The organism is Paenibacillus sp. LRG-1, from assembly GCF_057220305.1.
Genome location: NZ_CM170126.1, coordinates 5,380,344 through 5,438,014 on the forward strand (window position 1 = coordinate 5,380,344; position 57,671 = coordinate 5,438,014).

The window sequence follows — 57,671 nt, forward strand, 5'->3', positions numbered from 1 at the left end:
ATTTAGTTCCTTCCGCTTTTCTTCGATGCATTCCTCCAATTGTTTCCATTTCACATCAATAAACCTCCTGTTCGGTGTGGTATTTACATTAGTTTACAAGCTGATACCTTCCCTACAGGTTAAAAATATAATAAAACCCAATTCATCCCTTTAACGGGATGAATCAAAAAAACAGCCTTACCGAGGCTGTTTTTTGATAACTATTAACCGCCCATCCCATGGCCAAACAAAACAATGTTATGAGAGTATTCTAAAAAGCTAAAAAGCCCTATAATTAGAATGAACCTCAGGTATTTTATTCGCACTTATCAAGACCTCCTCCATGATACTTTCATATTCTGATATTTGGTCTTTTGTTGCCTGCGCTCTAAATTTCCCAAATATTGCTGTGCAGATCATAAACTTTTCTTTGTTATTGATTTGAAGACATTTTCTCAAGCATTTTAAAACATAATAAATACCATTTTCATAGGAATGGCTATTAAACATATATATTGTTAGTTGATAACAAAAATCAGCATACGTATGATAACTAAATGATGGTTCATAATAACTGGTTTCCATAGATAATTCATCATTAAATGAGTTTAATTCGCGGGAAAACTGTTGGAGGATATTTTCAATTAAAAAACCATGCTTGTTAGCCGACTCTACTATCGTTAATAACCCTAATAAAATTTCTGGTGGGTTATTTTTTAAAAATTGAATATATATTGGCAAACTACCTGTATCGCCCATAAGAATTTTCAAGTTAAGTTGATTAGCATTTGCCCAAAGGGTGAACTTTTGTACTTCTTTTTGTCCAATCTCTCCTAAATTCTCAAACCAACTCAAATCGGCATAGCCAGAAATATACTTCATTGCTTCCTCATACTTCTCTTGTTTTTCCAGAGCATTACCCTTTATTAAGTAACCTTGACCATAGTAGACCACTAAATGTCTCTCAGTTTTCAATGTAACATTCTTTTTATTAGTTTCTCTGCTCTTACAAACAATAGTTGCAAGCGCTCTTAATTCATCTGCATAACGCTCTGTTTCTTTCCATTGATGCAAGTTGAAATAAAGATTTGACAGTTTAAGCAGACCATCTAAATGATATTCTAAGGGTACCCGATTTCTAAAGGGTACAAATCTTAGTGCGGCCTCCAAATTTCTTTCCATACTTTCACTAACAGAGATTGAAAAAATTCTATAATGACTGATTGCCAATCTCTCAGAATGTTGGTACTTTTCATTTTCAATAACACATTCATAGAAAGGAATAGCTTCCTTTAGCTTTCCTTCCTCATACAACTCTTCTGCTAAAGTGAAAATTGTAGGAATATGATTAAGATCCTCCATTAATCGAGATAGTACTTTCTCCACACACCTCAGATTCCCTACTTCAACACAACGAATCAGGAACGGCTTGACCCTTTTCCAATGAGGTCTTCCATCATAAAAACATTCATCCACATACAGGTCATACAACCAGCCTTCTGGATAATTAAATGCTTTGGTAATCAAGTCCATTTGTCTTACCGAGATAGGTTTAGGCGGATTGCCATTAAGCATAGCACTAAATATGCCCCGGTTAAGCCCCGTAGCTTGTCCAAAACTATTAAAAGTGTAGCCACCAAGTTTTAGTTCTTTCTCAATTTCCGAACGGATCGTGGTTGCATTTTCCAATAAAAACACCCCCGGCGTATTCAGATGATTTTAAAAATCACCCTCCTCGACAATCAATTACAATATACTAGAAATTATATGAATAAATTGGATGGTGGTCAACCCCTTTTCTACACTGTTTTATTATATTATGGAATTTGATGTTTATTAAATAGTTCTCACAAGAACTAAATATATAACAATTTAGGCAATTCAATTACCTCCACGCCTGATCTGGCTTTGTCTACACTCATACTATAGGAGTGTGGAGGTCTATGGAAACGACGAAACTTATAGGAACGAAAATTCGCCAATTTCGAAAATTGCGTGGTATTACACAAGAACAGTTAGCAGAAGCATCCGATTCAACAGGTTCCTATATCGGCAAGTTGGAGCGCGGTGAGGTCAATGTGCAGATCAAAACACTGGAGAAAATAGCAGAGGCGCTGAACACGAACGTATTTGCATTTTTTGACTATAATCCATATGAAGAACTCAAAAGCCAGCCCTGGATTTGGGAATGCATTCATATACTTTCCCAGCAGAATGAAGCAGGGCAAAATAAAGCTTATCGCATATTGAAGGAACTGTTCTCTTCTTCACAAAGCGAGCTTTTGGAGAGTAGCTCCGACACCCCTGATACACATGAGGAATAGTAAATTTCACTCAATTAACATGCACGAAAAATTAAAAGAGCTATGTGATCTTCTACTCTAGGTAGAGAAACATAGCCCTTTTTTTGCTCTAAGAGGTCATTTGCCTCATACTAATTTCCACTGCTTGTATCACTTTTTTATATTCTGTTCGTTGTTCTTCGGTCGAGTGATCCTTATATTTCTCAAATAATAGCGTGATGGACTTGATATAGTAATTCTTATCGTTTAACTCTGAGGAGGCTTTTAAACTAATCAGCATACTGTCTATTGCCTCGGTATAGCTTCCTTTACTGAAATAGTATCGACTAAGCTCAAGAAAAAAACGAGAATATGTCAGCAGATCATTATTTGTATGATAATACGAAATATTTGTACGTAGCTCCCTAAATTCATTAATATTCTCAGCAAAAAGAACCAGAGTTTCGTCTACTGAGTAACGGTAATGATTGGCCGATTCTATAATAGTCAATAGCCCAAGTAATATTTCCTGAGGATTATTTCTAATAAGTTCAACATAGGCAGGCAAACTAGCCGTATCCCCCATCAGAATTTCTAAATTCAAACGGTTTGCTATTCCCCATATTTCGAATTTCTGTGCCTCTATCATTCCAATCCCATCCAGACCTTCAAATCCAGTTAGATTTTCATAGTAAGGTATGAACTTCATAGCTGCTTCATATAGCCCTTGTTTTTCGAAGGAGTTTCCCTGCATTAAATAGGCTTGACCATAATAAACGATTAGATGTCTTTCTGTATTTAAACGTATAACTTCGCGATTCTTCGCCCTCGCTTGAGCTTGATGCCAATAAATGCTTGTGACTAGTACCTCAAGTTCCTTCGCATAGTGTATAGCCGCCTCATAATCATAAAATTGGAAATATGCATTAGTCAATTTTAACAACGCGTCTAATTGGTAATTCTCGGGAAGATTCCTCCGAAACGGTGCAAACTTTATAGTTGCTTGACGATTATTATCCAAGTCAGTATTCAGAGAATAACAAAACAAACGATACTGGCAGATTGCCAACCGCTCCGAGTGGTAATATTTTTCATTTTCAATTACACACTCATAAAAGGGAGTAGACTCCTTTTTCTTTCCTGCTTCGTGTAGTTCTTCTGCAAGCTCAAATATCGTCGGTACATAGGACAAGTCCTCGGTTAGTCTTGACAGTACCTTTTGAATACAGTCTTCCCTCCCTAACTCTACACAACGTAATAAAAAAGGCTTAATCCGTTTCCAGTGTCCTTTTCCCTCATAAAAGCATTCATCTATGTATAACTCATACAGCCAGCCTTCGGGATATCCCAATGCCTTGGTAATCAAGTCCATCTGCCGAACCGAGATCGGCTTAGGTGGGTTGCTGTTAAGCATGGTGCTAAATATACCACGGTTAATTCCAGATACTTTACTGAAGCTGCTAAATGTATGCCCCCTTTGCTTTAGTTCTGTCTCTATCTTCGAGCGGATCGTAGGTGTATGTTCCATGCTAATCCCCCTCTTTAGCTTGAAGAATTATATTTTTCGTCTCCACTAACATTATAAGGTAATTTTAGTTCGTGATTTCTTAAACCTGAATATAATAATCAAACATATCTCTTGGAGTATTTTTGTACAAAAAAATGAGCAGGTGGGATACTAAATCCCCTGCTCATTTCAACGATGGACGCCTGTCTTAATTAGCTGTCGGTTCGGTTCCCCAAACAAGTACACCATTATGATACAACGTAGCCTTCGTATGATCGGCATATGAAGTTTGCGTGCCTTTATACGAGTAATCGTCACTTTCGTTATAGTTCGACCAGTCTGTTTTATGAATTCGAGTTTGGATTTCGCCCGTGCTTTCTCCAGGTGCTAACACGCCTGCACCCGATTGGAAGCTGACTTCCAAATAATAATCAGCGCCAGTTACGGCTTTATCCATTTTAACCAGTTTACCATTCAGCTTCGAGCAGCTCAGCACCGCATAGTCGCAGTTAAATGTCTGGTCACGGTCACCGTCGATCGTGTAGTAGTAGCGAATTTTCAACTCGTTGATCGGTACGGAGATTGTACCTTTGTTTAAAATTTGGAAATGCGGGTTCAAGTGATTGTCGTTCACATTTGTATCCGCTGTGCGATACTGGAGCACCAATCCCGTTGTCGGCTGCTGAGTATCCGCTTTCGGCGCTGCGCTAGCCGTGTTCGAAACCGTTTGACCTGCATCGTTCTTCGCTACGACTTGGTAATAGTACGTCGTGTCTGCTGTTACGGCTGTGTCGGTGTAGCTGCTTCCGTATACATCGCTCGCTACTGTGGCGAACGCGCCGTTTTCAACCGTCGAACGCTTCACTTCATAGCTTGCTGCATTCGCTGATGCTGTCCAGCTCAGCTTTACTTTCGCCGTTTCGCCCGCTGCGTTCAGCGTGAAGCTGCCCGGTACTGACGGTTGCTCGGTAATCCCATACGTTTTCAAGTTAGTCGGGAGCTTTTCAAGCGTAATGACGTTCGGATGATTATACACTTTTTTCAGATGCTCAAGACTGTTTTGTTTGCCGTCTCTCAAGAAATCCCCATACCATGTAGCGAACCAGCTCCAATGGGCTTGATACGCCTTCATCAGATCAGGGTCCGGGATAGGTCCGTTTTCGCTCATGGCAACTAGCTTTTTGTCCTTGCCCAATGTAACAAGGTCTTCATATTTTGCAATTTGCGGGCTGTAGTCGCCTGCTTGCGGATAAGAGTCGAAGCTCAAAATATCCACATACTCATGTCCCGGATACCAGTCGGGAGCAACAGAGTTCCAGACCCAGATCAGATTGTTCAATTTGTGCACATTAGTCAAACGATCATGCATCAAAATATACAATTTTTTAACAGGCTCAGGACCTTTAGCGCCCCACCAGAACCATTTGCCTTCCGCTTCGTGCAAAGGACGGAACAGGACAGGAACTTTCGCATCCTGCAACTTCTTCAATTGCCCTGCAATCACATCGATGTCGCGAATAAGCAATTTATAATCTTCGGACTCTGGATGATTCATCGCATATTCTATATCGAATGTAGTCGAATCGGCATAGAAGCCTCTCCACCATTCTTTTCCCTGCGTATCGATCAGACCTTTCGGCGCGTTCCAGTGCCATGCAAAGGTAACGATGCCCCCTTGCTTATCCCATTCAATCGCCTTTTCCGTCTCTGTGGAACTAAGACCGTGTTCCGCTCTGCTTGGGGAATAGTCAATCAGGTCAAGTGCCGCAATAGCCGGCTTTTTACCTACATTCGCTTGAAGCCAATCAATTTCGGGCATATCCTCTTGACCGGAAAGCATATTCTTCCCGTATTGATCAACCAGATAGTTCATCAATGCTCTTGCTTCTACCGTCGCATTCGGATTGGTGAGCGTTTTGGTTACTGCATGTGGTGGACGGTCAGCAGCTGGTTCCAGCTTGACGTAGTCGATATCATACCAGCCCCAGCCTGTTTCAAAACCGATCGTATTCGCCCCTGCATTCAACAGAACCTTACCACCGGAGGTTTCTTTAAAATCAGCCGATTTCCAAAGTACCAGCTCGCCAGACGCTTTGCCGTTTAAAGAGAAGTTGGTGCGTTTGTCATCATGAGGCGAACGGTAGCCGATTGTAAGATTGTACAAGCCTGCCGCCTCTGCCTGGATCGTCATCGTCAGGGAATCCCCTGCATTGTGGAAATTAGTTACATAACCAGTACCGGAGAAGCCGGTCCCGCTGGATTCCACAATGGTTCCCTTCAGCGTGCCATCTTCGGCTTCATAGCGATCCTGTTCGTCTACAGGCGTTCGCGGAACCGCTTTCAAAACATTAGATTCGCTCGTTCCCGTCTTTGTTTTTGCGGTTATTTTATAATAATAAGAAGTGCCGTTCGTTACGTTCGTATCCGTATAAGACGTTTCGACCAAGTTGGATGCTACAGCAGCAAAAGGACCGTTTTCATACGTTGCCCGCTGTACGCTGTAACCTACAACTCCGCTGGAAGCGTCCCAGGATAAATCGACTTTCCCATCGCCAGCCTCAGCCCTCAGCGCAAAGCTTTCAGGATTTTCTACAGGCGTATCATTGCCAGCAGTCAACACGATGTGATAAGCCGTCAAAGGCGGTACTGTATAGGTAAAGCGGTTGCCTGAAATTTGCGTGATTGGCGCTGCTTCCTTAATTTGCGAGCTATTTTTGTCGAAACCCCAAACTTTAGCGGAACCGTAAGTCGTCTCGCCGGAAAGATCAAATTGGGCGTCGAATGCACTGTCCATGCTTTTATTCATGACAACGAGGTGCAGTTCTTTGTAGGATGCATCCATTACGGAAGCATGCACCGAGCTATTAACAATATCCGACGTTTGTGCATGAACGCTGATATCACCGAAAGTAGAGCTTTTTCCGTCATAATTGCGGTAAAGTTTGTAAGCGGCACTAACGTAGTTGTTGGCACCATCCTTTAACTTCCAGTAGTTTGCCATATAGACGTCGTTTTTGCCCAAGATGCCCAGCACATCGGCCATAGCGATACCACCAGAAATATCATTTTCGCCGCCATAGCTATACTCAGTCAAAGCCAGCTTGGTTCCCGGGTAATACTTATCCACCGACTGCTTTAATCGAGGCAGTAAAGGCAAGAATTCACTGTTCCATTGAGCAATCCAGCTATCTTCCTTGTAGGTCGGATCCCACAAAGTACGAGGCGCTTGCATTCTGGCTTTCTTCGTTTCGTCGTTGCCTACCTCATTTGTAATTCGTATGCCTCCGCCCATCGCTTCAGGATACCAGTGTACATCGAAGACATCCAGCAATCTCTTGCCTTCGGCTTGCGAGCTGAGGCGCATTTGATCGAGGTAATAGTCCACGAACCAGCTGTAGTTGCCTTTTACAGAGTTCCAATCAGGTGCAGTTTGAAGATCTTTATAGGCGCCAAAACCGTAAAGAACGGGCCCAAAAATTTCCGCACCCGCGTCAACCGCCTTAACGGCTTTGGATAAACTTACCGACCGGTCTACCAACTCTTTCGCTCCGACCTTTTCACCATGAATGCGCGGATGCGTATGCGACCAGAGAGCGGGTTCATTGTCGAGCGAGTATCCTTTCACGCCCGTTTTTGTTGAAGCAACGCCGTACTTTTTCACTAAAAAGTTGACGAATTCATCCGCATAAACCTGATTGTCTTTCAGATCAGGCTGCAATTGAAACGGCGCATTTTTAGCGTTTACGACCTCATTCCACCGAGCGGAAGGAGCCTTTTCGCTTTCCTGCACACTTCCGTTTCCATCCTTGGCCACATAACCGGCCATCGGCAGTGTGACTAAAGAATATGTGCCCTGCTTCAGCGATTGATCGTGAAACGAGGTTGCTACCGCACCTGGCTTTTCACATTCGGCTTTTGTCAATCCGGCGTTGTCGCATAAATAGCTATCGCTGGACTGCATCCAGTCGCTTCCTGCATTGGACATATTGTTTTCCCAGTTGTATCCGGTCATTCGATTGCCACCAAGTCGTCTGGCAGTCAGATTTTCATCGCCTGCCAACTCCTGATTCGTACCGTAAATATAAGGGCTAATAGGCTTACGATCCTTGGATGTATCGACTTTAATGGTAACGGTCTTTGCCGTTTGACCGTGAACTACAGTTGGAGTCGGTAGAGCACCCCCTACTATAATCGTGCATGCCATGACGACAGGCAGCCATTTGGAACGTTTGGACCAAATACTACTACTATTTTTCGCCTTCATGCCGTTTTCCTCCCTTCAATTTAAAAGGAGCGGCACCCATACGAATGCCCCTCCTTGAGGCTTTAAGGCCCCTTCCCTGTCCCCAAACGAGCTTATCGTTCCGTTGCAGCGTCATATCCGTGCTTGAAATGTTCCAGCCGAAAACAACACCCTCTTTCTTTGAAACTGGATTTATAATATTACCTTAACACAAAGGTATATTGACATTTTTAACTATTGTTTTAATTAGCTAGTATTAATTTCTTAAATAACCATATAACTTGAGGTATCCCAATAGCTCTTGCTCATCCACACTCGTCTTCCCTAGCGCACTTTATCCTTTTGAATAAGCTTATAATAGATGCGTGCAGGCTCTGATTCTCCAGTGGATAAAATGTATTCTGCCAAAGGTGCGCACAGCTTTTGGAGATAGAAGGAGTATAGCAGCTCGGCCGTGTCAAAATGAATTTTCAACACTTGCTTCATCAAGCCTTCGAATTTGGAGTAATCCAGTTCTTCCGGGGTAATATCAAACGGGTACTCAGGAAAGGTTTTTTTCTGAATTTCAACAAACTGCTCCCTAAGCTTCGGTTGATTGCCTGAACGGGCAGCCGAGAAATTCATCATAAAAAAAGATACAAAATCCGTCTCACGGTCACTTAACTCATAGTACTCACACCAACGCATGAATATCAGCGGTTTTACCATATATAAATCTCCTTTAACAAAAGTTCAGATTTATCATGAATCTTACAAAAATCTAGTGGGTTCCATCTTATGTAATATATAGGTTAAGCCCCATTTTAAAATATGATTCCTTAAATGAATTTTGCTTTTTAACATATCCCCTTCTTATATATCCATAAAAGTGCACAACAAAAAAAGACCGTTTCAGCATCTCAATGACGCTGACCAAGTCTTCTCATAATCATCCGTATATTCACAATCGTATTTATTCTAATCCTCTACATAGCTGCAAGGTTACAAGCTGCAAGTGAACACATAAGCAGGCGGGACATTGCAGTTTACCTTTTTAATCTGAATGTCAGCAAAAAAGGTGCGAAAAAAATTGTGTTTGACCTTGCTGTACTGGAACGTAATAAATTTGCCTTCCTGGCCCAAAACCTCAGCCGTTTGTCCCAAAATGAGGCTGGATAATGCAGCGGGCAAGCTGGTGAAAGGCAGCCCTGACACGACATAATCCACTTTTGGGACCTCATACTGTCGTATATACTGCGCTACATGCTCAGCCGATCCATGAATAATGTGTACCCTCTCCAAGTGTCCGTACTTGCTTTGTAGCGTTTTGTAAAACGATTCATTAGCTTCAATCACTAAAAGTAGCGTTTCTGGACGCTTGTTCAAAATAAGCTCTTGCGTAAACACACCGGTCCCTGCACCATATTCAATAATGCACGATGCTTTGTCAAAGTAAATCGGTGTGGCAATTTGTTTGGCCAACTGCCTTGAGCTGGGTATAACAGCGCCTACGCTGCGTGGATGCCTGATGTACTCTCGAATAAAGTGGATCGCGTTCATCTTTTCCTCTCCCTGCTTGTCACACATGATAGGCATTCGGTTCATCAACGCTTCTTATTACATATTCATTGTATACCGATCAGAATATTGATTTCAAGCAGGCTACTGTCGGCATATAAAAAGAGCGTAGCCTTATTCGACTCTAATCAAATAATGACTACCCTCTTGTTGTAACATCTATTTGTCCATGGTATCCAAATGTGCACCCTCTGCCTGCGATGCCTGTCCAGCTTTACGTCGTCGTGCACCTATGTGCATGGCAACAATCCGATAGATGGAGGCTGGCTGTATGGATACGGCCCAGCTCGCGTCTGCATCCGGTGCAAGCACGACCCCTAGCTGGTGATGATCGCCATCGTACATGCCTCGCTGCACAAACTTGCTCTCGCCTCGCAGATTGCGTACCTCCAGCTTACAAAAAGCAGAGTTGATTCGCAAGGCCTGGTGTAACTCGGCACGGGTATTCACAACAACCCCATTCACGCGGTAAATGGCCTCGCCCGGCAGTATACCCATGGCTGTCGCTGGACTGTCTGGCAGCACAGCGAGAACACGCATCCCTTGCTCCGGATGGACAAACATCGGGCTAAGACGACTTTCCTCTATATTACCATACCAGATCAGCGCCTCATGAGCCAGAAAGGAGAATAATGCTGCGAGCAATATCAGCGGACTCCACCATGCAGCCAGCAAGCTCAGCAGAAGTAAAGCCACACTATACAGGAGCAAACGGTTCGAAGTAAGTACCGCCTTCTGTCGTGGTAGCTGGCCTAGCGTCACGCTGCTGAAGCCCATCAGGACTGGCAAGGCTGCCAGCATATACCCGGTTCCGGCATCGCCGCCGAACAAAGGTGTCCAGGGAAGCGTGAATCCTCCCTGAGTCGGTACCAACAACAACAACGGAATGGGCCAGAGGTCTTCCATACGATAACCGCCAACCAATCTTCCCCGTTTGCCCTCGACAAACAGCGGAGTGGCCGCCTTCCCCCCTTGCCAGCGAACCAACAGCGCCTCAGCCACATGCAGCACGGCGACCAACACCAACAGTGCTGGAATATCCAATCCGCGGATGGCTGCGACTGATGTTCCAAGCGCTCCTCCAGGTTGCCAGCCACTGGCCACGTTTAAGAAAAACTGAACCACACCTAGCAGACCTACCGAATAAGCGAGACACAGGTAACGGACGCGTACCAGCATGAGCAGTAATGTCGCTACCCACAGGCACACGATGGAAGCCGAGTTCAGATGCACACTGACGAACATTCCCAGAGCAGATAGCGCCATTCCAGCAAGCAAACCACTCCATACGACACGCCAGGTCTCTGCAGTCCAGCTATGCATTTTGGTATGAAATAGCTTGCGCTCCAGCAGCATTTGCCGACGATAACCAAGTGCTACAATGAGTATTGAGATATAATAAAACGGCTGCAAAAGCAGGTACAAGCAAGCATTCAAGACGCTCCATCCCCATTGTAATGCCCATTCCAAGTCCATTCACACTCCTTATGCCCCTGGCCCGCTGTATAGCGGATCACGTACATTTCATATCCATTTATTCTATATGAAATTGCCAACGTAGGGAAGACAAACCGACAGACTGCAAATAAATCCCAATATAAAAGGAGGCTGTTTCCAGCCCCCTTGTTGTAGCCTCACTATTATTTCGCTGCGCTTGTCTTCATTTCCTTCCGAATCTCTTCAATCCCCTGCTTGAGTTGATTATCATTTTTCGGATCACGAATTTTCTCAATCAGCTTGGCTTCCATCGCTGCTGCTGTCTTCGCATCAATGATGCCGCTAGCCGTCAGCTTCGCTTGTTTTTGGAAAGCAATAACAGAGCTTTCAGTTACTTTGTCAAAATAGCCATCCTCGCGACCTGGTTTGTATCCCAAGCCTTGCAGAATGATTTGTGCATTTTTCACATCACTGCTATTCATATTGTATTTCAAGGACTTTTCCTTGTTCAACGGTGCTGCTGTGAAGTATTCAGGCTGTTCCACCGCAATATTCGGCTTAATCCCTTTTTTATGAATCCACGTTCCATTTGGCGTTAACCATTTGGCAATCGTGATTTTGAGCAGGCTACCGTCACCCATTTGCTTGTCATAGCTGGTTTGTACAGTACCTTTACCAAAGGAATTTTCCCCGATCAACACAGCACCTGCTGATTGCTGGAGAGCACCTGCCAGAATTTCGGACGCACTTGCGCTGCCTTTATTCATTAGCAAAGTCACTGGATAGTTCTTACGTGATCCTTTGGATTTCTCTTCTTCACGCTTCTGATTCTTGTCTTCCACTTGTACAATCGTTTTGCCAGAAGGTACAAATTGCTGTGCAATATCAATGACCACGGAAAGCACGCCGCCCGGGTTATTACGCACGTCAATGACGAGCCCTTTAAGCCCTTGTTTTTCGAGCTTCGCTAACTCTTCCTTGAAACGTTCTGCTGTATTCAAGGAGAACTGGGTGATCGTGATGACGCCTACACCGTCGCTTTCCATATGAGCCGTTACAGTTTCCATATCAATGTTGTCACGGGTAATCGTGTATTCGAGCGGATCAGGAGAGCCACTGCGCTGAATTTTGACTTTTGCCTGACTGCCTTTAGGCCCACGGATTTTGGAAACGGCCTTGTTTAGATCCAATCCGTCCAGTGTTTCACCATTAACAGACAAAATAATATCCTTAGAGCGTAACCCTGCCTTCTCTGCCGGGGAGCCTTTAATTGGCGTGACTACAACTACTTTCCCGTTTTCGGCAGCTACTTCGGCTCCGATCCCAGTAAAAGAACCTTCAATGGATTGCTCGAATTGTTGGGCAGTTTCTTTACCCATATAAGAGGAATACGGGTCGCCGAGCGACTCCATCATACCATTGATGGCGCCATCCACCAGCTTGGTACGATCCACATCCTGATAATATTGTCCCTGAATCAGGTCCATCGCCGTCTCAATTTTGCGGATATCACTTCTGGAGGTAGAACTGCTACCTGTCACACTCGCCAGCAGTCCTTCGCCCAGAGCGCTGTTCCCTACTGTAGTCGTTCCAGTATAGGCAAAAGTGAGCAGACTGCCGCCAAGCAGCCCGATCACCATCAAGAGTATCGCTGTACTTTTTTTCAACATCTAATCGTCCACCGCCTTCTCATTATCTTGTATCCTATTGCCTTACAACGCATATCCATCCACGAAGTATACGTCTAGCTTGTACGGAATATGTTAATTGTATCCTACTCCGTGTCTCAATGCACATGTTCTTCATCGGATATTAACCATTACAGCAAAGCCCTATCTACAACCGTAATGGCTATAAATAGGGCTTACCTTATCTACTATAAATAGTTCATCGGATTTACAGGTTTGTTATTTTCGCGCACCTCAAAATGACAGTGAGGTCCTGTGGAATTGCCCGTCGAACCAACTTCTGCAATTTTTTGACCACGTTTCACAGTCTGCCCGGTATGAACCACCGTACCGCCATTGCGAATGTGTCCGTATAGGGTCCATAGCCCGTCTCCATGGTCAATCACAACCGTATTTCCATAGCCACTCCACCATTCGGCAACAATGACAACACCATCTTCGGCTGCATGAATATCGGTTCCCTGAGGAGCCGCCATATCAACACCTGTGTGGCCTTTAAGCTTGCCGGTAATCGGATGTACCCGCATGCCAAAAGTAGATGAAAGTCGGTAATGGGATACAGGCGAAGCCAATGTGCCCGTTCCGCCTGTATACGTACTGGCTGCCGCATGGCTGGAATTCGAGGCGGCACCTGAGGATGAAGATGCATATCGTTTGGCTTCAGCCGCACGTGCAGCCGCTCTAGCGCGTGCTGCTTTGGCAGCCTGCTCCGCTCTAAGCTTGTTCTTCTCCTGCACCAGACCCACACGTTTGTTAGCGAGTGCTACCAGCATGTCATTTTGCTCTTCGCTGATTTCATCTGACTCAGCAATATCATGATCGTAATTGGAAATCAGTCTTTGTTTCTCTTTTTCCTTCGAATTCAGTTCTGCTTTGGCGTCCTGCTTGAGCGCATAGAGCTTCTTGGCATTTTTATATTCCGTGTCCAGCTGTTTCTTCTTGCTTACGACCAATGCCTTGTCCTTTTTATGCTCGTCCAACAGGATTTGATCCTGCTCCACGATCGTTTTCAAGGAATCTACCCGGCTGAGAAAGTCACTAAAACTGGACGAAGACATAAGCACGTCCATATATGAGACGGTTCCATCCGTATACATCAAACGCACACGAGTTTCCAGCATTTTTTCCCGTGACTGGATACGATCAATGGCCTCAGCTAAATCTTTTTTAGTCGCACGTAGATTATCTTCCGTTTGATCAATCTGAACCGCAACACGAGTCAGCTGATCACTGACGCTGTTAATCTGAGCAAGCACAATTTTCAGGTTTTGCACGGTTTTATTTTTGTAATGTTGAGCATACTGTTTATCTTGAGCAGCCTTTTCCTGTTGTTGCTTGGCAGATTGGGCCTGCTTTTCCAATTGGTTCAGCTGCGAATTGATTTCACTCATGCTTTTGGCATATCCGTCAGAAGGCTGGATTAGCAATGCGGCTACCAAGGTAGCGGCCAACACAGATCCTGTTTTTTTCAACTTGCACTCCCCATCCTTTATCGCAAAATAACACCGGGCTTCCCCGTTCTAATTGATACCGACCACGACGTCCAGCCAACGCTTCTTTATACTTTTAAGAACTTGCGCATGGACAGGGTACTGCCAACAATTCCGACCAGCATACCCAAAATAATCAGCAATGCACTCAACTGAATCCAAATGCCTTCAAGTGGCATAAGCTTCAACATATTCAGAGCTATATCGCCCTGAACGGCGGTCAGCAAACGCTGATAGCCAGTAAATAAAATACCTACAGTAATAAGGGAACCAATAAGACCAATAAGCGCGCCTTCAATAAAAAACGGCCAGCGTATAAAAAAGTTGGTCGCACCGACCAGCTTCATAATGCCAATCTCTCTGCGTCGTGCCAATATGGTCACGCGAATCGTATTCGAGATAAGGAACATGGACATGATCGCCAGTCCGGCGACGAATATAAAGCCTACATTACGTATGAGCTTCGTAATCGTAAAGAGCGTCTCTACGGTGCCTTTTCCATAACGAACCTTTAAAATCGGTTTCTCTGGATGCAACGTATTCAGCTTCTCAATCTTTTCAGCCACAAATGGAACCGTTGTTGGTTCAATAACCTCTACCACAATTTTGTCCGGGAGTGGATTGCTGTCCTTGTCAAAACCCTCCAGCAGCTCCTTGCCGCTGTCTCCCAAATCTTTGCGCAGCTCCTCCAAACCCTGAGCTTTAGTCACAAAGGTCGTTTTGCTGATTTCCGGCATCGCCGCGATTTCCTTTTGCAGTGTTTCGCGCATGTTCTGCTCTACATTTAGCTCCAGAAATACGTTAACCTCTACCTGACTATCTGCCTGATCAGCCAGGGAATTGACGTTGAGCACCAGCATGATAAATACGCCCAATATAAGTAATGACACAATAATCGAGGTGACGGATGCCACGGACATCCAGCCATTGCGGAATATGTTTTTGAAACCTTCCCGCACATGACGTAAGAAGGTATTAAAAGTCATATCCGTACTCCCCTCTTACCTGATCCCTTACGATGTTGCCATTCTCAATAGCAATTACGCGTTTACGCATGGAGTTCACGATGTCCTTATTGTGGGTCGCCATCACAATGGTCGTACCCCTAAAATTAATTTCGTCCAGCAACTGCATGATCTCCCACGATGTCTCGGGGTCCAGATTTCCCGTAGGTTCATCGGCAATGATCACGGAAGGATTGTTTACGATGGCCCGTGCAATCGCTACACGCTGTTGCTCCCCACCGGAAAGCTGGGCAGGCTCACGATTCATTTTTGTTTTCAAGCCAACCAGTTCAAGCACTTCTGGTACCCGTTTGCGAATCAGCTTCTTGGGAGCTTCAATAACTTCCATAGCAAAAGCCACATTCTCATAAGCCGTCAAACGCGGCAAAAGGCGGAAATCCTGAAAAATGACTCCGATGTTACGACGAACGTAGGGAATTTTACGCTGCTTGAGCTTCCCGATATTAAAACCATTGACTGAAATTTGCCCCTTGGTAGGTACTTCTTCTCTATAAATAAGCTTCATAAAAGTCGATTTCCCCGCTCCAGACGGGCCGACTACGTATACAAATTCATTACGGTCAATTCTGACCGATACTCCTTGAAGTGCGTGGGTTCCGTTAGTATAGGTCTTCCACACATCCTGCATTTCAATCACTCGATCACTTCCCGCTGCTTAATCATATTACGCATAACCTAATATCCATTCGACATATTCCATGCATTTCCTTTAAAAACTTCTCTATTTCATCATACCGTTTATCATTGTAACAAATTTGTTACCTAAATAGTACCGAAAGTTTTCTGCTTTTGGCACATATATATGAATAATATGGCACACGAGTACGCTATCAAGCTTATCAGACAGGAGACATCTGCATTATGAAAAAAATTCATTTATCTGTCATTTGGATATGGGCTGGTGTTCTGGCGCTGGCCATGTTGTGGGGGGGACTTCATCTGTACGCCGACAGACAAACGCTGCCGGAGGGAGTGAGGGTCGGAGGAGTCAACGTAGGAAGCATGGATTACACAGCCGCTCTCCGGCTGGTGGATAAAAAGCTGGATGCATTAAAGCAACGCCCACTGCTTCTGACGGACAGTGACAGCAGTGCACAGGATATAAAACTTACACTCGGGGAAGCAGGGATTCGTTATAAAGCGGAGGCATTTCGGAATGCCGTGAAGGCGCTCAGCTCGGAGCATCTATGGACTCGTGTGCAGACACGTTTTAGCTTCGAAAAGGAATGGTCTATCGCATCTTTCCGACAGAAGGAGATATTGAAAGCCCAATTCGGAGCCGATTGGGAGGAGCAACGATATGGCATGCCTATCAATGCTGTGCGTCAGATTGACGGGAATGATCAGGTTCGTTATATTCCGGGGCGCTCTGCGCGACGTCTGGATTGGCCCAAACTGGACTCCGCACTGGATAAGGCGCTGCCCAAGGATTTTACCGCTTCTGAGGAGCCGATACGAGTGGAATTACCGTTCCTTCAGCTGGAGCCGAAAATTTCGGTGGACAGCCTGCGTAACGAAGGGATTGAGCGTAAAATCGTCCAGTTCTCCACCAGTCTCGGCAGCAGCTCGGAAGGACGTGTGTATAACGTCAATTCAGCGGCAAGCACCGTTGATGGTTTAATTCTCAAGCCAGGCGACATATTCGACTACGGTCAATTGATTGCCAAGGCTGAGCGCACTCATGGCTTTCGTGAAGCTCCAGTGATCGTGAACGGTCAGTTGGAGTCCGGCATAGGCGGCGGGATTTGTCAGGTATCCAGCACGGTGTATAATGCAGCACTGCGAGTCGGTTTGGACATTGTTGAGCGCCGCAACCATTCCTTGCCGGTCAGCTACCTGCCCAAAGGTCAGGATGCGACTTTTGCTACAGGGTCCATTAATTTTCGTTTTAGAAACAATACAGGCAAGCATTTACTACTTCGTGCGGCTGTCCAAAACCGAACGCTTGCTGTTAAATTTTTTGGTACATTTCCGTCCAATGTTTCGTATGAACTGGAATCCCATACGGTTCGCATACTTCCCATACCGGAGAAGAGACTCCGTAATGACTCCCTTTCCCCCGGCTTCTATCAAGTACTTCGGCAGGGCAAAGAAGGGTATGTGGTAGAAACATTCCGGGTAAAAAAGGTAGACGGAAAAACCGTAGATCGCACCCGAATCAGCCGCGATACGTATCGAGCGCAGCAGCGCATTATAGCTAGTTATGGCGGTGGCACATCGTCTGAGCCACAAACACGTGAACCCGAGAAGTCTATTGTCGAGGACGGTATAAGCGAATAAACGAAAAATCCCCCTTCCACTGTCGGCTGGACTTGTTCCAGACAGAGTGAAAGGGGGATTTTAGCTATAAATTACTCGCTGCGTTTACCCAAAACAGAAGTTTCTACAGGCTCACTTTCGTTACCGTCTGCATCTTCAGCTTTGATTACCAGCCTAACCGTTGCTTTTTGAGCAAGCACACTGATACTAAATGTGCCATCATCTTTGGCTACTGCACTACCGATAGGCAGTTCGTTGGAATAGGCGGTTACTGTGGAACCTGCTTTAGCTGTCCCCGTAATTGTACCTTCTCCGTCATACACATCGTTGACTTTCAGTGCTTTCGTAGTTGCAACCGCGTCAGCAGCTGTGTCTGTAGTGCTATCTGTAGTCGTATCCGTAGTTGTGTCAGTATCTGTGTTGGTATCTATGGTTGTAGAGTTGTCCGTAGTCGTGCTATCTGTGCTGGTACTTGTGCTGCTATCTTCTGTTTCACTGCCAGAAGTAGTCGACGTGTTACCATAAGTGGAATCTGTCACATTGCCGTATGTGGAATCCGTCACCGTTCCACCAGGAGTCGTCGTCAGATTATCAACAGGGCTCAGGTTGTAACCGGAAGCAGCGTCCAGAATAGCAATCGCCTCTGCACGAGTCAGCGACTTCAGTGGCTGGAATTTACCATCCGGATAACCGTTGATGATTTTTTGCTCCGCAGCTGCCGCTACACTTTTCTTCGCCCAAGCTCCAATTTTGTCGGAGTCAATGAATTTAGTAACATCTGCTGCGTTACCGGCAGTGAGTCCAATAGCTTTGCCTACGATAGCCGCAGCTTCTTGACGTGTTACCTTACCATTTGGTTTGAGCTTGTTATCTGCATAGCCGCTTATGTAACCTGCATTCACGGCACTTGTAAGCTCGTTGTATGCCCAGTGAGAGGCTGGTACATCTGTGAACGTTCTGCTTCCATTACCGTTTACTTTTACACTGTCCGCATACGTTACGTCAGTCACTGCTGGAGTATCCTGCGTGAACGTACCCAAGCTGCGATTCAGAAGAACAATAAATTCTGCACGTGTGATTGCCGCATCTGGTTTCACCGCGCCGTCCAATTGTCCTGTGGCTGACCAGCGTTGCACCTGATCTCCTGCCCAATGTCCACTTGTAGTTTGAGGAGCAGCTGCCGCTGCGCTGAATGCGCTAAGAATAAGACCTGTACTCAATACACCTGTAACTGTGTTTCTTAACTTTTTTCCCATGCTATAAATTCCTCCTCTGATTGGATTCATCATTCTTTTTTAAACACTTTACCAGAAATCAAACCCAAATAACCCCCAAATTAAAAAAATCGTCCCATATAACCATACCCCCTCCTAATGTAGGATAAATAAGAAACGGGACTTAATACCTAGTCATTCACTTGGATATGTATATTTAGACAGGCTAAGGTATACTGAATGAATACTCGGTCATATGCTGGAACACCGCAATGAGGTCACAAAACCCTAAGAAAAGAGGTCTTCTTATGGCTCTTATTCAATGTCAGTTTTATTCTGAAGTTCTTGGTCTGAGCACATCCATGAATGTTATTCTTCCTCAGGCAACCCGTTCGCAGATTGGACTGGAAGGCAAGCAAGGAACCGGGCCACATCCGGCGCTGTATTTGCTGCATGGCCTATCGGACGATGATTCAACCTGGTTACGTCGAACCTCCATTGAACGCTATGTCGCCTCATTGGGCCTAGCTGTCGTCATGCCCCAGGTACATCGGAGTTTCTATACGAATATGGAGCAAGGCGCGGCTTATTGGACCTTTATCAGCGAAGAATTGCCGGCTTTGGCACGTTCATTCTTTCCTCTGTCCGACAAGCGTGAAGATAATTTTGTAGCCGGGCTTTCTATGGGTGGATATGGTGCTTTCAAACTGGCGCTCCAGCATCCAGAGCGTTTTGCAGCCGCTGCCAGCCTTTCGGGAGTCATGGATTTACACGCATCACGCACCGATCCTATGCAAAATGCGATGAGTCCAGCGGAATGGCTTAACATTTTTGGTCCAGATGAAATACGTGGAACGGATCACGATTTGCTGGAACTGTTACAACGTCATGCTGCTTTGGGGACCTCACTTCCCCGGCTCTACCAATGCTGCGGCACGGAGGATTTCCTATATAAGGCAAATCAGGCTTTTCGTGAAACATGTAATACTATCGGAGTTCCGCTGACCTACGAAGAAGGTCCTGGAGCTCATGAATGGGGATACTGGGACGCGAAAATTCAGGATGTACTGGCGTGGCTACCGCTCAAAGAGCACTAAACAGGTTAAAAAAATCCCCGCAGCTTCCCTCATCGCACCATGGCGAAGGGATAGGCTCGGGGATTTTTATGCACATTAGGGATTTGTTGTGGTCTCCGTCGATGGAGATCCTTTAGTTAGTGACTTGGGTAGCACCTTGTACAAGCGCCACTCACCGTTAAACTCACGTTCAAGCTGGACCCAAGGAGCGCCTTTTTCATATAAATTCGGATATACCATATTGATTTTACTCAGTGGCATGCCTGACATGATCTTAGGTACAAGGATATAATCCACATGGTTATCCTGCGGATAACTTAATGCCTTATTGAACAAATAATCACTGGTAATCAGGAAGCGTTTTGGATACTGGCTGTAGACAATCATGGTGTAGGCTGAAGCCGAATCGGTCATAATGGTAGACTTCGGCAGATGCTCATCCAACCAGACGGCAATCTTACGATCTGACTCCTGTCTCACATAGTTCACATTCCCCGTTCGTGTGAGAAAGCTGTTCTCATCCGGTGCAATATCCGGGCGAGTCAATGCATAGGAAAGTAATCCAGCGGTAAGCAGCAGACTGACGGACACCAGGCCAAAGGCTGCCCTCCGCCATCGTCCCTGAAGCTGGCTCAGCTCATAGGGCAACCAGGCTACGGTAATTGGGAACACGTACATAAAATAACGAAACCATCCGTACGAAGATTGCTTCATCATGAGTAAAAATTGCAACCCTGGCACTGACAGGAACAGCAGCAAAATAATCAATGTTCCCCATCGGAACAAGCGTCCACTCAACAGACGAATGAACAGAATAGCAAACAACGGTACCGAATACCAGAGTGTTTTGGAAGCAATAAATTTCAAGGCCACCAGCGGATTGGAGAAAATCTCTACAAACTTATCATCATTCAGCAGTTCTGCCGATTGGGCTGTGTTCGAATACTCCGAATTCAGGAAGTAAAAAGCATTCCCCATAATGAGATAGTTGAAGAAAATCCACAACAGCCCGGAAAAGACCACAGGGAGCAGAAGCAGTAACCAGGTTGCCTCGACCTTGTGCAGTTTTTCTCGCAAGGCCAGTTCACGTCTGCCCATGTTTCGATGAAGAAACAGGATCGCCAATACCACGCCACCCGCCATTGCCACGCCCAGAGGAACCGCTTCATAGCGAGTCCAGAACGCCATGGCAAGCGCTAATCCAGAAACAATCAGACTTGCCGTCATGCGATCCTTGAGCCACAATGCAAACTCAATCACCGTCATCATAATGAAGTATATGTATAGCGAATCGCTCAGCCCATTGGCACCAAACAGTAAAATAAACGGATTCAGTGCATACAACAGTGCCAGCATGATGCTCATCCCTGAGCTAAGCCCTGTTCTGACCCCCGCCCGATACAGCAACATAGCGGTCAAAGCGGCAAAGGTAGCACTAAGAATGACAGCAGCCAATCCATAGGTGGCTAATGCCGGAAAGATTGGATACAGTAGTAGAATCACCATTTCCAGAAGACTGGGTAGTGGATTCCAGATAAATCCGATTGCGCCCAGATGCGGGTCACGGCTGTACAGCACATAAAATGCATTAGCTACGCGACTGAGCGCGTCTGTGTGCATATATCCCAGAACATAGCTGAAATAGATGCCCGCAGACAGTTCCAATGCAAGTATAAATACAAACAGACCTATAGCCATCCATCTGCTTGCAGACCATTTGCGAAAGGACATTCCTCTCGTTCCCCCTCAAACTTCTTGCGGTGATACAGCTGTAGCCTAATCACACCCTACAGCTGTATGCTTCCCTCCGCTACGATGCACTAAAATATCATAATTATTTCGATTCTTCATGCTCTATTTTGTACAGTCGCCACTGCCCGTCAAAGTCATGTACCAACGAGGCCCACGGCGCTCCCTTTTCGAACAAATCAGGATAGTTCCGGTTCACCTGATCCAGCGGTACCCCATCCACCAAGCGCGTGACCAAGACATAATCCACCTTGGAAGCAGGCAGATCCATTAAAGATTCCCCAAAGTCAAAATCACTCGTAATCATAAATTTCTTTGGAATTTTACTACTCAAAATAATCGGATAGGCCGCATAGGAATCTGTCAAAATGAGGGATGAACCATAATGCTCATCCAGCCACGGCGCTATTTTCCGCTCAATAATTTGCCGTTCGTAGCTTTCATTGCCACTATGCGTCAAATAGCTGTGTTCATCCGCTGCAATCGCGGGGTTCGTCAGTGCGTAGGATAACAAACCTGCTGTTACCAACATCCCAACTGTTACCAGAGAGATTCCAATTCCCCTCATTTTTCCCTTTAATAAACTTAGCTCATACGGCAACCAGGCAACTGTAATCGGGAATACATACATAAAATATCGGAACCAGCCAAAAGAAGACTGCTTGAGCATCAGCAAAAGCTGAAGTCCAGGCACCGATAAAAAGATTGCTAATAGCGTAAGCGTGCTCCAACTCAACAGACGTTTGTCCAATAGTCGTATGAGCAAAATGGCAATCAACGGAGCAGCATACCATAAGGTTCGTTGCCCGATAAACTTTAGCATCAGCACAGGATGGGCAAACATGGCCACAAAGCGTTGATCCTCCAACAAAGCCGCTGATTGTGTGGAATTGGAATACTGCGAGCGTAAAAAGTAAAGTGGGTCGCCCATGATAATCCAGTTAAAAAAGAGCCAAAGCAGGCCGGAAAAGACAAGTGGCAACAATAATAGAAGCCATGTCGCCTCCACCTTGTACAGGCGCTCTTTTAAAGACAATTCCGTTCTAACCCTCTCTCTGTTTGTACGCCACCGGTGCAGAAAAAAGATCGTCAGCAATACACCCAAAGCCATCGCAATACCCAGCGGAACTGCTTCATAGCGAACCCAAAATGCCAGTGCAAGCGCAAAACCGGATACGATCAAATTCGCCGCCTTGCGATCCTTCAACCACATACAAAATCGACTCACTGTCAACAGGATGAAAAAGATATATGGCGAGTCACTTAAGCCGTTGAAGCCAAACAGAAACATAAATGGATTCAGTGAAAATAATAGCGCAATCAGCAAGCTGGTTGCACCGTGAAGCCCCAACTGTTTGCCCGTCGCATACAATAATGCCGCGCTCGCCCCTGCAAATAGGCTGCTCACAATCACTGCCGCCAGCCCGTGGGAAGCGAGTACTGGAAATAAAGGATAAAACAACAGCACAATCAGTTCCATCAAACTGGGCAGCGGATTCCATACAAACCCGATAGCACCCAAGTGTGGGTCACGACTGTACAGCACATAAAATGCATTAGCCACTCGACTGAGCGCATCGGTATGCATATAGCCAAGATGCCATGCAAAATACACACCCACGGCCAGTTCAAGAGTAGTAATACAAGCAAACAATGATAGCAATTTTCCGTGTTTTCTTAAAATCATGAAACCTCTTTCTGACGCTGTTGCGGAACGGAGAAGATCCAGTAACGGTTCCAGATATAATTATGAACAGGCACGATGATGGTAGTTAGTACTTCACCGATCAGATACGACCAACCGATCCAGTGAATGGTCACGTACATCAGAGCGGCATTTAAGAGCAAGCCACAGGTACAGACCAATAAATATTTAAGAAACTGGGTGCGGCTTCCCTCGCCGGTAGGCTCGAACGTCCAGTTTCGGTTCAGCACATACGAAACGAGCAATGTAACCACGAATCCGATTGTAGTAGCCGTTACTGCTGGTACCGTAAACAACTCCACCAGCAACACAAGCATACCAACATGGATACCTGTACCCAGCAGCCCCACAATACCGTATTTAATGATTGGATACTTTAGATATGAACGTCTGATCATGTTGATTAAACTCCCTGTCCACCCACAATCGGTCAGCATTCGCCCGTTTATCTGCTATCAGATAGCGAGGCCTAGCTTTGACTTCGTGATATATGGCGGCAATATATTCTCCTACCACACCAATTGACAGCATGAGTACACTGCCAATAATCAAGAGCAGCAAAATGACAGTGGTAAAACCGGTCACAGCATCACCCGTTAATTTGCGCATTAAGGTCTGAATCCCCAATACGACTGAAATCAGCATGAAAATGAGGCCCATCAGACTTACTACCCGCAACGGTACTGTCGAAAACGAAACGATCGCTTCTGCTGCCAGTCGAGTCAGCCCTAACGGACTCCAGCGGCTTGGCCCCTCTTCGCGTGGAGCCACCCGGAATGAAATCTGGGTTTTGCGGAAACCTAGCCAGGCCGTCATTCCGCGGAAAAACGGCATACGCTCTGGCATCGCCATCCAGGCATCCACCACTCGTCGATCCAGTAGCTTATAATCGGAGGCATCCTTGAGATTAAAGCCCGTCAAGCGGTTCAGGGTCGCGTAGAACAAAGAAGCTCCAAGCTTTTTGCCCACCGACTCTTCTCCCCGAAATTCTTTCACACATTCGACCAAATCATAACCTTCATTTTGCCATAAACGTACCATTTCACCAATCATTTCAGGAGGATGCTGCAAATCACCGTCCATGACAATGATTGCATCGCCAGAGGCATTTTCCAAACCTGCACACAACGCCAGTTCCTTACCGAAGTTCCGACTCAGTCGGAGCGCGAGCAAAGAGGGCATACGACGGGACAATTCGGACAGCTTGAGCCACGTATCGTCTTTGGAACCATCATCTACTATGATGAGCTCATAGCGTGAGGTGACAACAGACAATACCCCATCAATTACCTTAAGTGAACGCTCGAGATGCGAGCTTTCATTATACATGGGAATGACGACGGATAAAAAAGGTGTTTTTGTCTCCATTCTTGCTCCTTCTTTCTTCATATTCAGGAGGACTGTGCCGGGGTATCATCCAAGTCGTGCATATCGGTCAGACCATGTGTCGTCTTCTCCCAATAGAACGGCTTGGTAATGAGCTGCCAAGCGGCTTTCACCGCAGCTATACTCATAAGTACCCAATATAACGGCGAGAGTAGCCCATATTTGACCATCGCGTATGAAAATGTTCGTTCACCGCGCTCTTCCAGTTCCCCGATGACCCAATACATTCCGGCCACGTTACTGAATACGAACAGAAAGTTACCGATATAAAATTCCGCGCTGGCCAGGTAATACACATACCCCGGGAACAGCTTGGGAATAAAGGATAATTCCCAGCCAAACCATAAAATAAGCAAGCCCCAAAAAATCGGATTCAGCAACGGCAACATCGGAGTTGCCAAAATCATCACCTGAAAGCCGAAAAAGCCCTTCCAGCCCACTTCGCGCACCAGCTTAACCGGATTGCGCATATGAACCAGCCATGTCTGCATATACCCCTTGATCCAGCGTGACCGCTGACGAATCCAGTTGCCCACGCGGCTGTTAGCTTCCTCCCATGTGCGGGAATCGACAATAGCAGTTTTGTAGCCGCCTTTATACAGACGTATGCCCAGATCGGCATCCTCGGTTACATTGTAGGGGTCCCACGCATTAATATCTTTCAATACAGATACCCGAAAATGATTGGATGTGCCGCCTAAAGGAATTGGGGTATCTAACTGCATAATACCCGGCAGCAGTAACTCGAACCACATACTGTATTCTTGAGTGAACCAGCGGGTCAGCAAATTTTGTGTACTATTAAAGTAGTTGAGCTTCGCTTGAATACATGCATAATGCTCAGGGAGTGAATCGAACGCTGCAATGACCTTTTTAAGCTGATCAGCGTCGGGACGATCCTCAGCATCGTAAATCACGACAAACTCGCCACGTGCCCGAATAAGTCCATAATTACATGCCTTCGGCTTGGTTTTCGGCAAACCGTCTGGAACGACCAGTGTCGTGTAATAGGCCGGCAGCTTCATTTCACGAAGTAGCTCGATCGTCTCAATGTCATCCTCTTCAATCAGCAGCCGCACATCCAGCTTGGACTTTGGATAATCCAGCTGCTCCAAATTCCGCAACAACATCGGAAGCACGCCCGCCTCCTTATACATAGGTACAAGAATGGTATAGATCGGCAGTTTCTTTTCATCCATGGCGTCAACCTCTTCCTTCGTAAAACGAAGCTGCGCCCCACGCCGGGAACCGAGATAAATAATGCCAAATTTAAATAGCGTCATCGCAAAATAAAACAGCTGAATCATCATATTGATGATCAACACCGTTTTCCAACTGTTCCAGAGGAGACCGAGCAGTGTAATCATACCCATAGCTGCGAACACCCAAAGTTGTCCCTTTGTAAAAGTCGTCCGCGCCGAATTGTGCGGTTCTTTTTCCAATAGCCCAGTCGTGCTCTCCTGCATCATTTCTTCACCGTAGATTTTACCCCAGAGCTGCTCCATCTCTTCCTTCGTAGCAAGCACCTGCTCTACCGGCATACCCAGGATTTCCTCCAGCTTCAAGCGTCGCTCTTCTGGCAACGGATCGCTAACCGCCACAATATATCGGTTCATATACTGATGGATGACGACCACGCCATAAGCCATTGCCACTTGCTCGGGTAGTTTGTACGCCGCATCCAGCGCCAGCTCCTCACCAATGCGCCCGATTCGGTTCTGTGTAGCAATCGCGCGGTACAAATCCGCAGGTTCCAGCATTTGCAATGACAGCAAGATGTCGCCGAGCAGCCCGCCGCTCTTCGCCTGGAACTCCAGTGCGCGCTCCAGTTGTTCCGGTAATATATAGCTGGAACGAACCAGCATATCGCCTAGGCGCTCCTTGGACTCGTCGCCGTCAACCTGCTCTTGGAGCTGCTCGGCTGTAATGAAGCCCATCTCTACAAGAATATCACCCAACCTGCCACCGTAACGCTTCTGGTTACGGATGGCATCTGTCAGCTGATCGCGGGTGATCATCCCGTTCTCCACCAGTTGATCCCCCAGACGGGCCTTGCCGTTTCGTCCACTCTGCGTTCCTGTTGCCGCCTCTTCGCCTTCCGTACCAGGGATACTGGAACCAGCGCCCATAGCAGCTCCTGCTGCTGTCTGTTCCTGCCCAGAGGCATATTGGACTTGAGCCTCCTGCACCTGTCCATCCTGTATCCCTTCATCCAGCAATTGTTCCACAGCTGCTGCTGTATCATTGGCGTTCTGTATCGCCTGGATACGAAGTTCTGTATCCTGAAGTCGCCGTTCTAACTCTTCAATATGAAAATCAAGCTTGTACAGCACCGGGGCCTGCTCTAACCGCTGAGCCTCTAGCTGTTGTTGCAGTTGTTCGATTCGCTGACGCTCTTCTTTTATTCTTCTCTTGGTTTGGCGAATTGAAACTCCTCCAACCTGCCACCTAAGCTTGTCACCCATGAATTCCCGCCCTTTCAATCCAGCGCCGCTCTTCCGCAAGCGCATCCGCAAGCAGCTGCTTTAACTCCGCATCCCGCTGCTTTTTCCGTTCCAGCGCCGCGTGGAAAAGTTCCCGCTCCTCACGCAGTAACTCCTCCGCTTGCACCCGTTCCTCATGCAATGAAGATATCAGTTGATCGGCTTCAGAAGCGCGATAACCGAACCAAGCGCTCTTTAACTGACGCGCCGTCCTTTTAGTTCTCATAATACCTCCCTAGATCATCCCGACTCTGCCTTCAGCTACATCGACTTTAGAGCTTTTACTTGCCGTTCTCCCGAAACCAGGACATACCTATGTTCTCATTCAAGCCCTTCATTTACACATTTATGAAATTGTCCTAATCAAAAGTGCCTCTAGTAACTTGACATTTATTTATTGAATATAGTTCTTGTCCTATTGAATTGGTAATTCAATGAAAAACTTAGTGCTATTCTACCATAATCATCGTAGGCGTAGTATACAAAAATGTAAATTCTAGAAACTTTCACACTAGCGTATTAGTAGGTATTTAGAACTATAAATTAAATGCTATGAAAAATACCTTCCAGGAAATCTATGCATTTCATGATCATTGGGATCATGAATAAAACAAATACCTCAAAAAGCACAAAAGACACCGCGAACGGTGCCTTTGAAACCTAGATTGCTAATTCCTTAAAATCTGATTTTACACAGCATCCCGCTACTGTGCAAGACAATAATATCTTTCTTTACTGATTAATTTTTCGGCTTGTGACCTTCAAACCATGTTGATGTATTCGCCAGGAGCTGTTCACTGCGCCCAATGGCTGCCTGTACCTGCCCAGTAGCGGTTCCGCCATATACATTCCGTGCATTAACTACCGCTTCTGGTTGAAGCACCTCATAAATACGATCGTCGAACAGATCCGAAAACTGCTGAAATTCGTCCAGTGTCAGATCAAGCAAATATTTTCCATGCTGGATGCAATACAGCACGGTTTTGCCAATGACCTCATGCGCCTGACGGAACGGAAGCCCTTTGCCGACCAAAAAGTCCGCAATATCAGTTGCATTGGAGAAATCCTGGTTGACCGCTTGACGCATGCGATCCTTGTTCACCTTCATCGTGGCGATCATCGGTGCGAACAGTTGCAAGGCTCCTTCCAGCGTGGCAACGGTATCGAACATCCCTTCCTTGTCCTCCTGCATGTCCTTGTTGTATGCCAGCGGCAAGGATTTCAGTACAGTCAACAAGCCCATGAGGTTTCCATAGACACGTCCGGTTTTACCACGTACCAGCTCGGGCACGTCCGGGTTTTTCTTCTGCGGCATAATGCTGCTGCCTGTGCAAAAAGCATCATCCAGCTCGATAAAACCAAACTCCGTGCTGCTCCATAGCACCAATTCTTCGCTCAGACGAGACAAATGCGTCATAATCAGCGAGGCGCCAGCCAGGAACTCTACGATAAAATCCCGGTCGCTGACGGCATCGAGGCTATTTTCATATACGCCATCAAATCCCAGTTGCTCGGCTACAAAATGACGGTCGATCGGAAAAGTGGTCCCGGCCAAAGCGCCAGCACCGAGCGGCAACACGTTAATCCGCTTGTAGCTGTCTTTGAGTCGGTCAATATCACGCTCCAGCATAGACACATACGCCAGCAGATGATGTGCAAATAAAATAGGCTGCGCACGCTGCAAGTGTGTGTATCCAGGTACAATCGTGTCCAGATTATCCTTTGCCTGCCCGATTAATGCAGCTTGTACATCATGCAGCATACCCACCAGCGATACCACACGTCCGCGCAAATACAAGTGCATATCCGTTGCTACCTGATCGTTACGACTACGCCCAGTGTGCAGCTTACCCCCGACCGGACCAATGGCCTCGATTAGATTTTTTTCGATATTCATGTGAATATCCTCATCCGAAACAGAAAATTCAATTTCCCCACGGCGGATACGCTCTAGGACCGTGTGTAGTCCTCCCTTGATCGTGTCTGCATCCTCCTGCGGAATAATTCCACATTTCCCCAGCATGGCCACATGAGCCAAACTGCCTTGAATATCTTCTTCCGCCAACGTCTGATCAAACCCGATAGAAGCCGTATATTCCTCTACCAGCTTGTTCGTTTGCTTCGTAAACCGTCCGCCCCATAGCTTACTCATTGCATGATCCCCTCTCTGCAATACAAGCCGCCCTCGTCGTTTGGACAAGAACGGCCCGCATCCCGTACATTTTTTAGGTTACATCATTATTTATGATTTTGTGTTACGCCCGCGTTGACCTTCAAACGCAGAGCATTCAAGCGGATAAAGCCTGTTGCATCGCCTTGATCGTAGGCTTGTGTCGGATCGGCTTCCATGGTCGCAATGTCCGGGTTGTACAAGCTAACTGGACTTTTAACGCCTGCACCGATAACGTTGCCTTTGTACAGCTTCACGCGCACGGTACCACTGACATTTTTCTGACTCTCATGAACCAGAGCCTGCAAAGCGACACGTTCCGGTGCGAACCAGAAACCGTTGTAAACCAAGGTAGCATAACGGGTAATCAGACTATCACGCAGATTCATAACCTCGCGATCCATCGTGATAGATTCCATTTTACGGTGAGCTGTGAACAGGATCGTACCGCCCGGCGTCTCATAGACTCCCCGACTCTTCATACCAACAAAACGGTTCTCCACCATATCCACACGTCCGATACCATGTTTGCCGCCCAGTTCATTCAGTTTTTCCATCACTTGCAGTGGATTTAGCTGTTCTCCGTTCAAAGCGACGCAGTTACCTGCTTCAAATTCCAACTCCAAATATTCTGCTTCATCAGGAGCGTCCTCAGGCGCGTTGCTGAGCAAGAACATTTCTTTATTTTCAGGAGCACTTGGATCAAACCAAGGGTCCTCCAGCACGCCGCTTTCATAGCTGATATGCAGCAGATTACGGTCCATGGAGTATGGCTTGGCTGCAGAAGCAGTTACCGGAATGTCGTGTTTTTCCGCATAGGCAATCATTTCTGCACGGCCCGGGAACTGATTGCGGAACTCTTCCAGCCGCCAAGGTGCGATCACCTTGATATCCGGCGTCAACGCCGCCGCGTTCAGCTCGAAGCGCACCTGATCGTTACCTTTGCCTGTTGCCCCGTGAGCAATGGCTGTTGCTCCCTCGGCAATCGCAATATCGACCATCCGCTTAGCGATCAATGGACGTGCAATACTCGTTCCGAGCAAATATTGTCCTTCATATAAAGCACCCGCCTGGAACATCGGATAGATAAAATCCTTGGCGAATTCATCACGCAGATCATCAATGTACACTTTGGAGGCCCCCGTAGCGAGTGCTTTTTCCTCCAAACCGTCCAGTTCTTCCTTTTGACCGATATCTGCGGTGAATGCGATGATTTCAGCATCATAAGTTTCTTTGAGCCATTTCAGAATGACCGACGTATCCAGACCGCCGGAATATGCGAGTACGATTTTTTCTTTTGCCATTGTTGAAGTCCTCCCCGATTGCTTACCTTTATCTTCTTTACCTATCAATACCTATCAATCTTAAGCCATTAAAGCAACTAACAGCGCTTTTTGCGCATGCAGACGATTCTCCGCTTCATCAAAAATGACCGAATTCGGACCATCGATTACGCCTGCGCTCACTTCTTCCCCACGATGCGCAGGGAGACAGTGCAGGAATAAATAATCCGGCTTCGCCAGCTTGACCAGCTCCTCATTCACCTGGAAGTCGGCAAAAGCAAGCTCCCGCTCCTTCTGCTCTTCCTCAAAGCCCATGCTCGCCCACACATCTGTGTAGATCGCATCCGCATTTTGTACTGCTTCCTGCGGACTTTGGGTTATAACGATCTCACTACCTGTCTGTTTGGCAATTTCACGGGAAGCTGCGACCACACTCGGGTCAGGCTCGTATCCAGCTGGACTTGCGATGGACACATGCACTCCAAGCTTCGCTCCCCCAATCAAGAGGGAATGAGCCATATTGTTACCGTCTCCGATGTAAGCCAATTTGAGCCCTTTTAGCTTACCCTTTTGCTCATACAAGGTTTGATAATCAGCTAGCACTTGGCACGGATGAGCTAAATCACTCAATCCATTGATCACAGGAACGGACGCATAACGTGCCAACTCTACAACATTATCGTGCCCAAAGGTACGAATCATAATGCCATCTAGATAACGTGACATGACTTGAGCCATGTCGCTAATCGGTTCGCCGCGTCCCAGTTGAATGTCATTTTTGCTGAGGAAAAGAGCATGCCCACCCAATTGATACATACCGACTTCGAAAGATACCCGTGTACGTGTAGAGGATTTTTCGAAAATCAGTCCGAGCGTTTTCCCTTTTAGCGGCTGATAGGTTTCTCCGTTTTTGTGCTTACGCTTAATTTCAATGGCGAGATCAATTAAATACTGGATTTCCTCTGAAGAGTAATCGTCCAGTTCCAGGAAGTCCCGCCCCTTCAAATTCATCTGCTGCAGTGCGCCGCCCTGGCTCATGCTATCGTCTCCTTTTGTACTCTAGTCTAGGATGATTTGGCCTTTACACTAAGCCACATGCTCCCGAATCAATTCAGCAATCAATGTTACAGCCTGATCTATTTCGTCTTTCGTTACATACAAGTTAGGCAACAGACGAATCACGTTCGGTCCTGCTGTAATGAACAGAATCCCCTTCTTCTGTCCTGCCAAAACAAGCTCCGCTACCGGTTCTGCACACTCAATACCGACCATCAGACCTTTTCCACGGATATCCTTTACAAAAGGACTATCTCCAAGCTGCTTTTGCAGACTATGGAAAAGGTAATCTCCCATCTCAGCTGCACGTTCTGGTAGCTTGTCATCAATAATCGTTTCAATAGTAGCTTGAACCGCTGCCATAGCAAGTGGCGTACCTCCAAAGGTAGAACCATGACTGCCCGCTGTGAACGCTTCACGCAAATATCCTTTGCCTAGCATCGCACCCACAGAGAAACCACTGCCCAGTCCTTTCGCCAATGTAAAGATATCCGGCTCTATACCATAATGCTCAAAGGAAAACAGTTTGCCCGTCCGTCCCATACCTGTTTGTACCTCGTCAATGATCAGCAGCAAACCATGCTCGCGGCACAGCTTTGTGATCACATCTACGAAAGCAGGGTCTACCGGATACATGCCACCTTCGGCCTGCACCATTTCCAGCATAATTGCCGCCGTATGCTCACTGATGGCTGCTTCAAGCGCCGTCTGATCATGAAGCGGAACACTTTTGAACCCAGCAGGAAGCGGTAAAAAACCCTCTTTAACTTTGTCCTGACCCGTAGCAGTCAAGGTTGCCAGCGTCCGTCCGTGAAAGGATTGCGTGAACGTAATGATTTCGTAGCGACCAGTCTGCTTTACCTTCTGGTGGTAACGACGCGCCAGCTTAATTGCAGCTTCGTTCGCTTCGGCCCCGCTGTTGCAGAAAAACACAGCATCCGCGCTGCTATTTGCTGTCAGCAAGGCAGCGGCTCGTTCTTGCCCCGGAATATGAAACAGATTGGATACATGCCACAGTTCATCGATCTGTTTTTTCAATCGCTCAGCTACTGCTTGAGGCGCATGGCCGAGATTGGTAACGGCAATGCCTGACATGAAATCCAGATAACGCTTGCCCTGATCATCCCACAGCCAGCTTCCTTGTCCTTTTACCAGTGTAAGCGGGTATCTTGCGTAGGTTGGAAAAAGAGAGCTTTCTGTCTGCGCTTTTGCCGACACCTTTTCCGTTTGCACTCCGCTTCCATCCGTACTTGGCATTTCCTCGCTCACCAGCGTATTCGGTTCCTTACTCATTATGTTCACGCTCCTTTATCGTTTGGTTATATAGGTCAAGCTATATATTGTAATTACTGCATACGCACGATGCGTGTTCCAATCGATTCTCCGCCCAGCACACGGCTTAGTACCTGCGGTTCGCTACCGTTCACAATGACGACTTCCTTCACTTTGCCGTGGATACAGGCAATAGCCGCTCTCACTTTCGGGATCATACCACCGTATATTTCACCTGTGCTGATCATATCCTCAATCTCCTGTACAGTGATAGAGTCCAGCACTCTCTTTTCTCCGCCATACTTCTTCAATATGCCTGGTACATCTGTAACGACGATCATCCGACTGACCCCCAGATGAGAGGCTACCGCACCCGCCGCTGTATCCGCATTAATGTTGTAACGCTGACCCGATCGATCAATCCCGATGGGTGCAATAACAGGCATATAGTCCATATCCAGTACACCTGTAATAATCGAGGCTTGAACGGATGTTACCTCTCCGACCCAACCGACCTCAGCGGCATTCGACACAGGCTTGGCTTCGATTAAATAGCCATCACTGCCTGACAACCCCAACGCTCGGCCCCCATGCATCCCTATTCTACGTACAATCTGCTTGTTAATGCTGCCTGCCAGTACCATTTCCACGACATCCAACACAGGTTCGGTCGTTTTGCGTAATCCATGAATAAACTCCGTTTCGATCCCCAGCTTCGCCAAGTTGTCGGAAATCGCAGGGCCACCGCCATGTACAATGACAGGTTGAAGACCTTCCGACTGCAAACGCGCCAAATCTTCAAAAAAGGAATCAGGTAACGCAGCCAGCGTACTTCCTCCGCATTTCATCACAAAATTACGACGTGCCACTCCCGCATGATTCGCTTGATCCGCGTGTTCCACTGCCGATTGCATATCATCTCTCCTTTTCTTCTCTGCATATCCGTGCCATTTTTAAATGATGCTGGGCTTACATCCGCTCGTTGCTTCTAACAACTACTATCCTTATTCAATCCGTATTTTATTCTGGTACCTATGTCCGATAAGCAGCGTTAATCCGCACATAATCATAGGTTAGGTCACAGCCCCACGCTGTAGCGATTCCGTTCCCGTGTTGCAAATCAACAATAATTTGCACCGTATCTCCCCGCAAATAGGCTAGCGCCTCTTCTTCGTCAAAAGCGACCGGACTCGATTGGCTTAGCACAACAATATCACCCAAGCGAATATCTACCGTATCTGGATTAACAGGTTCTCCGGCACGCCCTACGGCCGCAATAATCCGTCCCCAATTCGCATCTGCTCCGAAAACGGCCGACTTGACCAGACTGGACCCAACCACTGTCTTGGCTATTGCTTGGGCGGACGCATCGCTTACCGCTCCGCTTACAGACACCTCTACCAGCTTCGTAGCACCCTCTCCATCGCGAGCAATTGCCTTCGCCAGCTCTCGGCAGATATAGGTGAACGCCTCGGCAAAAGCGTCCCAATCGGGATGCCCTACGTGCAGCTCACGGTTGCCAGCCAGTCCGCTCGCCATGGCGATTAGCATATCGTTCGTGCTCGTATCCCCATCCACCGTAATCATATTAAAGCTGGTATCCGTTGCCTGCTTTAATAGTTGATGAAGCGCCGTCTGTCCGATCACTGCATCACAGGTCATAAAAGCGAGCATCGTTGCCATATTCGGATGTATCATGCCCGATCCCTTGGCCGCCCCGGCGATGTGTACGGTCACACCGTCCACCTCAACCGCCACACACGCTTCCTTTTTAACCAAATCCGTTGTCAGAATGGCTTGGGTAAATTGCTCCGCTCCATCGTTTGCCCCGTTCATACGGTCAGGTAAGGAGGATATTCCGCCAAGCACACGATCCATTTTCAAATGCTCGCCGATCACGCCCGTCGAGGCGACGGCTACATTGCTCTCAGCAACACCCAGTTCACGAGCCGCAGCCGAACGCATAGCGTAGGCATCCTGCTCTCCTTGCTGTCCTGTGCAGGCATTGGCGTTCCCGCTGTTCACCACTACTGCCTGCAATCGACCATCTGCCAAGCTCTCGCGGGTCACCTTCAGCGGTGCAGCTTGAAACACATTGGTGGTGTACACCGCAGCAGCTGTCGCCTCTACCTCACAACGAATCGCGCCCATATCGTTGCGGTTCGAATTTTTTAGTCCGCAGTGTAATCCCCCGGCTGTAAAGCCACGCGGAGTTACAATGTTCCCCCCGTTTACTACTGTAAACTCTACTTTGCCCATAATTATGTGCCCTCGTTCGCAACATATTCGATGAATGGCAGCTGCCTGTATTCGAAATTCCGCTCGCTGACGTTTCCTGCATCTTGTTGCGGTTACTTGCTACTTACGGATATACCGGTATGAAGCCCAGCCCGAGGTTCTCCTCCCATCCCATCATCAAATTTAAATTCTGAATCGCCTGTCCAGCTGCACCCTTCACAACATTATCAATGACAGAAATAATCGTAAGACGCCCGGTTCGGGCATCTGCTGCAAAACCGATGTCGCAGTAATTCGAACCCAATACTTCCTTCGTTGCTGGCCATATACCTTCGCCACGTACACGGACAAAAGGATGCCCTTTATAATAATCCCGGTATAACCCGATAAGATCCTGATCTGTATGGTCACCCTTCAGCGTGACATAAATTGTACTCATAATTCCTCGGGTCATTGGAACAAGTTGTGTCGTAAACGTAATCGTAACGTCCTCGCCCGCAATATCACCTAGTACCTGTTCGATCTCAGGGATGTGCTGGTGCTTATTCACCTTATAAGCCTTGAAATTCTCGTTCATTTCCGCATAATGCGAAACAAGACTTGTTCCCCTACCCGAGCCGGATACACCGGATTTGGCATCCACAATCAGCGACCGATGGTCAATCCAATCCGCTTTCAGCGCAGGAATAATCCCCAGCAATGTTGCGGTCGGATAACAGCCTGGATTTGAAATAAAAGAAACGCCCGCCAGCTTTTCTGCATACACCTCACTGAGTCCGTATACCGCTTGCTTGAGATACTCGGGTGAAGCCGCAGGCTTTTTATACCATGCTTCATACGTTTCCCCGCTTCGAAGCCTGAAGTCCCCGGAAAGGTCAATGACTTTCAGTCCGGCATCAAGAAGCTGCGGCACTAACTTGGTACTAACGCCCGATGGCGTAGCAGTGAAAACCAGATCGGCCTTGGCAGCAATTTCGTGGACTTCGACACCGTCCAAATCCTGCACCACAATGTCCGTTAGATGTGGAAACCCGTCACTGATTGGGACACCCGCGCTGGACGAAGAAATAACAGATACAATCTCTACTTGCGGATGATGAACCAAAAAACGAATCAGCTCCACCCCGCCATACCCGGTGGAACCGACAATTGCCACTTTTAACTTGCTGCTCACAGACCTTCCTCCATTCCGTTCTTATGAAATATGTATTATTATACGACTCTATTCATATAAATACAACACCTCATGTCATGTTATTCCTCCAAATTTAAAATATGCGCTCTTGTCTATTCTTTTGACGGACAAGCTGTACGAGCTATAATAAAGGAAATAAAAAATAGACAGAGAGTCTCTTGAATACAGTCTGCCGTTTTGCATAAAGAAAAGGGGGGGATATTCCCTTTAAATTATCTCATATATTGGTATTCATCTCGATTGGCCGTTTGCTGCACTTTATGAACTTGTTGAACATGAAGGGAGTCACATGGGCTGCATCTAGTGAATCTGCGCAGAGGAGCCGCTGAAGCGGATAATTGGGGTCGAAAATAAACTTAAACGTTAGGGGTGCTACACATCGAAACATATACAGCGAATATCGTTATAGATGCAAAGGCAAAGTTAGGCGAGGGTCCCAGCTGGGATCAGCGGTTTCAGCGTTTATTTTGGGTCGATATTGAAGGTTTTCAATTGCATATCTATGATCCTTCTACGTGCACAGATCGTACAATAGAGGTTGGTGAACATATTGGTGCAGTTGTACCTTATCTCAAAAATAAAGTGATCGTAGCGCTGATTAGCGGTCTATATTGTTTGGATATTGAGACAGGGGCCAAAGTATTGATCCATGATCCTGAGGAAGGTAAACTAGGTAATCGTTTTAATGACGGAAAATGCGATCCTACAGGACGTTTTTTAGCAGGAACAATGAGCCTAAATGGCGAACACGCGCAAGGAGCATTGTATAGTCTGAGCACAAAAGGCAATGTCTCCTTACTGGTTGATAAAGCTTCCATATCTAATGGATTAGCCTGGAGCGCAGATCATCGTACAATGTATTACATTGATACTCCAACATTGGAGGTCGTCTCCTTCGATTACGATGTGGCACAAGGCACGATTAGGAATAAGCAACTGGTGGCTAGATTGGATGAAAGTGAAGGGTATCCAGATGGCATGACAATCGATGCAGAGGGCATGTTGTGGGTCGCGCGATGGGGTGGTAAACGTGTCTCCCGTATCCATCCTGCTCATGGAGAAGTGATTGCTGAGGTGTCACTCCCCGTCAATTGTGTGACTTCGTGTGCTTTTGGCGGTGAACATCTGGATGAGTTATATATTACGACTGCTCAAGATAATGATAGTGCCGATCAATCATTAGCAGGCGGTCTATTTATGGTCAAAACAGGGGTAAGAGGAACGCTAACCTCGTATTTCAATCAAGGACAACCGGCAAATTGGCTTGAACGATTAGTAAAAAGAATCTAGTAAAGCTATTCTAAAAGAGAGAGGAGCCTACTACATTAGTGGGCTCTCCTGCATTGATTCAGTTAAGAGCAAGTCTCAGACAGGCCCCTTTGTTTTAGCTTTCCTTCTTAAACCCTTCACCCAATACCTCACGAGTATTACTAATAATCACAAAAGCTTCCGGGTCTACCAAGCGGACGAGCGTCTTGAGGCGAGTTACCTCGTTTTGTCCGACTACAACCATAAGAACAGGACGTTCTTCGTTCGTGTAACCGCCCCGCCCTGCCAGCTCTGTCAATCCTCGGTCCAAATCCTGCAAAATAGCCTGCGTGATCGTTTCTTTCTGATTGGATATGATGTAAGCTACTTTGGAGTAGCTCAGTCCCATTTCCACAGCATCAATGACCTTACCAGTTACAAACAAGCCAATCAACGCATACAGCGCACGTTCCGGCGAGAGGGCGAAACCAGCCAGTGTAATCACCGTGCCATCCATCAACATGACACAGAGAGAAAGACTAAAGCCCGTATACTTTTGAATAATCTGCGCCAAAATAGCCAGTCCACCCGTCGAGCCCCTGCCCCGAAATACAGTGCCCAAACCCAATCCTACTCCGATTCCACCATATAGCGAAGCCAGCAACGGATTTGTTGTCGGAACTGCCCAGTCCTTCGTCACATAAACGAATAGCGGCAGCATAATACTTCCCAGCAGGGAACGCAACCCGTATTTTTTCCCTAACAGCAGTACCCCTGCTATAAATAACGGAATATTCATTCCCCACTGCGTATAGGCTGGTTCCAGGCCAAACAGGTCCTCACCCAAGATAGACAAGCCCGATACACCCCCGGATGCAATCCGGTTTGGAAGCAAGAACATGTTAAAGGTCAGCGCTGTAATGAAAGAGCCGAGTATAATCAGCAAAATGTCGGTCACGTTGCGTGCGGGTCCGCTGGCGGCAATCAGAGGCTTGCGGCGTCTTCGGCGGGCAGCGGGGGGATTCAATTGAGACATCATTCGTGTTCTCCTTTAGTTAAAAATACCGTTACACAAAAATTCCTACAGTCCGCAGGCACATGGTCTGCAGACTGTAGGAAAACGTACAGGCTATTATTCTGCGTCCAGCTTAATTTGGCTGCGCAGGTAACCATCGATGAACGGATCGAGATCGCCATCCATGACAGCTCCTACGTTGCCAGTTTCCACGCTAGTACGATGATCCTTAACCATGCTGTATGGATGGAACACGTAGGAGCGAATTTGACTTCCCCATGCAATATCGGACTGTTCTCCGCGGATTTCGTCCAATTGCTGACGCTGCTCTTCGATCTTACGCTCGTAGAGCTTGGAACGGAGCATCGTCATTGCCTGCTCACGGTTCTTGATCTGGGAGCGCTCATTTTGACAAGTTACAACAATGCCGGAAGGAAGATGCGTAATTCGAACGGCTGAGTCGGTCGTATTAATATGCTGACCACCTGCACCGCTGGCCCGGTACGTATCAATTTTAAGATCCTCTGTCCGGATCTCAACGTCCACATCATCCGCAATTTCCGGTACGACATCGCAGGATACGAACGACGTATGCCGACGACCCGAGGAATCAAATGGAGAAATGCGAACGAGACGATGCACGCCTTTTTCTGCTTTGAGGTAGCCATAAGCATTATAGCCCTTGATCAGCAGCGTTACACTTTTGATCCCTGCTTCATCACCCGCAAGGTAATCCAGCGTTTCTACCTTAAAACCGCGTTTTTCTGCCCAGCGTGTATACATCCGTAGCAGCATTTGACCCCAGTCCTGCGACTCGGTTCCACCCGCCCCCGGATGCAACTCCAAAATGGCATTAAGCTTGTCATATGGCTGATTCAAAAGCAATTGGAGTTCAAACTCTTGAAGCTTGCTCAGCAAAGATCTGATACTATTTTCAATTTCTCCAGCCAGTGTTTCGTCGCCTTCCTCATCAGCTAGCTCAGCCATCATCCCCGCATCCTCATATTCCTGACGGAGCTGTTCATAGCTGTCTACAGAAGACTTAACCGCGTTCATTTCCGCGATCACGGCTTGAGCTTTATCGTTATCATCCCAAAAATCAGGCGCAGCCATCTTTTCCTCAAAGTTTGAGATCATTTCCTGTTTGAGATCTAAGTCAAAGAGACCCCCTAAGGTTTGTTAGTTTCTTGCCTATTTCTCTTAAATCATGTTTTACATTTGGATCAATCATGATGACATTCTCCTTTTAATATAGGGTTAGGGGAGTAAAAGCGTTGTGAGTTACGGCTGATGGGTAGGCGCTGCGCGAATGATTTGATCTTACGATCGCTGGCGCTTCTCCAGATTCAAATCCTCCGCTTCGCTGCCGACCGCCGTAGAGTCAAACGACTTTTAAATTATCGGCTCTGGTATGTGAGCCGAGTCAAGAACTGAATTAACTGACAAACAAGCAGAGACCAGCTTGCTTGTCATAATTGTTTAAAAAGAATTGAGATCAAGCTAGCCATTCATCAATGTTCAAACTGATCCTCCAACAGAGACCTATAAGTTGAAAACATCAGTCTCACCCCTGTATGGCACAAAATGGCCGACGGTCAGTGGTTGAACTGCCGCCTGCCATTATATGCACTGCAGGGAATAGTGTATCTCAAGATCTCTCCCTTAATTTCAATCCGTTATTTTCTACGCGGACGCGAAGGAGCGGATTTCTTTTTAGGAGCCGCAGGTTCACCACTCGTCGAGATTTTGTCTTCGTCGATGACAGCCTGACGCTCTTGATTGGATTCGATTTGTGCTTTCATGATGTATGTGGCTACTTCCTCTTGGATGCTAGCAATCATAGCATGGAACATTTCGAAACCTTCAAATTGATATTCGCGCAGCGGATCGGTACCGCCGTAAGCACGCAAGTGAATACCTTGACGCAATTGATCCATAGCATCAATATGGTCCATCCATTTGCTATCGACTGCACGCAATACGATAACCTTCTCGAACTCGCGTACCATATCTTCGCCAATCATTTCTTCACGGCTGTGGTATCTGTTGGTAACTTTCTCGAAGATCATATCCACGATCTCCTCTTTTTCCTTGCCCCACAGGTCATCACGCGTAAGTGTATTTTCCTCAAGCAGGTTGTTGTTCACATACTCTGCTACTTCTTCAAGCTCCCAGTTTTCAGGAATGTCATCGCCGCAATGAGCTTCCACTACGCGCTCAATGACAGGCTTGATCATGTCGAACACAATTTCCTTGATGTTCTCTGATTCCAGCACCTCACGGCGTTGCTTGTAAATAATAGCACGCTGCTGGTTCATTACATCATCATACTGGAGAACAACTTTACGCTGATCAAAGTTGTTGCCTTCGACACGTTTTTGAGCTGATTCGATAGCACGTGTAATCATACGGCTCTCGATAGGTTGGTCTTCCTCGAAGCCCAAACGCTCCATCATACTCAGCACGTTGTCCGCACCAAAACGCTTCATTAACTCATCGCCCAGCGATAAGTAAAACTGTGTGGAGCCCGGATCACCCTGACGTCCTGCACGTCCGCGAAGCTGATTATCAATACGACGGGATTCATGACGTTCTGTACCGATGATGTGCAAACCACCGAGTTCTGATACGCCTTCGCCCAGTACGATGTCAGTACCGCGTCCAGCCATGTTGGTAGCGATGGTAACTGCGCCAGCTTCACCTGCACGGGAAATAATCTCAGCTTCCTCAGCATGATACTTGGCGTTAAGCACTTTGTGACGAACGCCTTTGCGTTTCAGCATTTCAGAAAGAAGCTCCGAGTTTTCAATAGAAACCGTACCTACCAATATCGGTTGGTTCTTTTTGTTGCGCTCCAGGATTTCATCCACCACTGCATGGAATTTGCCTTTTACGCTCTTGTATACAACGTCAGGCATATCTACACGCTGGTTAGGCCGATTCGTTGGAATTTGGAGTACTTCCAGACCATATATTTTTTTGAATTCTTCTTCTTCTGTTTTCGCTGTACCCGTCATCCCCGCCAATTTGCGGTACATACGGAAATAGTTTTGGAATGTAATCGTCGCTAGCGTCATGCTTTCATTTTGTACAATGATGTTTTCCTTCGCTTCAATGGCTTGATGCAGACCATCACTGTAACGGCGTCCAGCCATCAGACGACCTGTAAACTCATCGACAATCAGGACCTCACCGTCAGCTACGACATAGTCCACATCCAAACGCATAATAGCATTAGCCTTCAATGCCTGTACAATGTGGTGATTGATTGTAACACTTTCCTGATCGTACAAGTTGTCGAGACCAAAGAAATTTTCAGCTTTGGATACGCCGTTTTCGGTCAAAGCAACCGACTTCACCTTAATATCCAGAGTGTAATCTTCTTCAACACTCAGGCTCTTCACAAAACGGTCAGCCGCGAAATACAGCTCTGTCGATTTCTGAGCTTGTCCTGAAATAATCAATGGCGTGCGGGCTTCATCGACGAGAATAGAATCGACTTCATCAATGATACAGAAGTACAACGGACGTTGTACCATCTGCTCTTTGTAAAGCACCATATTATCACGCAGATAATCGAACCCGAACTCGTTGTTTGTACCGTACGTGATGTCACAAGCATAGGCTGCCTGCTTGGCGGCATGATCCATATTGGCCAAATTCAGCCCTACGGACATTCCCAGGAAGTTATATATCTGTCCCATTTCTCCGCTGTCACGTTGCGCCAAATAGTCATTGACCGTAACCACGTGCACGCCTTTGCCCAACAGAGCATTCAAATAAACCGGCAGTGTTCCTACCAGTGTTTTACCTTCACCGGTTTTCATCTCGGCAATTTTACCTTCATGCAGCGCAATACCACCGAGCATCTGTACGTCATAATGACGTTTACCCAGCACCCGCTTGGACGCTTCGCGAACCGTTGCAAAAGCTTCCGGCAAAATTTCTTCAGCCGTAGTCCCTTGTTCGACCCGAGCTTTAAATTCTGCCGTTTTCGCTTGCAACTCCTCATCCGAGAGCTTTTCGAAATCCGGCTCTATCTTATTGATCAGTTCAACCGTCTTCATTAAACGCTTGACGTCACGTTCATTGGTATCTCCGAAGATTTTCTTAACAATTCCTAGCATGGTTTACCCCTTTCGCGCAAAACAATTAATAGAATCAATTTCACAATAAGAAAGGGTCCATGATGAAATTGATTCCCGATATGTTTGACAGGCCCGGCTGTACCAGCCCATCGTGCGATGTTCTTTGCATAAATTGTAACAGTTTGTAGGACATGCCGCAACACAAGCAGCCTCCAGATTTGCATCCGGTTAAAGATACCAAAACAATTGACGCACGAAATACACAACTTCGTTACGCTTATCCAAGTTAAAATTTCCTTACATTTACAAAAAAAACATATAAAAGAGCCCTATCCCGCCAGGTTCGCAAGGATAAGGCTCGTGTTGTTTTCATTTTCCTAATATCCATGAAGCATGCTTCAATCGAAATCGTTCTATTCATTTTAAAATGTGAAAAGTTCCTACTTCACAGGCTATTCTCGTTCGATCAGACCGTATTTACCATCATTGCGCTTGTAAACTACGTTAACTTCTTCGTTGTCAATATTGGAAAACACAAAGAAATTATGTCCAACCATGTTCATTTGAAGAATAGCTTCTTCCACATCCATAGGTTTCAATAAGAAACGCTTGGTGCGGACGACTTCCAGCTCATCCAGTTCTACATCCTCATCTTCAGCAACAGCCACGCCACCTGCCGGATCTTCCACAAAAAGGGTTTTCAAACTGCCTTCCTGACGGAATTTACGGTTTAGCTTGGTTTTGTGCTTGCGAATTTGCCGTTCAAGCTTGTCTACCACGGCATCAATGGATGAATACATGTCATCGCTCTCGTCTTCGGCACGGAGTACAAGCCCCGGCAAAGGAATGGTTACTTCTACAGTGTGCAAATCTCTGGTTGTGCTTAACGTTACACTTCCATCAGACGTCGGGGGTGCATCGAAATACTTTTCAAGTCTGCTGAATTTCTTATCAACGTAGTCCTTCAAAGCGTCGGTAACCTCGATCTGTTGACCTCGTACTGTTAAGTTCATAGGGCACGCCTCCTTTGCTCCTTCAGTATAGCACATATGTTAACGCCAAGTAAAAAAAGAGACCAACATTTCGAAGCTATTTTACAAAATTCTTCTTTTTTCGCTAAAACGCTTCCGATAACGTCATTCTTTGAAAACAGGTATGTTTAAAATTGACTTGCATACATATGTGAATAATGAGTGCATATATAAATATTGCCCCGCTGACGTCACGACAAACAACTATTTTGGGCTTCATGCTAAGCTATTTTATCGAAAAGGGGGTGACCTTTTCCCTCTGGATTAGGTACATGGGCTTGTGCGATATGCAAGGCCTGGTTATAACGCAGGCAATTTATACGAAAGGATTATTACACCCAGCCTAGCTGGCTCTTCCTATACGGAAATCCTAAGATAACGGATTTGGAAGAGATGGAAAGTAGGAAGCTAATCCATGGCTTTTATTCAGCGTTACGTAACGAACCAGACGGGGGCTGTCACCTTTATAGGGAATACACTTGGGCTGGCACGCTCTAATTCGGTAGGAGTGCCGGGAACAGCGACCAGCATTGGCGCGTTCATCACAACTAATACAGCCTCTCGCTTCGGTACGTATCCATTTGGCACGACTTCTACCTTTACCAGTAACTCATCGACAGCATTCCTTGTGCTCCCTGCGGGCAGTACGGTGCTGTATGCTGAGCTTATTTGGGGAGGAAGTTATGCCAACGGCAGTACCAATGTATTGTCCAGCACCAGCAACCCTGTCACATTTCAGACACCTGCTTTATCTACTACGGTCAGTCCTGAATCTGCAACATCGGTCAACGTCACTAGTCTCAGTACCTATGTGAGAACAGCGAATGTCACAAATCTGGTCATTCAAGGTGGCGCTGGTGCGTATACGGTCGGAAATGTGACGGGCACCATCACGGTTCCCGATTCCACCAACACCAACCATGCCGGCTGGACGCTGGCTGTGGTGTACAATAACCCGTCTCTGCCCTTCCGCAACCTGTCGCTACGTGTTGGTGGTGAAGGGGTCAGTACCGCTACAGGCTCGGTCAATGTAGTGGTGAGCGGCTTTGCCACACCTGTGCAGGGGACTTTGCGTGGTAGGGCGCTGATTAGCGCCCAAGAGGGTGACGTGGACATTACGGGTGACCGTGCGTTGTTTGGACCTACCACATCGAGTTTGACTGCGCTGTCTGGGCCTAATAATTTTTCGACTAATTTTTTCGCTTCCCAAATTAACGGAGACGACGGTACATTGGTCACGACGGGGACCTTCGGTACAACTAATGCCGTGAATGGAGCACCTGGAACGCAGGTCACGGGTGGACGGCAAGGTTGGGACATTACCAATGTCGATATTTCCTCCACGCTGCTCAATAGCCAAACCACAGGTGTCCTCCAGCTGACAACAAATGGTGACATTTACACTGTAAATGCCAATGCCATTCAAATTGATATCAATGCTCCACTGGTGACCCTGACCAAAACTGCCAGCTCTACAGGCTTGGTTATTGGCGATACTGTGACCTATACGGTTAACATTTCGAATACGGGGCTCGTCAGTGCTTCCAACACAGTACTTACCGATACCATACCAGCTGGGGCTACCTTCGTACCCGGCAGTGTTGTTGTCGCGGGCACAGCCCAGCCAACAGCCAATCCCGCTACAGGTATCACAGTGAGCAGTGTAGCTCCTGCTTCCACGGTGACCATTACATTCCGTGCAACCGTCACTTCATTGCCAGCAAACACCCAGCTGGGCAATCAAGCATCGGCATCCTTTTCCTTCCAAACCGTGCCTGGAGGACCTGTCATTTCTGGCAACGTTCCGTCCAACACTGCCAGTACACCAATCTACCAACCTGTTATTGGAATTGTTAAAAGTGCCAATACAACGGCTGCTACAGTTGGAGATACGATTACGTACACGTTTCAGATATCCAACACGGGCAGCATTGCTGCAAATCTCAGCTTTTCGGAGAGCATTCCCGCCGGATCATCCTTCATACCGGGCAGTGTGACCATTGGTGGTTCTTCCGTGCCTGCTGCCAATCCCGCTACTGGTTTTTCAGTAGGAACGATTAATACAGGTGCTACTGTACCCGTGACCTTCCAGGCCCTCGTCAACGCGGTTCCCGCCTCTGGTAATTTGACCGATCAGGCGGCTTACACGTATACCTTCACACCGCCTGACGGACGTATATTGAACGGAAGCGGGACGTCCAACACGCTCACCATTCCCGTATCCTCACCAAATGTGACCGTGACAAAAGCCTCTTCCCTGGCGGCAGCCGCAGTCGGAGAGACTGTTCAATTTACCATAACCGCCACAAACAACGGAATCGCCAATGTGACCAATGTAGTCGTTACCGATCCGCTGCCAAGCGGAGTTGCCTTTGTACCTGGTAGCGTCACCGTGAACGGAACTGCTTCTGCGACTGCTACACCTGTGAACGGTATTCCGATCGGCACTTTAGCTCCAGGCGCATCGGTTACGGTTGTATTTCGGGCAGCCATTAATTCTCTACCTTCTCCTGCACAAATCAACAATCGTGCAACTGTCAGCTTCACTTCCGGGGCCTTTACCGGATCATCTTTGTCCAATCTTGTAACCATACCTGTCGTTATTGCAGCGCCGACGATTACCAAAAGCGCCAGCTCCAACCGTGCCAGCGTTGGCGGGACGATTACTTATTCATTTCTCATCGCTAATACCGGAACAGCCGTATTAAACACGACCTTGACGGAAACTGTACCGACAGGCTCCACCTTTATTCCCGGAAGCGTCATTGTTGGCGGGTCCTCAGTGCCAGGCGCCAATCCTAATACGGGAATTTCAGTAGGCACCGTAAACCCTGGTGCACAAATTACAGTCTCATTCCGGACGACAGTGGATTCGCTACCACCCGGGGGTGGATTAAACGATCAGGGCCTGCTCCAATATTCATATCAGTTGCAAGACGGAAGAACCCTGTCGGGCTCGCTTCTCTCCAATATTGTTTCCGTATCGATTTCTCTTCCCAACGTAGCAGTAACCAAGTCTGCGGGATTCACATCCGTTAGTGTTGGCGAAACGCTGACCTACAGCGTGAACGCCGTTAATAACGGAATTGACCCCATCACAAACACCGTGATTACCGATCCACTCCCCGGCAGCGTGTCATTTGTGCCCGGAAGCGTAACCGTCGGTGGTTCACCTGTGAGCACAGCCGACCCAAGAAGTGGCATTCCAGTCGGCACCATTGGCGCAGGCGCATCCGTGCAGGTGTCCTATGCCGTGCTAGTCAATGCCGTTCCATCCGTGCAGCCGCTGCAAAACACAGCCAGTGTCAGCTTCACCAGTGGTGCTTTTACCGGAACATCCCAGACAAATACCGTCTCTGTGCCGGTTTATCAGCCTCGTATCAGTGTGGTCAAATCTGCAAATACAACAGCAGCTACGATAGGCGACACGATTCTGTACACATTGTTAGTCACGAACAGCGGCAACTATAATGCTTCTGTAACGCTGACAGATGCTATTCCTGCCGGGTCCACATTTATGGAGAACAGCGTGGTAATCAATGGCGTTAGTCAGCCCGGAGCCAGTCCAGCAGCAGGTATTTTCATCGGAACCGTGTCGCCGCAAAGCCCTATCACACTGACATTCCAAACTGTAGTGGCTACCCTTCCAACACCATCCCAACTGACAGACCAGGCCACCGCCGCCATTTCCTTTACCTTGCCCGATGGGCGAGTGCGAACAGATAGCACATCGTCCAACGTGTTATCCATTCCCGTGTCTGCGCCGAATGTGTCCATTTTGAAGACTGCAGACCGTTTCACCGCCATTCCGGGTGATTCGGTGTTATACACCCTGACCGTACTCAACAACGGAATCCAGACCGTGGGCAATGTGGTCGTTTCCGATCCTATCCCGGCCGGCTCTCAATTCACTGCCGGTAGCGTAACGCTGAATGGCTCCACAATAGCCAGTGGAGATCCGTCTTTAGGTATCGTAATTGGGAGCATTGCCGCTGGAGGGGGAGCTACAATCACTTTCAGGGTAACGGTATCCTCTCCATTACCAAGTCCGCCGCAGCTCACCAATCAATCGCGTGCCAGCTACACCAGCGGTGCTTTTTCAGGCGTATCAGTATCTAACCCAGTGACAGTGGCTTTGAACGCTCCGGTATTAAGCGTAAGCAAAACCGCAGAACCTATATCAGCCACAGTCGGGAACATCGTAACGTACTCTGTGACAGTAACCAACAGCGGTAATATTGCAGCTGCTGCCACATTGACAGACAATATCCCCGCAGGCTCAGCACTGGTACCGAACAGTGTGGTCGTCAACGGTGTTCCTGTTCCCGGTGCCAGTCCCGAAGCAGGTCTGTCTATTGGCTCCATTGCACCTGGAGCCGTGACTCAAACAACTTTTCAGGTGGTGATTACTTCCGTGCCTTTACCTCCCCAACTCACCGACCAGGCGAATATCAGCTTTTCCTTTCAACCGCCGGATGGCCGGATTGTTAACGGCAATGTTTCGTCCAATATTGTCACAATTCCTGTATCGTCACCCAATGTACAGGTAAGCAAAAGCGCCTCGGTAGCTGATGCCGTTCCTGGGGATACGATAACCTATACCATTACAGCTACCAATAGCGGAGTCCAAACCGTGACGGATGTTCGGGTAAACGATACGATCCCGTCGGGCTCCACTTTTATTCCTGGCTCGGTTATTGTAAATGGAACGACATTGCCGTCAGCCAGCCCCTTAACGGGGATTCCAATCGGTTCCATCGCTGCTGGTGCGTCAACAACCGTCACCTTTTCCGTATCTGTCAACAGCCTGCCTGACCCACCTCAGCTGAGTGATCAGGCTACAGTTTCTTTTACCAGCGGTACACTGAATTTCACATCACTCTCCAACACTGTTGTCATCCCTGTTTACCAGCCTATTGTCAGTCTTGTTAAAACTGCAAATACGAGTCAAGCAACGGTAGGCGACACCGTAGTCTATACACTCACTGCTCAAAATACAGGTAATCTAGCAGCGACCGCCACATTCACCGATGCTATTCCATCTGGTTCCTCCTTTATACCGAATAGCGTCACCGTGAACGGTCTGCCTGTTGCTGGAGCCAATCCCCAATCAGGGGTATTGGTCGGAAACATTGCAGCGGGGGCTTCTGTCGCCCTTACCTTTCAAGTGGTCATTAACGCTGTCCCTGCTGGCCTGGGTCTGTTAAATCAAGGTTCGGCCACATTCACCTTCCAGCCACCTGACGGTCGCACATTAAATGGAAGCGCACAATCGAATCCGGTGTTCATTCCCGTATCCAATCCGAATGTCACCGTGACCAAAACGGTCAATCAGACCTCTGTAGCCTTCGGCGATACCATTACGTATACCATTAACGCAGTAAATAGCGGTATTACACCCGTAACGGGAACTGTCTTTATCGACCCGATTGCTGATGGCACTACTTTTATACCTAACTCCGTACAAGTCAATGGTGTCACTATACCGGGAGCCAACATCGCCACAGGCGTATCCGTAGGCACTATCCCTACTGCCAGCTCAGTAACGGTCACCTTCCAGGCAACGGTAACATCCTTGCCAGCGTCAGGTTTGTCAACGGATCAGGCAACGGTCTCCTTTAATTCCGGGGCTTTCGCAGGTCAATCCGCCTCGAATCAGGTCAGCCTGCCTGTATTTCAGCCAATCTTGAATGTGACCAATACCCTCAGTGCAGATCGTGCAACCGTAGGGAATACACTTGGCTTTTTCATCACTGTAACCAATACCGGCAACGCGCCCGCAGAAACGGTCGTGCTTGATCTGTTGTCCAGCTCGCTTAGTCTGAATCAAAATAGCGTACTGGTCAACGGTTCGCCCATTCCCGGAGCAGACCCGATTACAGGCATTAATATCGGTTCGGTCGCCCCAGGTGCGACGGTAACCGTCTCGTTTAGCGCCGTGGTCATATCAGTACCACCTGGCTCCATACTAACCAACCAGGCAACTGTGAGCTATACGTTCCAATTGCCCGATGGACGAACGCTGAGCGGAAGCGGAGCGGCCCTGCCTGTATCCATTCCGATCTCGTCACCGAATGTAACAGTCACGAAGGCAGCTGATGTGGCTGTCGCTGTCGTGGGTGATTCTGTCCCCTATGTCATAACTGCGTTCAATAACGGACTCGATCCTGTTACTAGCGTAATCGTCACGGATACCATTCCTTTTGGAACCGCCTTTGTCCCGGGCAGCGTTACAATTAATGGTACGCCTGTTGTTACAGCCAACCCACAAAACGGTATTCCTGTCGGAACGCTTGGAGCTGGTGGCGGAGCTACCATTCGCTTTTTGCTTAACGTACAATCTCTGCCGTCGCCAGCGTCCATTACCAATGAGGCGACCGTAAGCTTTACTTCAGGTGCATTTAATGGATTTTCGGTATCCAATCCCGTTACCATCCCTGTGTATCAACCGATCGTCACTGTAACTAAAAGCGCGGGAACGGGAAGAGCTACGGTTGGAGATACGGTAACCTATACATTCTCCGTTACAAACTCTGGAAACATCGGCGCAGATACCGTCCTTAGTGATCCCATCCCGGCAGGGGCTGCCTTTATCCCTAATAGTGTAGTGATCAATGGCACCGCCGCACCTGGCTCAGATCCAAGTGTTGGGATTCCATTAGGTATCATAGGTGCAGCTACGACCGTCACTCTGACCTTTCAGGCAGTCATTACCTCACTGCCCGCATCAGGTACATTGGTCAATCAGGCGACCGCAGCTTACAGCTATCAACCTCCAGATGGTCGTGTCCTGACTGGAAGTGCAGTATCTCCGTCCGTGACCGTCTCGGTCTCTTCGCCAGATGTGGACGTTATCAAAACAGCATCCGCTACAGATGCCGTAGTCGGAGATACCATTACGTATACTGTGATTGCTACGAATAACGGAATCAGTCAAGTCGTCAATGCCGTTGTATCTGATCAACTGCCGCCCGGCACCAGCTTTGTTCCAGGTAGCGTAACCGTAAATGGAACTTCTGTACCTGCTGCGTCACCAAGCTCCGGTATCCCTGTGGGCACCATTGCAGTAGGTGGTTCGGCAGCAGTTACATTCCAGGTCTCCGTCGTTAGTCTGCCGCAACCGCCGCAAATAACCAATCAAGCGACCGTCAGCTTTACTTCAGGCGCGTTGACCTCGTCTTCGCAATCCGATCCGGTTACCTTGCCCGTTTATCAGCCGATCATCGGACTGACCAAAACCGTCAATACCGTCAACACACAGATCGGATCAACATTGGTCTATACCCTGACGCTAACTAATACCGGAAATATTGCCGTTATACCTGTGCTGTCGGATAACATCCCCGCAGGTTCTGAACTACTGCCTAACAGCGTAGTCGTTAACGGCATCCTTGTCCCGGGAGCTTCGCCAGTTACAGGCATAGCACTCGCATCTCTGGCTCCTTCAGGCAGTATCGCGGTGAGTTTCCAAACCATCGTCTCGTCTCTGCCAACTCCGCCTATATTGACCGACCAAGGGCAAGCGGACTTTACCTACTCACCACCTGACGGTAGAGTACTGAGCGGTTCTGTCACATCGAATACAGTCAACGTTGCTGTGTCTGCACCTAATATTCAGGTGATTAAAACATCCAGCCTGGCAGCCGCTGTAGTCGGAGATACGATCAGATATACACTGAGCATCACGAATAGTGGCGTGGATTCAGTCACAGATACTGTTGTAACCGATACAATTCCTGCAGGTACCTCCTTCGTTCCGGGCAGTGTCCTAATCGACGGAGTAGCCTTCCCTAATGCCTCTCCGGTTGCTGGAATTGCCATCGGAAACGTCGCACCTGGAAATACATTCGTTGTCAGTTTCCAGACAACTGTCCAGTCTTTGCCGCAGCCACCACTGCTCACAGATATTGCAGCCGTCACGTTTACTAGCGGAACGTTCACTGGCACTGCCTTTTCCGATCCACTCATCGTACCTGTGTTCCAACCGTTAATTGCAATTACTAAAGCATCCAGCACTCTTAACGCCTCCGTCGGCGATACACTGACCTACACGATTACAGCCGTGAATAGCGGCAATATTACAGCAGCGCTTACCATCAGTGATAACATCCCGGCCGGATCGACTTTCCTTGCCAACAGTGTCAGCATTGCTGGCAGTCCGCAACCTGGATTGTCCATCGAAACTGGCGTTCCAGTTGGATCCGTGTTGCCAGGCGGAACGGTATCCGTAACGTTCCAAACCATTATCAATACACTGCCTAATCCACAGGTACTGGTCGATCAGGCATCAGGCTCATTCACTTTCCAACCACCAGATGGCAGAACTGTATCCGGATCTGCGGTATCCAATTCAGTTAGTATCTCTGTATCCTCACCAGACGTTAGCATTGTCAAAGGAACGGCGGCTACCGACGCCATTATTGGCGATATCATCACCTACACACTGGCTGTCTCCAACAATGGGATCAGTACAGCCAATAATATAGTGGTTTCAGATATGATTGCGGCGGGAAGCTCCTTTGTAAATGGCAGTGTTACCATAAACGGAACTTCCTTCCCTGATGGAAATCCTGGATTTGGTATTGCCATCGGTACGCTCGCTCCAGGAGCTGTTACTACTGTTACGTTCCAGGTTCGAGTCGATTTCTTGCCCACACCGGCACAATTAAACAATCAGGCATCCGTTAGCTTTACTAGCGGGGCATTTACTGGTAGCTCAACATCTAATGTAATAACCATTCCGGTCTTCCAGCCGATCCTGACAGCAGTCAAAACAAGCAATACCAATAATGCCACAGTCGGAGACATCATCACTTACACGATTGTCGTATCCAACACGGGTAACATTGCAGCCTCAACTACTGTAAGTGACAATATTCCGGACGGCTCTGTATTCCTTCCGAACACAGTCTCGATTAACGGCATTGCAGCTCCCGGTGCAAGCCCAGTTTCCGGCATCCCGACTCCAGCCATACCACCAGGACAATCGGCAACCGTCACTTTCCAAGTGCTGGTATCTTCCATCCCTGCAACCGTATTACTGGTCGATCAGGCTGAGGTAGACTATCGCTTTAATGCACCAGATGGGCGAGAGGCAGGCGGTTTCCATTTATCCAACATTGTTGAGGTTGCCGTGTCACCGCTAGACATCACATTAAGTAAAAGCGTAAGCTCACCTTTCGCCACTACTGGCGATACCTTGACGTATGAACTCGTGATCCTCAACGAGGATACGAATACCGTGCAAGATGCCCGTTTGCTGGATACTTTGCCAGAGGACATCGAGTTTATTACAGGTTCAGTTCAGATTAATGGATCTACGGTGACAGAAAGCGATCCCGGCACTGGCATATCTTTGCCACCGTTAGAAGCGAATACCAAGACTGTCATATCCTTTGATGTCCGTATCACAGCGACAGAACAGCCAGGACCGCGTACGAATCAGGCGCGCTTGTTACTCACGAATAGTGAAGAAGCGAGTGCCGTTTTGTCCAATGCTGTCACCATTGCCTTACTTCAGCCTGTGGTGAAACTGACGAAAATAGCCAGCACGGAGAGCGTACAGCCAGGCCAAAGCATCACCTATTCCATCGTCGCAGAAAATACGGGAAATATCGGTGCGTTTGGCTTGTTAACGGACTCATTGCCATCGGAGCTTTCTTTTGTTCCCGGCTCTGTTTCGGTTAATGGAATCCCTCAATATGGGGTCAGTCCAAGGCAAGGCATTGCCCTAGGTACCATCGCACCAGGAGAAAAAACGACTTCCGTCTTCTCCGCGCTTGTCGTTCGTGCCTCCGAGTCTGGCACACTGGTGAATCAAGCTTCACTGGCTTACTCCTACCAGCTGCCGGACGGACGAAGCACGAATCTGGTAACTGCTTCACCTTCTATCTCGGTTAAAGTAGCCCCTACTGCTAAAGGAGCCTTGTCAGCTGTGCTACGCACAACAGTATCTACTGTCGCATTAAGCGATGCTGTGCCTTATCAGCTGACTCTTGTTAACGATGGAGGCTCAGTCATTACCGATGTAGTGTTAGCCGATTACGTACCGATTGGAACCATCATAAACCCGGACAGCTTGAAAATTAACGGTTCTCCACCTGCTTCTAGCAAGCCGGGTGAACCATTATTTATCGGCAGCTTACAGGCGGGACAGACAATGGATGTATCCTACAGCGTGAACGTTCAGTCTCTGCCTCTCGGAGGACGTCTAAACAATAGCGTACGGCTCCAATATGCTGGCAATGAGGGTGCGAGCGAGGTTACCAGCAACACCGTGACTATAACTGTTTTTGATCCACAGCTTGCCGCAAGTATCTCTACGGAAAATACGGAGGGCATCGCAGGAGAAAGCCTTACTTATACGGTACTGCTCAACAACTTTGGCAACGTAACATCCGAAGTTACACTGCAAAATTTCATTCCTGCCGGGACTCTATTGATTCCTGCCAGCATACAGTTGAACGGTCAATCACTGTTGGGAACCGATCCTGCTGTCGGTGTTAGTCTGGGGTCTGTGGAACCTGGACAGTCATTGACACTGACTTATCAAGTGACCGTATCGGAGACGCCTCCATCTGGCTACATCGTAAATCAAGCTGCCTTTGCCTACTCGTTTACGTTACCTGGAGGAAGAGTCGTATCAGGGACATTGACTACGAATACCGTTACCATCCCAGTTGTATTCCCACTGCTCGAATTAGTTAAAAAAGTGAATACCACGGATGCCTCTGTAGGAGACATACTCACCTTCACCATTCAGATTACAAACAAAGGAGGAATTCCAGCACAGTATCCGCTGTTCACAGACCCGTTGCCGCATGGACTCATTTATGTACCCAACAGCCTAACTATCCAAGAAAAAGCACAGCCAGGCGCTAATCCCGCCGCAGGTATCACGCTTCCGGATATTGCACCAGGGGAGACGCTCACCCTTACGCTCCAGGCACAAATTCGCGAAGCACCAACAGAGGGAACATTCAGCAACCAAGCCACCATCGAATATACCTCACGTCGTAGTGGAGGAGAGACCATCCAGGAAACAACCCAAACCAACACCGTCGGCGTGACCGTTATTGCAGCCATCCCTAAACTTACACTTAGCTCCAGCGCTTTGCGTGTCGGGCAAGAAGATACCCTGTCCTTCACCGTCCATGTGGAAAACATCGGCAATACTCCGCTGGAAGAACTCTTGCTCACTGCACCATTTGCAGCCGAAGATTTCATTTTGTTGCGAACTGTCACCGTGAATTCTGTGCCGCTTCCGCATCCTAACCTGCTCCAAGGTATTCCGTTAGGTCGGCTTGACCCAGACCACAAAGCCGTTATCGTCTTTTCTTTCGACATCGAATCTGCGCTCCGCGCGTATCTGATCGCCCAAGTCATCCTGCGCTATCAATTCCGCTATCCAGACGGAAGCGTAGAGAAACAATCTGCCTCCTCCAATACCATTTTTGTGGAGATGGCTGACTTTGATGGTTCTCTAGAGTAAATGTTCTATTGTGTCGAGCTCCTTACCACTGGGTAAGGGGCTTTTTTATGTAATTAGAAAACATAAAAAAGCCCTGGAATATTTTCCAGGGCAGTTGCTAGCGCGTTATCCATTGCTAACCATCTTACCAATTATGTAGGTCGGCTATGCCGGGGATGATTATAATTTGGTTACGTTAGCGGCTTGTGGTCCACGTGCGCCTTCGACAATGTCGAACTCCACGTCTTGTCCTTCTTCAAGTGTTTTGAAGCCTTCTGTTTGAATTGCGGAAAAATGTACAAATACGTCGCCGCCGTCAGACGTTTCAATGAAACCATAACCTTTTTCTGCGTTAAACCATTTTACTTTACCTTGCATGCACTAACATTCCCTTCGTCATCAAATGAAGTGAAGCTCTCGCCCACATTTCCGACTATACCACCCAAAGTTATCCATTGTCAATTGGAATTGATAATGTTTTCATTCATAGTTATTCCAATTTTACAAAGCAATCTATTTCTATAGATTGAAATGGTATATTAAGCAAAGAGTTTACTATACAAGTATAGTAAACTCTTTGTGAATGTTTGAAACTCCTAGGGAAAAAACATTGAAAATTTTTGTTGTTTCTTTTTTACTTAATTATAGTAAACTACCGTTGGCTGGGGCTCAATTCCTTTTGCATAGTAGTAATTCAAGTTACTTACAAAATCAATTACTTTCTTTGTATCCAGATCATACACAAGAATGTCTGGATCTCCAGCCATATCAATAAAATCCAGGCGTCTCGGCGTAGTTCTGCCACTGGTGTCAACAAAAGAGGAACTGTGATACGGTGGATTGCCAGAACTATATGCAGATTCAAAATAGGTAAAAAGCGTATCTGCATTTAGAACAATCAAAACAGCATTATCAGAGCTTGCATAATTTGAAAAGTTGAATTCTCTTGACCATTCCAAATTCGGGTTTGTCACCGTTGTATTGGCAATTTGGGTCCCATTCACCTTAATATCTCCGTTTGGATACTCAATGACCGTATATAACAAATTGTTAGAGTAGGATGTTAGCTTGGCCGCCTTACCATTAATCGGTGTATCCGCTGGCGAGGCCGCATTCATGTGGATACTATAGCTTTCACCTACCGTTCCTGTGGAGGTAACACGAAGTCCCCAGTCCCCTGCTTTTAAGTCTGTAGCAAACTTCAATTCAGAGGCCTTTCCTCCAAAACCCGTCAAACTTGCTGTCCCCGTGCTCCAATCAATCGAGTACAAGTCAAATCTATAATTGGGATTACTGGATTTGATCTGAGCCAGAATGCTTCTATCCGTAGGTACGTTAAAGAACCAAAAATCTGTTGGATCAGCTGTCGTTAAAGAATCAGTGAAACTCATGAGGTCACCGTTCACATTGAAATTAGACATTAATGTAACCCGATGATTGTTCACTTTAAGAGTCTCGCCATATACAGCCTCAGTCGTGCTAGTAGGTTCCAGCGCTTGAGTCGTATTAAGCGAAAGTGACGTATCAGTATCCTTCGCCGTTGAACTTGATGAGCTGGCCTCAACTGAGGCTGGAGCTATTGACATACTGCTTAAAACTAAAATGGCTAATAAAATTCCAGAAAGGTATTTTCCCCACTTCATAAACATCATCCCTTCTCAGAATATTTAAAATTATTAATAGATTGAAAATAATTCCTATGGATGATGTACTAATTCTATAACATACTTAATTATCCTTTAAACAAACAAAAAATAGACGCACCAAAAAAACATATAGAAAAATATATTTAAACCGTTTGTAAAGACTCTCTGCGAACCAAATTACTAACAGAAAAGACGACCCCTTATTCTATTTAGGGGTCGTCTTTTTATACTTATTTTTACTTTCTCTCACAAAAGTTAATTTCAAGGAGATTCTTTAGTAAGTCGATGCCTAGACGAGCTGAAAGTAGATAAGATTTAATCTTCTTTCATAGCAACGATCTGCATTTGACCTAAATATTCCGATCCTCCAGAAATTTTTAGAATTTTAAATTTATGCATTCTCATAAGTATTCTTAAGGAGATATGATCATATAAAATAACATGTAATGGCGGATCCAGATGTCGCCAGTTGCTTCCAGAATGATAGCTCGCTGTCGAACTAACATTAGGTGTATTGGCAATAAATAGTCCTCCCGTTTTTAGTATACGATTTATATTCTCCATAAAATGATGCGGATTAGGGATATGTTCCAATACATCAAAAGCTGTTACAACATCGAACGACTCATTATCAAATAAATGCTCGTCCAATGAACCCGTTATAACGTTCAATCCATGCTTTTGTCTCCCTATTTGGGCTGCTTTTTCTGATATCTCCACTCCTTTTACATCCCAATAACGAAGTTGAGCCTCTAATACAAAATTACCTGTTGAACACCCCAAATCAAGTAGCTTACCTCTAGGATACTTAGTCTGATCTACATATGTCTCAACCAAATCCATTCTAGCTTCTAATACCGCTAATAGGCCTGGAGTAAT

37 protein-coding genes (2 of these 37 cut by a window edge) are annotated in these 57,671 nt (G+C 47.0%); 5 read left to right on the forward strand and 32 right to left on the reverse strand.

Features of this window, described 5'->3' with window-relative positions; genetic code table 11:
* On the reverse strand, nt 1–54 hold the 5' portion of the coding sequence (locus ACUUJN_RS23895; RefSeq protein WP_023990607.1) for an aspartyl-phosphate phosphatase Spo0E family protein. 174 nt of this gene lie to the left of the window's left edge; 54 of the gene's 228 nt are visible here — the first part of the coding sequence; it begins with the start codon at nt 52–54; its stop codon lies off the left edge, out of view.
* Nucleotides 55–258: 204 nt separating this feature from the next.
* Complete coding sequence (locus tag ACUUJN_RS23900; RefSeq protein ID WP_264454462.1) at nt 259–1,668, reverse strand: DNA-binding protein; 1,410 nt, start codon at nt 1,666–1,668, stop codon at nt 259–261.
* 254 nt (nt 1,669–1,922) lie between these two features.
* On the opposite strand from ACUUJN_RS23900, the gene ACUUJN_RS23905 reads away from it, so the two are divergent.
* Nucleotides 1,923–2,303, forward strand: coding sequence for a helix-turn-helix domain-containing protein (locus tag ACUUJN_RS23905; RefSeq protein WP_028542116.1), 381 nt, complete (start codon nt 1,923–1,925; stop codon nt 2,301–2,303).
* Nucleotides 2,304–2,391: 88 nt separating this feature from the next.
* On the opposite strand, the gene ACUUJN_RS23910 is transcribed toward ACUUJN_RS23905, so the two are convergent.
* From ACUUJN_RS23910 to ftsE, 9 genes are all read right to left on the reverse strand, one after another.
* The gene (locus ACUUJN_RS23910) at nt 2,392–3,789 is read right to left on the reverse strand and encodes a DNA-binding protein (protein WP_484668988.1); all 1,398 of its coding nucleotides are present in this window, start codon (nt 3,787–3,789) and stop codon (nt 2,392–2,394) included.
* A 187-nt stretch (nt 3,790–3,976) separates the two neighbouring features.
* Nucleotides 3,977–8,032 (reverse strand): glycosyl hydrolase, encoded by a 4,056-nt coding sequence (locus tag ACUUJN_RS23915; RefSeq protein ID WP_484668989.1) that lies wholly within the window; start codon nt 8,030–8,032, stop codon nt 3,977–3,979.
* Between the two features lie 303 nt (nt 8,033–8,335).
* Entirely contained in the window at nt 8,336–8,719 is a 384-nt protein-coding gene (locus tag ACUUJN_RS23920) for a hypothetical protein (protein ID WP_023990615.1), read from the reverse strand.
* Between the two features lie 273 nt (nt 8,720–8,992).
* A complete protein-coding gene (locus tag ACUUJN_RS23925; RefSeq protein WP_023990616.1) occupies nt 8,993–9,550 on the reverse strand; it encodes a class I SAM-dependent methyltransferase in 558 nt (185 codons plus the stop codon).
* 177 nt (nt 9,551–9,727) lie between these two features.
* The gene (locus ACUUJN_RS23930) at nt 9,728–11,044 is read right to left on the reverse strand and encodes a PDZ domain-containing protein (RefSeq protein WP_023990617.1); all 1,317 of its coding nucleotides are present in this window, start codon (nt 11,042–11,044) and stop codon (nt 9,728–9,730) included.
* A gap of 164 nt (nt 11,045–11,208) precedes the next feature.
* Nucleotides 11,209–12,675, reverse strand: a complete 1,467-nt coding sequence (locus ACUUJN_RS23935; protein WP_023990618.1) for a S41 family peptidase — start codon at nt 12,673–12,675, stop codon at nt 11,209–11,211.
* A gap of 206 nt (nt 12,676–12,881) precedes the next feature.
* Complete coding sequence (locus ACUUJN_RS23940) at nt 12,882–14,165, reverse strand: M23 family metallopeptidase (RefSeq protein WP_023990619.1); 1,284 nt, start codon at nt 14,163–14,165, stop codon at nt 12,882–12,884.
* An 86-nt stretch (nt 14,166–14,251) separates the two neighbouring features.
* Nucleotides 14,252–15,169, reverse strand: a complete 918-nt coding sequence (gene ftsX / locus ACUUJN_RS23945; protein ID WP_013312238.1) for a permease-like cell division protein FtsX — start codon at nt 15,167–15,169, stop codon at nt 14,252–14,254.
* Nucleotides 15,159–15,845 carry a cell division ATP-binding protein FtsE gene (gene ftsE / locus ACUUJN_RS23950; protein WP_023990620.1) on the reverse strand — a complete coding sequence of 229 codons (687 nt, stop codon included), beginning with the start codon at nt 15,843–15,845 and terminating at the stop codon, nt 15,159–15,161. Before ftsE ends, ftsX begins: the two co-directional genes overlap by 11 nt.
* A gap of 224 nt (nt 15,846–16,069) precedes the next feature.
* On the opposite strand from ftsE, the gene ACUUJN_RS23955 reads away from it, so the two are divergent.
* Nucleotides 16,070–17,488 carry a VanW family protein gene (locus tag ACUUJN_RS23955; RefSeq protein ID WP_484668990.1) on the forward strand — a complete coding sequence of 473 codons (1,419 nt, stop codon included), beginning with the start codon at nt 16,070–16,072 and terminating at the stop codon, nt 17,486–17,488.
* A gap of 71 nt (nt 17,489–17,559) precedes the next feature.
* On the opposite strand, the gene ACUUJN_RS23960 is transcribed toward ACUUJN_RS23955, so the two are convergent.
* Nucleotides 17,560–18,723, reverse strand: coding sequence for an S-layer homology domain-containing protein (locus ACUUJN_RS23960; protein ID WP_484668991.1), 1,164 nt, complete (start codon nt 18,721–18,723; stop codon nt 17,560–17,562).
* 266 nt (nt 18,724–18,989) lie between these two features.
* Between ACUUJN_RS23960 and ACUUJN_RS23965 the strand changes: the two genes are divergently transcribed.
* Nucleotides 18,990–19,778, forward strand: coding sequence for an alpha/beta hydrolase (locus ACUUJN_RS23965; protein WP_484668992.1), 789 nt, complete (start codon nt 18,990–18,992; stop codon nt 19,776–19,778).
* Nucleotides 19,779–19,853: 75 nt separating this feature from the next.
* Here the strand turns inward: ACUUJN_RS23965 and ACUUJN_RS23970 are convergent, their stop codons facing one another.
* From ACUUJN_RS23970 to argC, 13 genes are all read right to left on the reverse strand, one after another.
* Nucleotides 19,854–21,488, reverse strand: coding sequence for a glycosyltransferase family protein (locus ACUUJN_RS23970; protein WP_023990624.1), 1,635 nt, complete (start codon nt 21,486–21,488; stop codon nt 19,854–19,856).
* Nucleotides 21,489–21,591: 103 nt separating this feature from the next.
* Complete coding sequence (locus ACUUJN_RS23975; protein WP_484668993.1) at nt 21,592–23,193, reverse strand: ArnT family glycosyltransferase; 1,602 nt, start codon at nt 23,191–23,193, stop codon at nt 21,592–21,594.
* Nucleotides 23,190–23,609: a GtrA family protein gene (locus ACUUJN_RS23980; RefSeq protein WP_484668994.1), complete on the reverse strand. Its 420-nt coding sequence runs from the start codon at nt 23,607–23,609 to the stop codon at nt 23,190–23,192. The genes ACUUJN_RS23975 and ACUUJN_RS23980 overlap by 4 nt, the downstream gene beginning before the upstream one ends.
* Nucleotides 23,572–24,579, reverse strand: a complete 1,008-nt coding sequence (locus ACUUJN_RS23985) for a glycosyltransferase family 2 protein (RefSeq protein WP_023990627.1) — start codon at nt 24,577–24,579, stop codon at nt 23,572–23,574. The genes ACUUJN_RS23980 and ACUUJN_RS23985 overlap by 38 nt, the downstream gene beginning before the upstream one ends.
* Before the next feature lie 23 nt (nt 24,580–24,602).
* Nucleotides 24,603–27,062: a cyclic di-GMP-binding domain-containing protein, MshE-related gene (locus tag ACUUJN_RS23990; RefSeq protein ID WP_484668995.1), complete on the reverse strand. Its 2,460-nt coding sequence runs from the start codon at nt 27,060–27,062 to the stop codon at nt 24,603–24,605.
* Complete coding sequence (locus ACUUJN_RS23995; protein ID WP_023990629.1) at nt 27,055–27,306, reverse strand: hypothetical protein; 252 nt, start codon at nt 27,304–27,306, stop codon at nt 27,055–27,057. The genes ACUUJN_RS23990 and ACUUJN_RS23995 overlap by 8 nt, the downstream gene beginning before the upstream one ends.
* 513 nt (nt 27,307–27,819) lie before the next feature.
* Nucleotides 27,820–29,232, reverse strand: coding sequence for an argininosuccinate lyase (gene argH / locus ACUUJN_RS24000; RefSeq protein WP_053326223.1), 1,413 nt, complete (start codon nt 29,230–29,232; stop codon nt 27,820–27,822).
* A gap of 86 nt (nt 29,233–29,318) precedes the next feature.
* Nucleotides 29,319–30,554 carry an argininosuccinate synthase gene (locus tag ACUUJN_RS24005; RefSeq protein ID WP_023990631.1) on the reverse strand — a complete coding sequence of 412 codons (1,236 nt, stop codon included), beginning with the start codon at nt 30,552–30,554 and terminating at the stop codon, nt 29,319–29,321.
* A gap of 60 nt (nt 30,555–30,614) precedes the next feature.
* Nucleotides 30,615–31,571 (reverse strand): ornithine carbamoyltransferase, encoded by a 957-nt coding sequence (argF, locus tag ACUUJN_RS24010; protein WP_023990632.1) that lies wholly within the window; start codon nt 31,569–31,571, stop codon nt 30,615–30,617.
* Nucleotides 31,572–31,619: 48 nt separating this feature from the next.
* Nucleotides 31,620–32,882 (reverse strand): acetylornithine transaminase, encoded by a 1,263-nt coding sequence (argD, locus tag ACUUJN_RS24015; RefSeq protein ID WP_023990633.1) that lies wholly within the window; start codon nt 32,880–32,882, stop codon nt 31,620–31,622.
* A 53-nt stretch (nt 32,883–32,935) separates the two neighbouring features.
* Nucleotides 32,936–33,775 carry an acetylglutamate kinase gene (gene argB / locus ACUUJN_RS24020; protein ID WP_025723996.1) on the reverse strand — a complete coding sequence of 280 codons (840 nt, stop codon included), beginning with the start codon at nt 33,773–33,775 and terminating at the stop codon, nt 32,936–32,938.
* 118 nt (nt 33,776–33,893) lie between these two features.
* A complete protein-coding gene (gene argJ, locus ACUUJN_RS24025) occupies nt 33,894–35,120 on the reverse strand; it encodes a bifunctional glutamate N-acetyltransferase/amino-acid acetyltransferase ArgJ (protein ID WP_075154846.1) in 1,227 nt (408 codons plus the stop codon).
* Nucleotides 35,121–35,223: 103 nt separating this feature from the next.
* A complete protein-coding gene (gene argC, locus ACUUJN_RS24030; protein ID WP_069290524.1) occupies nt 35,224–36,273 on the reverse strand; it encodes an N-acetyl-gamma-glutamyl-phosphate reductase in 1,050 nt (349 codons plus the stop codon).
* 390 nt (nt 36,274–36,663) lie between these two features.
* Between argC and ACUUJN_RS24035 the strand changes: the two genes are divergently transcribed.
* The gene (locus ACUUJN_RS24035; RefSeq protein WP_034095107.1) at nt 36,664–37,584 is read left to right on the forward strand and encodes an SMP-30/gluconolactonase/LRE family protein; all 921 of its coding nucleotides are present in this window, start codon (nt 36,664–36,666) and stop codon (nt 37,582–37,584) included.
* A gap of 94 nt (nt 37,585–37,678) precedes the next feature.
* On the opposite strand, the gene ACUUJN_RS24040 is transcribed toward ACUUJN_RS24035, so the two are convergent.
* The 4 genes from ACUUJN_RS24040 to hpf all read right to left on the reverse strand — a co-directional run bounded on the left by ACUUJN_RS24040 (nt 37,679) and on the right by hpf (nt 43,658).
* Entirely contained in the window at nt 37,679–38,578 is a 900-nt protein-coding gene (locus ACUUJN_RS24040; protein WP_023990638.1) for a YitT family protein, read from the reverse strand.
* Between the two features lie 96 nt (nt 38,579–38,674).
* A protein-coding gene (gene prfB / locus ACUUJN_RS24045; protein WP_103744773.1) for a peptide chain release factor 2 occupies nt 38,675–39,788 on the reverse strand; the annotation gives its coding sequence in 2 pieces (ribosomal slippage) (nt 38,675–39,715 and nt 39,717–39,788; 1,113 coding nt in all).
* Between the two features lie 445 nt (nt 39,789–40,233).
* Entirely contained in the window at nt 40,234–42,684 is a 2,451-nt protein-coding gene (gene secA, locus ACUUJN_RS24050) for a preprotein translocase subunit SecA (RefSeq protein ID WP_071558143.1), read from the reverse strand.
* A 413-nt stretch (nt 42,685–43,097) separates the two neighbouring features.
* Nucleotides 43,098–43,658: a ribosome hibernation-promoting factor, HPF/YfiA family gene (hpf, locus tag ACUUJN_RS24055; protein WP_023990642.1), complete on the reverse strand. Its 561-nt coding sequence runs from the start codon at nt 43,656–43,658 to the stop codon at nt 43,098–43,100.
* A 433-nt stretch (nt 43,659–44,091) separates the two neighbouring features.
* Between hpf and ACUUJN_RS24060 the strand changes: the two genes are divergently transcribed.
* Complete coding sequence (locus ACUUJN_RS24060; RefSeq protein WP_484668996.1) at nt 44,092–55,167, forward strand: DUF7507 domain-containing protein; 11,076 nt, start codon at nt 44,092–44,094, stop codon at nt 55,165–55,167.
* A 159-nt stretch (nt 55,168–55,326) separates the two neighbouring features.
* Here the strand turns inward: ACUUJN_RS24060 and ACUUJN_RS24065 are convergent, their stop codons facing one another.
* The 3 genes from ACUUJN_RS24065 to ACUUJN_RS24075 all read right to left on the reverse strand — a co-directional run.
* A complete protein-coding gene (locus ACUUJN_RS24065; protein ID WP_013312263.1) occupies nt 55,327–55,524 on the reverse strand; it encodes a cold shock domain-containing protein in 198 nt (65 codons plus the stop codon).
* Nucleotides 55,525–55,784: 260 nt separating this feature from the next.
* On the reverse strand, nt 55,785–56,789 hold the full coding sequence (locus ACUUJN_RS24070; RefSeq protein WP_076156405.1) for a hypothetical protein: 1,005 nt from the start codon (nt 56,787–56,789) through the stop codon (nt 55,785–55,787).
* Nucleotides 56,790–57,107: 318 nt separating this feature from the next.
* Nucleotides 57,108–57,671, reverse strand: partial view of a methyltransferase domain-containing protein gene (locus ACUUJN_RS24075; protein WP_484668997.1) — the end only. 1,419 nt of this gene lie beyond the right edge of the window; the window shows 564 of its 1,983 coding nt (coding positions 1,420–1,983); its start codon lies off the right edge, out of view; it ends in the stop codon at nt 57,108–57,110.

Coding starts and splice junctions, on each gene's coding strand:
- argD (WP_023990633.1), bottom strand. CDS start 32,882: ATGAGTAAGGAACCGAATACGCTGGTGAGCGAGGAAATGCCAAGTACG.
- ACUUJN_RS23970 (WP_023990624.1), bottom strand. CDS start 21,488: ATGTCCTTTCGCAAATGGTCTGCAAGCAGATGGATGGCTATAGGTCTG.
- ACUUJN_RS23975 (WP_484668993.1), bottom strand. CDS start 23,193: ATGATTTTAAGAAAACACGGAAAATTGCTATCATTGTTTGCTTGTATT.
- ACUUJN_RS23915 (WP_484668989.1), bottom strand. CDS start 8,032: ATGAAGGCGAAAAATAGTAGTAGTATTTGGTCCAAACGTTCCAAATGG.
- ACUUJN_RS24005 (WP_023990631.1), bottom strand. CDS start 30,554: ATGGCAAAAGAAAAAATCGTACTCGCATATTCCGGCGGTCTGGATACG.
- ACUUJN_RS23935 (WP_023990618.1), bottom strand. CDS start 12,675: ATGTTGAAAAAAAGTACAGCGATACTCTTGATGGTGATCGGGCTGCTT.
- ACUUJN_RS23955 (WP_484668990.1), top strand. CDS start 16,070: ATGAAAAAAATTCATTTATCTGTCATTTGGATATGGGCTGGTGTTCTG.
- ACUUJN_RS23905 (WP_028542116.1), top strand. CDS start 1,923: ATGGAAACGACGAAACTTATAGGAACGAAAATTCGCCAATTTCGAAAA.
- hpf (WP_023990642.1), bottom strand. CDS start 43,658: ATGAACTTAACAGTACGAGGTCAACAGATCGAGGTTACCGACGCTTTG.
- ACUUJN_RS23990 (WP_484668995.1), bottom strand. CDS start 27,062: ATGGGTGACAAGCTTAGGTGGCAGGTTGGAGGAGTTTCAATTCGCCAA.
- ACUUJN_RS23910 (WP_484668988.1), bottom strand. CDS start 3,789: ATGGAACATACACCTACGATCCGCTCGAAGATAGAGACAGAACTAAAG.
- ftsX (WP_013312238.1), bottom strand. CDS start 15,169: ATGACTTTTAATACCTTCTTACGTCATGTGCGGGAAGGTTTCAAAAAC.
- ACUUJN_RS23965 (WP_484668992.1), top strand. CDS start 18,990: ATGGCTCTTATTCAATGTCAGTTTTATTCTGAAGTTCTTGGTCTGAGC.
- ACUUJN_RS23980 (WP_484668994.1), bottom strand. CDS start 23,609: ATGATCAGACGTTCATATCTAAAGTATCCAATCATTAAATACGGTATT.
- ACUUJN_RS24065 (WP_013312263.1), bottom strand. CDS start 55,524: ATGCAAGGTAAAGTAAAATGGTTTAACGCAGAAAAAGGTTATGGTTTC.
- ACUUJN_RS23925 (WP_023990616.1), bottom strand. CDS start 9,550: ATGAACGCGATCCACTTTATTCGAGAGTACATCAGGCATCCACGCAGC.
- ACUUJN_RS23920 (WP_023990615.1), bottom strand. CDS start 8,719: ATGGTAAAACCGCTGATATTCATGCGTTGGTGTGAGTACTATGAGTTA.
- ACUUJN_RS24040 (WP_023990638.1), bottom strand. CDS start 38,578: ATGTCTCAATTGAATCCCCCCGCTGCCCGCCGAAGACGCCGCAAGCCT.
- argF (WP_023990632.1), bottom strand. CDS start 31,571: ATGAGCCAGGGCGGCGCACTGCAGCAGATGAATTTGAAGGGGCGGGAC.
- argJ (WP_075154846.1), bottom strand. CDS start 35,120: ATGGGCAAAGTAGAGTTTACAGTAGTAAACGGGGGGAACATTGTAACT.
- argB (WP_025723996.1), bottom strand. CDS start 33,775: ATGCAATCGGCAGTGGAACACGCGGATCAAGCGAATCATGCGGGAGTG.
- ACUUJN_RS23985 (WP_023990627.1), bottom strand. CDS start 24,579: ATGGAGACAAAAACACCTTTTTTATCCGTCGTCATTCCCATGTATAAT.
- ACUUJN_RS23995 (WP_023990629.1), bottom strand. CDS start 27,306: ATGAGAACTAAAAGGACGGCGCGTCAGTTAAAGAGCGCTTGGTTCGGT.
- argH (WP_053326223.1), bottom strand. CDS start 29,232: ATGAGTAAGCTATGGGGCGGACGGTTTACGAAGCAAACGAACAAGCTG.
- secA (WP_071558143.1), bottom strand. CDS start 42,684: ATGCTAGGAATTGTTAAGAAAATCTTCGGAGATACCAATGAACGTGAC.
- ACUUJN_RS23930 (WP_023990617.1), bottom strand. CDS start 11,044: ATGGACTTGGAATGGGCATTACAATGGGGATGGAGCGTCTTGAATGCT.
- ACUUJN_RS23960 (WP_484668991.1), bottom strand. CDS start 18,723: ATGGGAAAAAAGTTAAGAAACACAGTTACAGGTGTATTGAGTACAGGT.
- ACUUJN_RS24070 (WP_076156405.1), bottom strand. CDS start 56,789: ATGAAGTGGGGAAAATACCTTTCTGGAATTTTATTAGCCATTTTAGTT.
- ACUUJN_RS24060 (WP_484668996.1), top strand. CDS start 44,092: ATGGCTTTTATTCAGCGTTACGTAACGAACCAGACGGGGGCTGTCACC.